The organism is Pseudomonas sp. GM50 (genome assembly GCF_000282375.1).
In the GTDB taxonomy this organism is placed as follows: Bacteria; Pseudomonadota; Gammaproteobacteria; order Pseudomonadales; family Pseudomonadaceae; genus Aquipseudomonas.
This window is the reverse complement of record NZ_AKJK01000004.1, coordinates 1-51,892: the sequence shown is the minus strand read 5'-3', so window position 1 is coordinate 51,892 and position 51,892 is coordinate 1. Positions and strand designations below refer to the sequence as shown.

General features: G+C 60.2%; 44 protein-coding genes and 2 pseudogenes. 31 read left to right on the top strand and 15 right to left on the bottom strand.

What is annotated here, in order from left to right; genetic code table 11:
• Nucleotides 1–174 precede the first annotated feature (174 nt).
• Complete coding sequence (locus tag PMI30_RS28560) at nucleotides 175–612, bottom strand: YkgJ family cysteine cluster protein (RefSeq protein WP_008005123.1); 438 nt, start codon at nucleotides 610–612, stop codon at nucleotides 175–177.
• 256 nt (nucleotides 613–868) lie between these two features.
• Here PMI30_RS28560 and PMI30_RS28565 point away from each other — a divergent pair, with 256 nt between their 5' ends.
• From PMI30_RS28565 to PMI30_RS28585, 5 genes are all read left to right on the top strand, one after another.
• The gene (locus PMI30_RS28565; RefSeq protein ID WP_008005120.1) at nucleotides 869–3,319 is read left to right on the top strand and encodes a glycogen/starch/alpha-glucan phosphorylase; all 2,451 of its coding nucleotides are present in this window, start codon (nucleotides 869–871) and stop codon (nucleotides 3,317–3,319) included.
• 273 nt (nucleotides 3,320–3,592) lie between these two features.
• Complete coding sequence (locus PMI30_RS28570; protein ID WP_008005119.1) at nucleotides 3,593–7,180, top strand: DUF2339 domain-containing protein; 3,588 nt, start codon at nucleotides 3,593–3,595, stop codon at nucleotides 7,178–7,180.
• A complete protein-coding gene (locus PMI30_RS28575; protein WP_008005117.1) occupies nucleotides 7,177–8,544 on the top strand; it encodes a DUF3999 domain-containing protein in 1,368 nt (455 codons plus the stop codon). Before PMI30_RS28570 ends, PMI30_RS28575 begins: the two co-directional genes overlap by 4 nt.
• A 237-nt stretch (nucleotides 8,545–8,781) precedes the next feature.
• Nucleotides 8,782–9,792 (top strand): class 1 fructose-bisphosphatase, encoded by a 1,011-nt coding sequence (locus PMI30_RS28580; RefSeq protein WP_008005114.1) that lies wholly within the window; start codon nucleotides 8,782–8,784, stop codon nucleotides 9,790–9,792.
• Between the two features lie 3 nt (nucleotides 9,793–9,795).
• On the top strand, nucleotides 9,796–10,398 hold the full coding sequence (locus tag PMI30_RS28585) for a DUF924 family protein (protein WP_008005111.1): 603 nt from the start codon (nucleotides 9,796–9,798) through the stop codon (nucleotides 10,396–10,398).
• A gap of 106 nt (nucleotides 10,399–10,504) precedes the next feature.
• Here the strand turns inward: PMI30_RS28585 and PMI30_RS32020 are convergent, their stop codons facing one another.
• Entirely contained in the window at nucleotides 10,505–11,269 is a 765-nt protein-coding gene (locus PMI30_RS32020) for a methyl-accepting chemotaxis protein (RefSeq protein ID WP_370694726.1), read from the bottom strand.
• Between the two features lie 93 nt (nucleotides 11,270–11,362).
• Nucleotides 11,363–12,385 (bottom strand): annotated as a pseudogene (locus PMI30_RS32015) (HAMP domain-containing protein); the annotation flags it as partial.
• Nucleotides 12,386–12,679: 294 nt separating this feature from the next.
• On the opposite strand from PMI30_RS32015, the gene PMI30_RS28595 reads away from it, so the two are divergent.
• Together PMI30_RS28595 and PMI30_RS28600 are read left to right on the top strand one after the other, a co-directional pair.
• The gene (locus tag PMI30_RS28595; protein ID WP_007907841.1) at nucleotides 12,680–12,934 is read left to right on the top strand and encodes a hypothetical protein; all 255 of its coding nucleotides are present in this window, start codon (nucleotides 12,680–12,682) and stop codon (nucleotides 12,932–12,934) included.
• A 33-nt stretch (nucleotides 12,935–12,967) separates the two neighbouring features.
• Nucleotides 12,968–13,537, top strand: coding sequence for a lipocalin family protein (locus PMI30_RS28600; protein ID WP_008005107.1), 570 nt, complete (start codon nucleotides 12,968–12,970; stop codon nucleotides 13,535–13,537).
• A 119-nt stretch (nucleotides 13,538–13,656) separates the two neighbouring features.
• Here PMI30_RS28600 and PMI30_RS28605 read toward each other — a convergent pair whose 3' ends face one another.
• A complete protein-coding gene (locus PMI30_RS28605) occupies nucleotides 13,657–15,021 on the bottom strand; it encodes a formimidoylglutamate deiminase (protein WP_008005104.1) in 1,365 nt (454 codons plus the stop codon).
• Between the two features lie 199 nt (nucleotides 15,022–15,220).
• On the opposite strand from PMI30_RS28605, the gene hutC reads away from it, so the two are divergent.
• The 21 genes from hutC to PMI30_RS28710 all read left to right on the top strand — a co-directional run bounded on the left by hutC (nucleotide 15,221) and on the right by PMI30_RS28710 (nucleotide 41,535).
• Nucleotides 15,221–15,889 carry a histidine utilization repressor gene (hutC, locus tag PMI30_RS28610; RefSeq protein WP_238541967.1) on the top strand — a complete coding sequence of 223 codons (669 nt, stop codon included), beginning with the start codon at nucleotides 15,221–15,223 and terminating at the stop codon, nucleotides 15,887–15,889.
• Between the two features lie 24 nt (nucleotides 15,890–15,913).
• Nucleotides 15,914–16,486, top strand: coding sequence for a HutD/Ves family protein (locus tag PMI30_RS28615; RefSeq protein ID WP_008005101.1), 573 nt, complete (start codon nucleotides 15,914–15,916; stop codon nucleotides 16,484–16,486).
• 497 nt (nucleotides 16,487–16,983) lie between these two features.
• Entirely contained in the window at nucleotides 16,984–18,666 is a 1,683-nt protein-coding gene (hutU, locus tag PMI30_RS28620; protein WP_008005100.1) for a urocanate hydratase, read from the top strand.
• A 134-nt stretch (nucleotides 18,667–18,800) separates the two neighbouring features.
• On the top strand, nucleotides 18,801–20,273 hold the full coding sequence (locus PMI30_RS28625; protein ID WP_008005098.1) for a purine-cytosine permease family protein: 1,473 nt from the start codon (nucleotides 18,801–18,803) through the stop codon (nucleotides 20,271–20,273).
• Nucleotides 20,274–20,341: 68 nt separating this feature from the next.
• Nucleotides 20,342–21,310, top strand: coding sequence for an ABC transporter substrate-binding protein (locus tag PMI30_RS28630; RefSeq protein ID WP_007907828.1), 969 nt, complete (start codon nucleotides 20,342–20,344; stop codon nucleotides 21,308–21,310).
• Between the two features lie 71 nt (nucleotides 21,311–21,381).
• Complete coding sequence (locus PMI30_RS28635; RefSeq protein ID WP_007907826.1) at nucleotides 21,382–22,233, top strand: ABC transporter permease; 852 nt, start codon at nucleotides 21,382–21,384, stop codon at nucleotides 22,231–22,233.
• Nucleotides 22,230–23,060 carry a quaternary amine ABC transporter ATP-binding protein gene (locus PMI30_RS28640; RefSeq protein ID WP_008005095.1) on the top strand — a complete coding sequence of 277 codons (831 nt, stop codon included), beginning with the start codon at nucleotides 22,230–22,232 and terminating at the stop codon, nucleotides 23,058–23,060. Before PMI30_RS28635 ends, PMI30_RS28640 begins: the two co-directional genes overlap by 4 nt.
• 140 nt (nucleotides 23,061–23,200) lie before the next feature.
• Entirely contained in the window at nucleotides 23,201–24,724 is a 1,524-nt protein-coding gene (gene hutH, locus PMI30_RS28645) for a histidine ammonia-lyase (RefSeq protein ID WP_008005093.1), read from the top strand.
• A 114-nt stretch (nucleotides 24,725–24,838) separates the two neighbouring features.
• Entirely contained in the window at nucleotides 24,839–26,377 is a 1,539-nt protein-coding gene (gene hutH / locus PMI30_RS28650) for a histidine ammonia-lyase (RefSeq protein WP_085985196.1), read from the top strand.
• A 151-nt stretch (nucleotides 26,378–26,528) separates the two neighbouring features.
• Nucleotides 26,529–27,938, top strand: a complete 1,410-nt coding sequence (locus PMI30_RS28655; protein WP_007907818.1) for an amino acid permease — start codon at nucleotides 26,529–26,531, stop codon at nucleotides 27,936–27,938.
• 16 nt (nucleotides 27,939–27,954) lie between these two features.
• Nucleotides 27,955–29,160, top strand: a complete 1,206-nt coding sequence (hutI, locus tag PMI30_RS28660) for an imidazolonepropionase (RefSeq protein WP_008005090.1) — start codon at nucleotides 27,955–27,957, stop codon at nucleotides 29,158–29,160.
• Nucleotides 29,161–29,170: 10 nt separating this feature from the next.
• A complete protein-coding gene (gene hutG / locus PMI30_RS28665) occupies nucleotides 29,171–29,974 on the top strand; it encodes an N-formylglutamate deformylase (RefSeq protein WP_008005088.1) in 804 nt (267 codons plus the stop codon).
• 321 nt (nucleotides 29,975–30,295) lie between these two features.
• Nucleotides 30,296–31,243 (top strand): choline ABC transporter substrate-binding protein, encoded by a 948-nt coding sequence (locus PMI30_RS28670; RefSeq protein WP_032834664.1) that lies wholly within the window; start codon nucleotides 30,296–30,298, stop codon nucleotides 31,241–31,243.
• 207 nt (nucleotides 31,244–31,450) lie between these two features.
• A complete protein-coding gene (locus PMI30_RS28675) occupies nucleotides 31,451–32,371 on the top strand; it encodes an alpha/beta hydrolase (RefSeq protein WP_008005084.1) in 921 nt (306 codons plus the stop codon).
• Between the two features lie 115 nt (nucleotides 32,372–32,486).
• Entirely contained in the window at nucleotides 32,487–33,458 is a 972-nt protein-coding gene (pip, locus tag PMI30_RS28680) for a prolyl aminopeptidase (RefSeq protein ID WP_008005083.1), read from the top strand.
• Nucleotides 33,455–33,892: a D-aminoacyl-tRNA deacylase gene (gene dtd / locus PMI30_RS28685; protein ID WP_008005080.1), complete on the top strand. Its 438-nt coding sequence runs from the start codon at nucleotides 33,455–33,457 to the stop codon at nucleotides 33,890–33,892. Before pip ends, dtd begins: the two co-directional genes overlap by 4 nt.
• A gap of 321 nt (nucleotides 33,893–34,213) precedes the next feature.
• Nucleotides 34,214–36,019 carry a glucan biosynthesis protein G gene (locus PMI30_RS28690; RefSeq protein ID WP_008005077.1) on the top strand — a complete coding sequence of 602 codons (1,806 nt, stop codon included), beginning with the start codon at nucleotides 34,214–34,216 and terminating at the stop codon, nucleotides 36,017–36,019.
• Nucleotides 36,012–38,582 (top strand): glucans biosynthesis glucosyltransferase MdoH, encoded by a 2,571-nt coding sequence (gene mdoH, locus PMI30_RS28695; RefSeq protein WP_008005075.1) that lies wholly within the window; start codon nucleotides 36,012–36,014, stop codon nucleotides 38,580–38,582. Before PMI30_RS28690 ends, mdoH begins: the two co-directional genes overlap by 8 nt.
• Before the next feature lie 321 nt (nucleotides 38,583–38,903).
• Nucleotides 38,904–39,701, top strand: coding sequence for a transporter substrate-binding domain-containing protein (locus PMI30_RS28700; protein WP_008005073.1), 798 nt, complete (start codon nucleotides 38,904–38,906; stop codon nucleotides 39,699–39,701).
• 147 nt (nucleotides 39,702–39,848) lie between these two features.
• Nucleotides 39,849–40,808 (top strand): amino acid ABC transporter permease, encoded by a 960-nt coding sequence (locus PMI30_RS28705; protein ID WP_008005070.1) that lies wholly within the window; start codon nucleotides 39,849–39,851, stop codon nucleotides 40,806–40,808.
• Nucleotides 40,801–41,535, top strand: a complete 735-nt coding sequence (locus tag PMI30_RS28710; RefSeq protein ID WP_007899285.1) for an amino acid ABC transporter ATP-binding protein — start codon at nucleotides 40,801–40,803, stop codon at nucleotides 41,533–41,535. Before PMI30_RS28705 ends, PMI30_RS28710 begins: the two co-directional genes overlap by 8 nt.
• Nucleotides 41,536–41,691: 156 nt before the next feature.
• On the opposite strand, the gene PMI30_RS32010 is transcribed toward PMI30_RS28710, so the two are convergent.
• The 11 genes and pseudogenes from PMI30_RS32010 to ubiE form a co-directional block, all read right to left on the bottom strand.
• Entirely contained in the window at nucleotides 41,692–42,405 is a 714-nt protein-coding gene (locus tag PMI30_RS32010; RefSeq protein WP_409999800.1) for a methyl-accepting chemotaxis protein, read from the bottom strand.
• 144 nt (nucleotides 42,406–42,549) lie between these two features.
• Nucleotides 42,550–43,608: pseudogene (locus tag PMI30_RS32005) on the bottom strand (methyl-accepting chemotaxis protein); the annotation flags it as partial.
• A 260-nt stretch (nucleotides 43,609–43,868) separates the two neighbouring features.
• Nucleotides 43,869–44,576 (bottom strand): 16S rRNA (uracil(1498)-N(3))-methyltransferase, encoded by a 708-nt coding sequence (locus PMI30_RS28720; RefSeq protein WP_008005066.1) that lies wholly within the window; start codon nucleotides 44,574–44,576, stop codon nucleotides 43,869–43,871.
• Nucleotides 44,573–45,367 carry a twin-arginine translocase subunit TatC gene (gene tatC / locus PMI30_RS28725; protein ID WP_007899282.1) on the bottom strand — a complete coding sequence of 265 codons (795 nt, stop codon included), beginning with the start codon at nucleotides 45,365–45,367 and terminating at the stop codon, nucleotides 44,573–44,575. The genes PMI30_RS28720 and tatC overlap by 4 nt, the downstream gene beginning before the upstream one ends.
• On the bottom strand, nucleotides 45,364–45,801 hold the full coding sequence (gene tatB / locus PMI30_RS28730) for a Sec-independent protein translocase protein TatB (RefSeq protein ID WP_008005063.1): 438 nt from the start codon (nucleotides 45,799–45,801) through the stop codon (nucleotides 45,364–45,366). Before tatB ends, tatC begins: the two co-directional genes overlap by 4 nt.
• Nucleotides 45,802–45,811: 10 nt before the next feature.
• The gene (locus PMI30_RS28735) at nucleotides 45,812–46,084 is read right to left on the bottom strand and encodes a twin-arginine translocase TatA/TatE family subunit (RefSeq protein WP_008005062.1); all 273 of its coding nucleotides are present in this window, start codon (nucleotides 46,082–46,084) and stop codon (nucleotides 45,812–45,814) included.
• A gap of 24 nt (nucleotides 46,085–46,108) precedes the next feature.
• Nucleotides 46,109–46,441, bottom strand: a complete 333-nt coding sequence (locus tag PMI30_RS28740; RefSeq protein WP_007899279.1) for a phosphoribosyl-ATP diphosphatase — start codon at nucleotides 46,439–46,441, stop codon at nucleotides 46,109–46,111.
• Entirely contained in the window at nucleotides 46,434–46,835 is a 402-nt protein-coding gene (gene hisI, locus PMI30_RS28745) for a phosphoribosyl-AMP cyclohydrolase (protein ID WP_007909357.1), read from the bottom strand. Before hisI ends, PMI30_RS28740 begins: the two co-directional genes overlap by 8 nt.
• 90 nt (nucleotides 46,836–46,925) lie before the next feature.
• Nucleotides 46,926–48,530 (bottom strand): ubiquinone biosynthesis regulatory protein kinase UbiB, encoded by a 1,605-nt coding sequence (gene ubiB / locus PMI30_RS28750; RefSeq protein ID WP_008005060.1) that lies wholly within the window; start codon nucleotides 48,528–48,530, stop codon nucleotides 46,926–46,928.
• Nucleotides 48,527–49,150, bottom strand: coding sequence for a ubiquinone biosynthesis accessory factor UbiJ (locus PMI30_RS28755; protein ID WP_008005059.1), 624 nt, complete (start codon nucleotides 49,148–49,150; stop codon nucleotides 48,527–48,529). Before PMI30_RS28755 ends, ubiB begins: the two co-directional genes overlap by 4 nt.
• The gene (gene ubiE, locus PMI30_RS28760; RefSeq protein WP_008005057.1) at nucleotides 49,150–49,920 is read right to left on the bottom strand and encodes a bifunctional demethylmenaquinone methyltransferase/2-methoxy-6-polyprenyl-1,4-benzoquinol methylase UbiE; all 771 of its coding nucleotides are present in this window, start codon (nucleotides 49,918–49,920) and stop codon (nucleotides 49,150–49,152) included. Before ubiE ends, PMI30_RS28755 begins: the two co-directional genes overlap by 1 nt.
• Before the next feature lie 155 nt (nucleotides 49,921–50,075).
• On the opposite strand from ubiE, the gene PMI30_RS28765 reads away from it, so the two are divergent.
• From PMI30_RS28765 to PMI30_RS28775, 3 genes are all read left to right on the top strand, one after another.
• The gene (locus tag PMI30_RS28765; protein ID WP_007899268.1) at nucleotides 50,076–50,351 is read left to right on the top strand and encodes a polyhydroxyalkanoic acid system family protein; all 276 of its coding nucleotides are present in this window, start codon (nucleotides 50,076–50,078) and stop codon (nucleotides 50,349–50,351) included.
• Nucleotides 50,352–50,596: 245 nt separating this feature from the next.
• Complete coding sequence (locus PMI30_RS28770; protein WP_007899266.1) at nucleotides 50,597–51,019, top strand: phasin family protein; 423 nt, start codon at nucleotides 50,597–50,599, stop codon at nucleotides 51,017–51,019.
• Nucleotides 51,020–51,029: 10 nt separating this feature from the next.
• Nucleotides 51,030–51,830 carry a phasin family protein gene (locus tag PMI30_RS28775; RefSeq protein WP_008005055.1) on the top strand — a complete coding sequence of 267 codons (801 nt, stop codon included), beginning with the start codon at nucleotides 51,030–51,032 and terminating at the stop codon, nucleotides 51,828–51,830.
• Nucleotides 51,831–51,892: the final 62 nt, after the last annotated feature.

Here is a 51,892-nt window from a genome sequence, read left to right as displayed (position 1 = left end):
GGCCGTCACCTATGCCGATTGTCTGGGGTTTGTGCGGTGTTTGTGAGGGCCCCATCGCGAGCAGGCTCGCTCCCACAGGGTTCGGTGTTGAACACGGATTATGTGTACGACAAAAATCAACTGTGGGAGCGAGCCTGCTCGCGATGAGGCCGGCTCAGGCAGCGGGATTCTGGATCAGAACTTGTCCAGCGTCCGCGGATTGTTCTCGCGCACCACTTCTTTTGGCTTGTACGCGCAATACCCCGGCCGCGGTCCGATCTTCGGGTGGTTGCGGCAGGTGTCCGGGCGCTTATCATAAATAGTGCACAAACGGCTCTTACGATCCAGGTACAGGCAATCGTTGTTGCTCATGCGCTGAAGGGTGAAGATCTCGGACTTCTGGTTGTAGCGCTCGACGATCCCTTCCTTTTGCAAACGCTTGGCGATGTTCTTCGGCGGATCGCCACGCTCGAACTCATCGACGATGCCGATACGGATCAGATCCTTGATCTTGACCTCGACCGGCAAGGTACAGCAGCTGGACACGCAGGAACCGCACATCGGGGCAGAGTATTTTGCCCAGGTATCGAGGCGATCGATCTCCGCGGCGGCGATCAGGTTGGGCTTCATCATCGGTTGTTACCAGCGTGTGCATCAGGGCGCGCGATCATACCGGGACTGGTGGATTTTTGAACAACCTTTCGCCAGATTTTTTCGCTTGGCGCAAAATAATCCCTGTGTCCGGCACGGCCCCTGCATTGTTTCTGGCACGCGACTACGTAATGTCGACCTATCTCGCACTAACAGGAAAAACTGCCGAACCAGAGTCTCAATGGTCTGTCAGACCGACTAGGCTCAGACAACTTCACGCTCGCTCGAGGTCCTATCGATGACTCAAGAACCACTTGTTCGCGAAGCAGAGGTGGCCGCATTCCGCGACGCCGTCTTGACCAAGCTTACCTACGCGGTGGGCAAAGACCCGGATCACGCCTTCGACCACGACTGGTTCGAAGCCATCGCCCTGGCGGCGCGCGATCACATGGTCGAGCACTGGATGGACCACACCCGGCAGATCTACCGCAAAGGCCAGAAACGGGTTTATTACCTCTCCCTTGAATTCCTGATCGGCCGCTTGCTCTACGACAGCCTGAGCAATCTCGGCCTGCTCGATGTGGCCCGCGAGGCCATGACCGAACTTGGCGTGGACATTGAACGGATCCGCTTGCTGGAGCCCGATGCGGCACTGGGCAATGGAGGCCTCGGGCGTCTGGCGGCGTGCTTCATGGAAAGCATGTCGACCCTCGGCATCGCCGGCCATGGTTACGGCATTCGTTACGAACACGGTTTGTTCCGCCAGGCCATCGTCGACGGTTGGCAGCAGGAGCAGACCGAACACTGGCTGGATTTCGGCAACCCGTGGGAGTTCGAGCGGCCGGAGGTCGCCTACCCGATCGGCTTCGGCGGCAGTGTCGAAACCGTGACCGATGAAAACGGCAAATCCAGGCAAGTCTGGTCCCCGGCGGAAACCGTGCGGGCCATTGCCTATGACACCCCGGTGGTCGGTTGGCGCGGCGCGAGTGTCAACACGCTACGACTGTGGCGTGCCCGTGCCATGGAAGAGTTGCACCTGGAACGCTTCAATGCGGGCGACCACCTGGGCGCGGTAGCCGAAGTGGCCCGGGCCGAAAGTATCTCTCGCGTGCTCTACCCGGCGGACAGCACCGAGGCCGGCCAGGAGCTGCGTCTGCGTCAGGAATACTTCTTCGTCGCCGCGTCCCTGCAGGATTTGCTGCGCCGCCATCGCAACATGCACACCTCGGTGCTGACCCTGGGTGATCACGCGGCCATTCAACTCAACGACACTCACCCCTCGATTGCCGTGGCCGAGCTGATGCGTCAGTTGGTCGACGTTTATGACGTGGCGTGGGATGCGGCGTGGCAGGTCACCGTCGACACGCTGTCGTACACCAACCACACGCTGTTGCCGGAAGCGCTGGAAACCTGGCCGGTCGGTTTGATGGAGCGGATGCTGCCTCGGCACATGCAGATCATTTACTTGATCAACGCCCAGCACATCGACTCATTGCGGGCCAAGGGCGTTCACGATTTCGACGTGTTGCGTGCGGTGTCGCTGATCGAGGAGGACAACGGTCGTCGCGTGCGCATGGGCAACCTGGCATTCCTTGGTTCTCACAGCGTCAACGGCGTGTCTGGCCTGCACACGCAGCTGATGCGCAGCACGGTGTTCTCCGAACTGCATAAACTTTATCCGGAGCGGATCAACAACAAGACCAACGGCATTACCTTCCGCCGTTGGCTCTACCAGGCCAACCCCGAGTTGACCTCGATGATGGTCGACGCCCTCGGCCCGGATCTGCTGGATAACCCCGAAGAGCGCCTGATAGGGCTGGAACCGTTTGCCGAGAAGACAGCATTCCGCAAACAGTTCGCCGAACAGCGGCTGCACAGTAAGAAAGCCCTGGCGTACCTGATTCATGAACGGCTGGGGGTTGCGATCAACCCGGCGGCGATGTTCGACGTGCAGGTCAAGCGGATCCACGAGTACAAACGTCAGTTGCTCAACCTGCTGCACACCGTTGCGCTGTATCAGGCGATTCGTGCCGAACCGGAAATAGACTGGGTGCCGCGGGTGAAAATCTTCGCCGGTAAGGCGGCAGCCAGTTATCACCAGGCCAAGCTGATCATCAAGCTGACCAACGACATCGCCCGGGTGGTCAACAACGACCCGACCGTGCGTGGTTTGCTCAAAGTGGTGTTCTTGCCCAACTACAACGTCAGCCTGGCGGAGAGCATCATTCCGGCGGCGGATTTGTCGGAACAGATATCCACCGCCGGCTTCGAAGCCTCAGGCACCAGCAACATGAAGTTCGGCCTCAACGGCGCGCTGACCATCGGCACTCTGGATGGGGCCAACGTGGAAATGTGCGAGCGTATCGGTGCCGAACACATGTTCATCTTCGGCCTCAGCGCTGAACAAGTGGAAGCGCGCAAGCGCAACCATGAGTTCAACGCGGCGCCGGACATTGCCGCCTCCCATCGACTCAACGATGTGCTGCAAGCGATTCGCGGCGGGGTGTTCTCGCCGGACGATCCGTCCCGTTACACCACGCTGATCGATTCGCTGGTGGACTATGACCGCTTCCTGGTCTGCGCCGATTTCGACGCCTACTGGAACGCTCAGATGCGCGTCGAGGCCCACTGGCACGACTCCAAAGAGTGGTGGCGCTCGGCGGTATTGAGCAGTGCACGGATGGGCTGGTTCTCGTCCGACCGGACCATTCGCGAGTACGCCACGGATATCTGGAAGGCACTGGAGTAACTTTTAGCAATAATTGCGAGTCAGGCCCGACGGTTGTTGGGCCGGACCGATATACTAAGCGCCGGTTACACCGGGCGGCAGGCATTGGCGTTCCATTGTGGGAGCGAGCCTGCTCGCGATAGCGCACTGACATTCAACATCAATGACTGAATGTCATGGCCCCATCGCGAGCAGGCTCGCTCCCACAGGTTTGTGTGGTTTTCACACTAGACTGAGCCTGACGCTGTATCGCCCGGATTTGCCCCACCGCGGGGCCGCTTAGGGATATCGACCATGCAATGGATGTTCATGCTGATTGGGCTGCTGCTGGGCTGGCTACTCGACGAGTCGTTCAGCGATGCGCTGTTGGGCGCTTTGCTCGGGCTGGGTATTGGCCAGGCCATTCGCATCGGCCGCTTGAGTACTCAAACCGCCGAGCAGCGACGCTTGCTCGATCAGGCGCAGGTTGCGCTGAATGCGGTCGAGCAGCGATTGGCATTGCTGGAAGTGTCGGGCGTCAAAACACCTGAAGCCAGTGAACCTTCGACAAGCGAATCGGTTCCATCCCTTGAAATCACTCTTGATCAAGCCCCTGTCGCAGCCCCGGAGTTGATCTGGGAGCTGCCGCCTGAACTCGAACCCGTCACGGCGGCCGCCACCGAAGCCAGCCGTCCGCTACCCGATGATCTCTGGAAACCCGAACCGGTTGCCCGGGAACCACAGCAACCGGCGGCGCCTCGGGGCCCGAACTTCATCGATCGCGCCATCAGCGGTGCGCGCAACTGGTTGTTCGGCGGTAATACCGTGTTGCGAGTCGGCGTGGTGCTGTTGTTCCTCGGCCTGGCCTTCCTGTTGCGCTATGCCACCGAAGGCATGGTGGTGCCGGTCGAGTTGCGTTACGCCGGTGTCGCGGCGGCGGCCTTGGGCCTGCTCGCGCTGGGCTGGTGGTTGCGTCTGCGCAACAGCAATTACGCGCTGATGCTGCAAGGCACCGGGATCGCGGTGTTGTACCTGACCGTATTTGCCGCGATGCGTTTGCATCCATTGCTCGACCCCACGGCTGCACTGGGGCTGCTGGTGGTGGTCACAGTGTTCTCGGCGATTCTCGCCATTACCCAGAACGCATTGGGCTTGGCCGCCGCTGCCGCACTGGGCGGTTTCGCCGCGCCGATCCTGACCTCCACCGGCGCGGGCAACCACGTCGCGTTGTTCAGCTACTTTGCCTTGCTCAACGCCGGCATCCTCGCCATCGCATGGTTCAAGGCCTGGCGGCTGCTCAACCTGATCGGTTTTGTCGGCACCTTCGGCATCGGGTTTGCCTGGGGCCTGCGTTCCTACAAGCCTGAACTGCTGTGGAGCACCGAGCCATTCCTGATCCTGTTTTTCCTGATGTACCTGGCCATCGGCCTGTTGTTCGCCCGGCGCAAACTGCTGGAAATGAGCGATGCGCCCGAGGACGACAGCCGCGATGCACTGTTGCACTGGTCGGCGCGCAAGGGTGATTACGTCGACGGCACCATGCTGTTCGCCCCTCCGCTGGTGGGCTTCGGTTTGCAGTTCGCGCTGGTGGAGCATCTGGAATTTGCCGCCGCCTTCAGCGCCTTGGCACTGGGCATGATTTACATGGGCCTGGCCCGGTTGCTGATGGGCGGTCGAGCACTGTTGTTGGCGGAAACCTGTCTGGCACTTGGCGTGATCTTCGCCAGCCTGGCCATTCCGCTGGGGCTCGATGCGCGTTGGACCGCAGCCGCCTGGGCGGTGGAAGGCGCGGGGATTTTCTGGCTCGGCCTGCGTCAACAACGACCGCTGGCGCGAGCCTTTGCCTTGCTGCTGCAGCTGGGCTCGGCACTGGCCTTTCTCAGTGAGCTGCGGACCGGTGAGAGCAGCCTGCTCGATGGCGCACCGCTGGGGGCGTTGATGCTCGGTGTGGCGCTGCTGTTCAGCTTCTACCAATTACGCAAAGCGTTGCCCGAGCAGGCGTCGCAGTGGGAGCGCCAAGCGCTACCGGTGCTGGCCTGCCTGGGGTTGACGTTCCTCTATCTGCTGGCGCCGCTGTTTTTCTTCACTCACGGCACGGCGATCAGTTGGGCGCTGGCCGGGTTGGCGACGCTGTTCATCGGCCTGCGCCTGCAATCGCGAACCTTCCTGTTCACCGCGTTCGCCGTGCAACTGCTCGGTGGTGCGTTGTTCCTGTTGCGGCTGCAAGGGGCGGGCGGTGAGTCGGCTGCGGTGTTCAGCGCCGGTTGGAGCGGTTTGCTCAGCGCGTCCCTGATCGGGTTGGCGTTGATCGCCGGGATGTTGCTGGCGGCCCGCGACGAAATGGTGCGCAGTGATGTGCGTTTGCTGCGCGGCTTGTCAGTGGTGTTGCTGGCCGGTCTGGTGCTGATCAACCTCGCGGTGCTGTTCGTGTTGCCGTGGCAAACCGCGAGCGCGGTGTGGGCCGCCAGTGGTTTGTTCATCATCTGGCTGAGCCTGTACCTGAAGCAGCGCGTGAGTTTTGTCTTTGGTCTGCTGTTGCAGGTGATCGGCGGCGCGGCGTTCCTGTTCGCCGGGCCAGACCTGCTCGGCCCGCTGCTCAGCGAAGGGTTGCGACCGCTGGCGCACAGCGGTTTCTGGACGCCGCTGGTGCTGGGGCTGGCCGCATTCGTCGGGGCCTGGCGTTTGCAGCTGGGCAATCATGCTTCGGCCTTTGATGGGCTGAGTCTGCAACGCTTGTCCGAAGTGTTGCTGGTGTGGGGTGCGGGTTGGTGGGCGCTGGCGTGGGTCAGCGAAGTGCTGCGCTTTGCGCCGTCGAATCTGCAAGCCACCTTGTTGCTGGTCGTCGCCGCCGTGAGTGTCGCGCTGTGGACGTTGTTGGCGCTGCGCCTGAAGTGGTCGTCGCTGGGTTTGCTCTGTACCTTGCTGATTCCGGCCGCCGGTCTGGTGCTGCTCGCGGCCTGGCATTCGCGTTATCACCCGGCCGCCAACTTCGGCTGGCTGGTTTGGGCTGCGGTGTTCGTCGTGCATTTCATCTCCCTGCGGCGTCTGGCGCCGACGCTGCCCGCAACAGCCCTGAGCACCGCCCATGTGCTCGGCTGCTGGTTGTTGATCGGCGTATTGGCCCTGGAGCTGCGTTACGGTCTGCTGCTGTTGTCAGAGCAGTACAACGCCTGGCGCTGGCTGGGCTGGGCGATTCTGCCGAGCCTGTATCTGGTGCTGATGGCTGCACCACGTGCATGGCCATGGCCGGTATCGGAGTATCCCCGCGAGTACCGGGTCTATGCCGCTGCGCCGTTGGCGTTGTTGATGCTCGGCTGGTTCTGGCTGGCGAACATCGCCAGTGACGGCACCGCCGAGCCACTGCCGTATGTGCCGCTGATTAACCCGCTGGAGCTGGGTCTGTTGTTTGCCCTGTTCGGCGTTTACGTCTGGTCTCGCAGCGCCGTGACGCAACTGGCGATTCGCAAGGAGTACGCCGATAACGCCACGCAAGTGATTGCCGGGGTTTCGCTGTTCGTCTTCTTCACCGCGTTGGTGATGCGCGCGGCTCACCATTGGGGTGGCGTGCCGTTCGCGCTGGATCTACTGCTTGAATCAATGCTGGTGCAGGCGGGTCTGTCTATTGTCTGGACCCTGATGGCCCTGAGTCTGATGATCGGTGGGCATCTACGTCATCGGCGCGAAGTCTGGCTGATCGGCGCGGCACTGATCGCGCTGGTGGTCGCCAAGTTGTTCTTCGTTGAATTGAGTAACCGTGGCGGGCTGGCGCGGATCGTGTCGTTTATCGGCGTAGGCGTGTTGCTGTTGGTGGTGGGCTATTTCGCTCCGTTGCCACCCAAGCGTGCCGAGGCTGTGCCGGATATTGAAAAACCGGCCCCTGAAACCGAAGGAGTGTCGTCTTGAGTCAGAAGCTGAAACTGGGCTGGTGGGGTGCTGTTGTACTGGGCGTGACACTGTCGGCCGGTGCGCAGGAAAAACCGGCGGACTTTGCCGCGCAGGTGCCGCTGTCGGTGAGTGGCGAAGGCCCGTGGTATCGCCTGGAATTACCCTTGGGCGTGCAATTGAAGGCGCGACAAACCGATCTCAGCGATCTACGCGTGTTCAACGCCGCCGGTGAGCCTCAGGCGTATGCGCTGGCCCGGGAACCTGCGCAGACCCGCGAAAACCGCACGCTGAACGATGTGAAGTGGTTCCCGTTGTACAACTCGGCGGATGCCACCGAACGTGCGCCGAGTGTGCGCGTGCAATCGAACACCAACGGCACGTTGATCGAAGTGCAGCCGTCCAGCCAGTTGGAGGCAGGCGAAGAAGAGCTGCGCGGCTGGTTACTCGATGCCAGCCGCATCAAGGCGCCGTTACAGCAATTGATCCTCGATTGGACCAGCGATCGCGATGGTTTTCAGCGTTTCAGCATTGAAGCCAGCGACGATTTGCAGCATTGGCAGTCGTGGGGCGAAGGGCAGGTGGCACGCCTGACGTTTGCCGACGAACGGGTCGAGCAGCATGAAGTCGGCCTGCCGGGGCAATCGGCGCGTTACCTGCGCTTGCTGTGGAGTTCACCGCAATTGGCGCCAGTGCTGACGTCGGCGCAACTGGAAAGCACCAACCCGCGCACCTTGCCGCTGCCGTTGGTCTGGTCGCAACCGTTGGCTGGCACCAGCGTGAAGGCCGGTGAGTACATCTGGCAATTGCCGATGGGATTGAACGTCCAGCGCTTGCAGATCGAGCTGAATCAACCCAACAGCCTGGCACCGGTGACGTTGTCGGGTCGTCGGGAAACCAGCCTGCCGTGGCAAACGCTGACCAGCGGTTTGCTCTACCGCTTGACCCAGAATGGCCAGGACGTGGTGCAGAACGAATTGCAGCTGCCGGGCCAGACCGTGCAGCAATTGAAGCTGACGGTGGATGAGCGCGGCGGTGGCCTGGGCGCCGAAGCACCGACCGTCCGATTTGCCGTGCGCTCCACGCAACTGGTGTTCCTGGCGCGCGGCGCCGGGCCTTATACGCTGGCGCTGGGGAGTGCGACGGTGAAGGCGGCGAGCTTGCCGTTGTCGACGCTTATTCCGGATTACAGCGCTGCGAAGCTGGCGGCGTTGGGCAAGGCGACGGTGGAGGGTGGGGTCGTGGTGACGTCGGCGGCGACCGTGCCAACGGTGGCGAACACGAACTGGAAGAAATTCGGGTTGTGGGCGGTACTGTTGCTCAGCGTGCTGGTTCTGGGGGCCATGGCGTTCAGCTTGCTGCGCAAGCCACCCGTCAAATCCTGAAGGTGGTGCTTTGCACCCTATCGCGAGCAGGCTCGCTCCCACAGGGGATTGCGATCCGTGTGGGAGCGAGCCTGCTCGCGATAGCGGTTTATCGGTCGGTAAACATGCCCATTTCGAACTACGCTCAACCCCGCACATGAACTCTATTGGGTGTATCACGTCTGATAGGAGGAAATGCGCCCCGACTCGCGTTAAACTGCGCGGGTTTTTAGCCCCCCCATTCCACCGGAGCCGTCCATGTCCCGCGTTACCTTGAGTCGCTATTTGATTGAGCAGACCCGCAGCAACAACACTCCTGCCGATCTGCGCTTCCTGATCGAAGTGGTGGCGCGTGCCTGCAAGGAAATCAGCCACGCCGTGTCCAAAGGCGCCCTGGGTGGCGTTCTGGGCAGCATGGGCACTGAAAACGTCCAGGGCGAAGTGCAGAAGAAGCTCGACGTGATCTCCAACGAAATCCTGCTCGAAGCCAACGAATGGGGCGGTCACCTGGCCGGCATGGCGTCCGAAGAAATGGACAATGCCTACCAGATCCCGGGCAAATACCCGAAAGGCGCCTACCTGTTGGTATTCGACCCGCTGGACGGTTCGTCGAACATCGACATCAACGCCCCGGTCGGCACCATCTTCTCGGTACTGCGTTGCCCGAACGAATACCTGAGCCAGAACGAGCCCTTGAATGAAAAGGCTTTCCTGCAGCCAGGTACCCAGCAAGTGGCCGCCGGTTATGCCATCTATGGTCCACAGACCATGCTGATCCTGACCCTGGGCGACGGCGTGAAAGGTTTCACCCTGGACCGTGAAATGGGCAGCTTCGTCCTGACCCATGAAGACATCACCATTCCTGAAACCACCCAGGAGTTCGCCATCAACGCGTCCAACCAGCGTCACTGGGAAGCTCCGGTACAGCGCTACGTGGGCGAATTACTGGCAGGCGAAGAAGGTCCGCTGAAAAAGAACTACAACATGCGTTGGGTCGCCGCGATGGTGGCCGACGTGCACCGCATCCTGACCCGCGGCGGTCTGTTCATGTACCCACGCGACAGCCGCGAGCCGTCCAAGCCGGGCAAACTGCGCCTGATGTACGAAGCCAACCCGATGTCGTTCCTGGTGGAACAAGCGGGTGGCGCATCCACTGACGGCCACCAGCGCATCCTCGACATCCAGCCGGAAGGCCTGCACCAGCGTGTTGCGGTGTTCCTCGGTTCGAAAGAAGAAGTTGCCCGCGTCACGGCTTACCACAAGGAATAAACCATGACCGAGCCCTGGCAGCCGTTACTCGAATGGTGGTTTGGATCTTTCGAATCACCCAACGAAATAGCGGCTGACAAGGGCAAGTTATGGTTCGGCAAGCGCGACAGCCAGGACCTCGAAGCGCGGATGCGTTTCGGGGACCAGGTCGAGCAGGCACTGGCCGGCGGATTGACCGAATGGGTGCAACGCCCCGAAGGTTGGCTGGCCCTGGTGTTGCTACTCGATCAACTCCCGCGAATGATCTTTCGCGACACTCCCAAATCCTTTTCAGGCGATCTCAGGGCTCAGGCACTGGTAGCGCAAGGCATTGCTGCGGATTTCGATCGGCAACTGCGGCCGATCCAGCGGGTGTTTATCTATCTGGTGTTCGAGCACTGCGAAAATCTGGTGGTGCAGAACGAAGCGGTTTCGCGGTTTCTTGATCTGGTTGAACAGCAACCGGAGACGGATCGGGCGGTGTTTGCCGATAACCTGGATTATGCCGAGCGGCATCAGAAGATCATTGCGCGGTTTGGACGGTTTCCCCATCGCAATGCGGTGTTGGGGCGTGAATCTACGGCTGAAGAGCTGGAGTTTCTTTCAGGGCCCGGGTCTCGCTTTTAAAGTTTCTTTGTGGCTAATGCCGTCTTCGCGGGCAAGCCTCGCTCCTACAGGTTGTGCGCAGTCCCTGTAGGAGCGAGGCTTGCCCGCGAAGGGGCCCTTGAAAACACTAGATCCTGAAACTACCCACCAACTGCTTCAACCGCGCCGCCTGCTGCTCAAGATCAGCGCACGCACGCAAGGTCGACTGCAAGTTCTCCACACCTTCCTGGTTCAGCGTGTTGATCTCGGTGATGTCGACGTTGATCGACTCGACCACAGCAGTTTGCTCCTCGGTCGCGGTGGCCACGGACTGGTTCATCCCGTCGATCTCACCGATGCGCTGCGTCACGCTGCCCAGGCGCTCGCCGGCCTGGTTGGCGATGCCGACGCTGCTTTCGCTCTGGCGCTGGCTGTCGGTCATGGTGCTGACCGCTTCCCGGGCGCCGACTTGCAGTTCTTCGATCATCTTCTGCACTTGCTGCGCCGAATCCTGAGTGCGGTGGGCGAGGTTGCGCACCTCATCGGCGACCACGGCAAAACCACGGCCGGCTTCACCGGCACGGGCTGCTTCGATGGCTGCGTTGAGCGCCAGCAGGTTGGTTTGCTGCGAGATGCTGGTGATTACTTCCAGAATCTGGCCGATGTTCACCGTGTTGCTGTTCAGGGTTTCGATGTTGCCGCAGGAATCGCTGATCTTCGCCGATAGCTGCTGCATGGCGGCGATGGTTTTATCCACCACTTGCTGACCGTCTTCGGCCAAGGCACGGGCGTCGCTCGAATGTTGCGAGGCGAGGGCGGCGTTCTGGGCGATTTCCTGGGCGGCGGCGCCCAGTTCGTTGATCGCTGCAGCCACGCTGCTGGTGCGTGAGGCTTGCTGATCGGAGTTGAACATCGACGAGTTGGAAGCCGCGACAACCCGTAAGGCGACTTCATTGACCTGGCCGGTGGCCGAGGACACTTCGCGGATCGAGGTATGAATACGTTCCACAAAACGGTTGAACGAGGTGCCCAGCGCGCCGAATTCATCCTGGCCGTGAATGGTCAGGCGTTTGGTCAGGTCGCCTTCGCCCTCGGCGATGTCATGCATGGCGCGGCCCATGGTCAGCAGCGGTTGCATCAGTACGCGGATCAACATGCTCAGCAGCGCGATGATGATCACCACGGCGATGATCATGGCGATGATCGCCGAGGTGCGGAATTCGCTGAGCATCGAGAACGCAGTGTCTTTGTCCAGTACCAGCGCCACGTACCAGTCTGCAGACGGCACACCGTTGACGTGAGTGAAGGAGATGAACTGGGTTTTGCCGTCCAGTTCGACTTCTTTCAGGCCCGGGCTGATTTTCGGCGCGCCGTTGGGATAGGCGTCGGCCAGGTTCTTGAGCACCAGTTTGCTGTCCGGGTGGATCAGGATCTTGCCGTCGGCGCTGACAATAAATGCATGCCCATGACCGCCGAAATTCAGCAAATTGATGATCGCGCTGACGCTGGACAGGTCAATGTCTGCGCCGGCGACGCCAATCATCTGGTTCTGATGTTTGACTGGCGTGGCAACGGTAATCACCAGTTTGCCGGACGAGGCCGCGATGTAGGGTTCGGTGACAATGGTCTGTTGCGCGTTGTTGGCCGCCTTGTACCAGCCACGAGCGCGCGGGTCGTAGTCCGCGGCGCGGTTGCCGGCCGGGACCGAGAACATCACGCCATCGGTGCCGCCGAAGTAGCTCAGCTGGAAGTTGCTGGTGTAGGCCGGCAGGTCGATGGCGCGCTTGAGGTTGGCCTGGGCGCTGCCGTCCACGGCGATCTGCTGGGACAGCGATTGCAGCAACTGGATGCGGCTTTCCAGCCAGGTCTGGATGTTGCTGGTGGTCAGGCTGCCGAGTTCCTGCATCGAGGACTCGGTACTGCTGCGCAAGGTCTGCCGCTGGCGGTAATCGTTGAACAGGATGAAGCAGGCGAATGCAACGGCCACCACGAGAGCGGCTGCCAACAGGATTTTGTGGCTGAACTTCATGTTTCTGGTCATTAAATGAGCTACCGCGAAGGGGCTGGTCAACAATGGGTGTCAATTTGCCACAGTGGAAGGCTTTGCGCTGCTTCTTATGTCGACTGGCCAGCGCCAAAGATTAGGCGGCTGCCGCGAAAACCGACGAAATACTCGGCGGCGCGAAAAAGTAGCTGATTTATCGGCAAAAGGCGGACGGGCGGCTGAACAAATAGCCGGATGCTCAGGGAACCAGAGAGGGGTTTTCTCTTCTAAGCTTCAGCTTGGCAGCCATGCCATTCCCTTCGTCCCAGGAGTTACACCATGTCGCTGCGTTCTATCGCCTTGCTCTCGTTCTGCGTGTTGTTGGCAGCGTGCGGCAAGATCAATCAGGAAAATTATTCAAAGCTGTCGACTGGCATGCCCAAGGCCGAGGTTGAAACCTTGCTGGGCAAACCGACCGATTGCTCGGGCGCGCTCGGCATGTCCAGTTGCACCTGGGGCGACAAAAACAGCTTTATCAGCGTGCAGTACGCCGGTGACAAAGTGCTGATGTTTTCTGGCCAAGGCCTGAAGTAAACCGGGGCTATTCGCCCACGGGAGAAAAAAATAATGAAGCGGTTACTGATCGTTCTTTTTGCCGGCCTGGTATTGGCCGGCTGCGCCACTTCTGGCGTAGATCCGTTGGCACCCAAGACCGTCAACTCGGTCAACCTCAAGCGCTACCAGGGAACCTGGTACGAACTGGCGCGTCTGCCGGTGTATTTTCAGCGCAATTGCGCGCAATCCGAAGCCCATTACAGCCTCAAGCCTGAAGGTGACATGGCGGTGCTGAACCGCTGTCTGACGTCGGACTGGCAATGGGAAGAGGCCAAAGGCACGGCTTATCCACAGGTGCCCGGCAAGGCCGACAAGCTGTGGGTCGAGTTCGATACCTGGTTCTCGCGACTGATACCCGGTGTGGCGAAGGGAGAGTACTGGGTGTTGTACGTCAGCGATGATTACAAGACCGCGATTGTCGGCGACCCGAGCCGCCGTCACCTCTGGCTGCTGTCACGCACCCCGACGGTCAATGGTGTAGTGCGCGAAGAACTGCTGAGCAGGGCGCGTCAGCAGGGTTATGACACGACGCGACTGATCTGGCGCACGTCGGATACCAAGATGGCCAAGACTTCGAACTAACTGCCCCCGGCGATCTAATGTGGGAGCGGGCTTGCTCGCGAAAGCGGTCTGTCAGTCAACAATTGAGTTGAAGGTGATGGCCCTTTCGCGAGCAAGCCCGCTCCCACATTTTTTTGGGGTCAGCCCAGAAGATCGCGCAGGACCTGGGTAAACGCCCGATTACTCTCTTCTTCCCCGGCATGGCGCCCGTCACGCACGACCCACTGGCCGTTGACCAGCACATCCCGCACCTGGCGATCACCACCGGCAAACAACCAACGATTGAGAATCCCGTCGCCGCTGGCCGTCGCCAGATACGGATCGTTGCCATCGAGCACCAACCAATCCGCACGCTTGCCGACTTCCAGGGCGCCAATCGGCTGCCCCAGCGCCTGGGCGCCGCCATCCAGGGCGGCGTCGTACAGTGTGCGGCCGACCATCGGCTGATCCGCGCCATACAAACGATTACGCCGCTGATCGCGCAGACGCTGGCCGTATTCCAGCCAGCGCAATTCTTCCACCACGCTTAACGAGACATGGCTATCGGAACCGATGCCCATGCGCCCACCCTGCGCGAGGAAGTCCACCGCCGGAAAAATTCCGTCGCCAAGGTTGGCTTCGGTGGTCAGGCACAAGCCGGCGATGGCGCGGCTCTTGGCCATGAGCGTGACTTCTTCCGGGTTGGCGTGGGTCGCGTGGACCAGGCACCAGCGCTGATCGACTTCGGTGTTTTCGTACAGCCATTGCAACGGACGGCGACCGCTCCAGCTCAGGCAGTCATCGACTTCCTTCTGCTGTTCGGCGATGTGGATGTGTACCGGGCACTGCTTGTCGCTGGCCGCCAGCACTTCGCTGATCTGCTGCGGGGTGACCGCGCGCAACGAGTGGAAACACAAACCCAGGGATTGGGCCGGTTGCTGTGCCAGGATCGGCTGCAAGCGCGACTGAAGTTTCAGGTAGTTTTCAGTGCTGTTGATAAAGCGGCGCTGACCTTCGTTCGGGACCTGGCCGCCGAAACCGGAGTGGCTGTAGAGCACTGGCAGCAGGGTCAAGCCGATACCGGCGGAGCTGGCGGCCTGGCTGATGCGCAGCGCCAGTTCTGCCGGGTCTGCGTACGGTTGGCCGCTGGTATCGTGGTGTACATAATGAAATTCCGCGACCGAGGTGTAACCGGCCTTGAGCATTTCGATGTACAGCTGACGGGCGATCACGCCGAGTTGGTCCGGACTGATTTTTCCGACGAGCCGGTACATCAGATCGCGCCAGGTCCAGAAACTGTCGTTCGGATTACCCGCGACTTCCGCCAACCCGGCCATGGCCCGCTGGAAGGCGTGGGAGTGCAAATTCGGCATTCCCGGCAGTAGCGGACCGCTCAGCCGTTCGGCGTCATTTGCGTGAGAATCGGCCTGGATATGGGTCAGCACGCCATCGGCGCTGACCTCAAGACGTACATTGTTGGCCCATCCACTAGGCAGCAGCGCGCGTTCGGCAAAGAAGGCGGACATGGTTCAGCACCCCATCGTGTGTTATTTGTATATACATATACAGACGTTTGCCTGCTCGGTAAACTCCGGCAAGCTAGCAACTCTCATAGATGAACAAGGATTAACCGTGCCGACTCCCTCTGCCACATTGCCGCCGAATGCCAATCTGAGCGCCAATCTGGGCGACAGTCCGGCGCCCTTGTACGCCCGCGTCAAACAGATGATCACCCAGCAAATCGACAGTGGAAACTGGCCGCCGCACTACCGCGTTCCGTCGGAAAGCGAGTTGGTCAATCAGCTGGGTTTCAGCCGCATGACCATCAACCGCGCCCTGCGCGAGATGACCGCCGACGGCCTGCTGGTGCGTATGCAGGGTGTCGGTACATTCGTTGCCGAGCCGAAAAGTCAGTCTGCTTTGTTTGAAGTGCACAACATCGCCGACGAGATCGCCTCCCGTGGCCATCGTCATACCTGCAAGGTGATCACCCTTGAAGAAGAGGCCGCCGGTTCTGAGCGGGCCGTGGCCCTGGACATGCGCGAGGGCCAGAAAGTTTTCCACTCGCTGATCGTGCATTTCGAAAACGATATTCCGGTGCAAATCGAAGACCGTTTCGTCAACGCGTTGGTGGCGCCGGAGTACCTCAAGCAAGACTTCACCCTGCAAACGCCTTACGCCTATCTGAACCAGGTCGCGCCTTTGACCGAAGGCGAGCACGTGGTCGAAGCGATTCTCGCCGAGCCGTCCGAATGCAAGTTGCTGCAGATTGAAAAGGGCGAGCCTTGCCTGCTGATTCGTCGCCGCACCTGGTCCGGCCGTCAGCCCGTGACCGCCGCCCGTTTGATCCACCCCGGTTCCCGTCATCGTCTGGAAGGACGGTTCCACAAATAAAGAGCCATAAATAAAGAGCCCGAAATGAGCCAGTTGAAAGTTTTACACGCGGCCGATTACCCGCGTATGCCGTGGAAAAACGGCGGCGGCAGCACTGAAGAAATCACCCGTGATGGAGGTGCTGGCCTTGAGGGTTTCGGCTGGCGCCTGTCGATTGCCGATATTGGCGAGTCGGGCGGGTTTTCAACCTTCGCCGGCTATGAGCGGGTGATCACCGTGCTGCAAGGCGAGGGCATGAGCTTGCGCGTCGACGGCCAGGACACGCGGCCGTTGTTACCGTTGGACCCGTTTGCTTTCAGTGGCGAGAGTCATGTGTCCTGCACATTGCTCGGCGGACCGATTCGCGACTTCAACCTGATTTATGCGCCGGACCGTTACAGCGCGCGGTTGCAGTGGCTGGAGGGCGAGCAGCGGTTTTTCAGCTCGGCCGGCACCGTGTTGGTGTTCAGCGTGTCTGAACAGCTTGAAGTGACGGTTGATAACCGCGCCTCTCAGCTAGGGCGCCATGATTGTCTGCAACTGGACGGTAACGTTGGCCTGCTGGATATCTCCATCAAGGGCCAGTGCTGTGTGATCGAGCTGATCGCGCACGGTTAACTGTGGCGAGGGAGCTTGCTCCCGCTCGGCTGCGCAGCAGTCGTCAATGCAGTATCCCGGTTCTTCTGACACACCACTTGCTCCGGTTTTTGGGTCTGCTTCGCAGCCCAGCGGGAGCAAGCTCCCTCGCCACAAAAGCAGTAGCCCACGCCGTTTCCCATCGCGCACCACTTTGTTACCGAACGCCCCAGCGTGGCGCAAAACCGCGCTCAAGTAACAGCTGTCCTTCCCCCGCGAAAACTCCCCAAAAAATTTCATCCTCCTCAAAACCCTTGATCTACAGCCTTTCCAGCCCTTTAAAAACTTTTCTTGAACACTCATCCAGCAAGTTGGCCGCTTGATTGCATATGCTTGTATGTACAAGTAAAGACGTATGCGTATGAGTCGATCAAGACTCCTCGCAACGTCCACTGATTCGCTTGTGGCGCTCTGACGCGCACAGGCTGGCTTGCCCACCGCCAGGGTTGGTTTGGATTGATTGATGAGGAGTCTTTTTCGTGACTGACAATAAGCCTACTAAGTTTCGTAACGTCGAAATCCGCGCTGCCCGCGGTAACAAGCTGACCGCCAAGAGCTGGCTGACTGAAGCGCCGCTGCGCATGCTGATGAACAACCTCGACCCGGAAGTCGCCGAGAATCCTAAAGAACTGGTGGTTTACGGCGGTATCGGTCGTGCGGCACGTAACTGGGAATGCTACGACAAGATCGTCGAAAGCCTGACCAACCTGAACGACGACGAGACCCTGCTGGTGCAATCCGGCAAGCCGGTCGGCGTGTTCAAGACCCACAGCAACGCCCCACGCGTGCTGATCGCCAACTCCAACCTGGTACCGCACTGGGCGAACTGGGAGCACTTCAACGAACTGGACGCCAAAGGCCTGGCCATGTACGGCCAGATGACCGCCGGTAGCTGGATCTACATCGGCAGCCAGGGCATCGTTCAAGGCACCTACGAAACCTTCGTCGAAGCCGGTCGCCAACACTACAACGATGACCTCAAAGGTCGTTGGGTCCTGACCGCAGGCCTCGGCGGCATGGGCGGCGCTCAGCCTCTGGCTGCAACCCTGGCCGGCGCTTGCTCGCTGAACATCGAATGCCAACAGGTCAGTATCGATTTCCGCTTGAACAGCCGTTACGTCGATGAGCAAGCCACCGATCTCGACGACGCGCTAGCCCGCATTGCCAAATACACCAAGGAAGGCAAGGCGATTTCCATCGCTCTGCTGGGCAACGCGGCTGAAATCCTGCCGGAACTGGTCAAGCGCGGCGTGCGCCCAGACATGGTCACCGACCAGACCAGCGCCCACGACCCGCTCAACGGCTACCTGCCAGCCGGCTGGACCTGGGAAGAGTACCGCGCTCGCGCCAAGACCGAGCCTGCTGCCGTGGTCAAAGCCGCCAAGCAGTCCATGGCCGTGCACGTTAAAGCGATGCTCGAATTCCAGAAGATGGGTATTCCGACCTTCGACTACGGCAACAACATCCGTCAGATGGCCCAGGAAGAAGGCGTGGAAAACGCGTTCGACTTCCCAGGTTTCGTACCGGCTTACATCCGTCCGCTGTTCTGCCGTGGCATCGGTCCATTCCGTTGGGCTGCGCTGTCGGGCGATCCGCAAGACATCTACAAGACCGACGCCAAAGTAAAAGAACTGATCCCGGACGACGCCCACCTGCACAACTGGCTGGACATGGCTCGTGAGCGCATCAGCTTCCAGGGTCTGCCGGCACGTATCTGCTGGGTTGGTCTGGGTCTGCGCGCCAAGCTCGGTCTGGCCTTCAACGAAATGGTTCGCAGCGGTGAATTGTCCGCGCCGATCGTGATCGGTCGCGACCACTTGGACTCCGGCTCGGTATCCAGCCCGAACCGCGAAACCGAATCGATGCAGGACGGTTCCGACGCCGTGTCCGACTGGCCACTGCTCAACGCTCTGCTCAACACTGCGAGCGGCGCGACCTGGGTTTCCCTGCACCACGGCGGCGGCGTCGGCATGGGCTTCTCCCAGCACTCGGGCATGGTGATTGTCTGCGACGGTACGGACGAAGCGGCCGAGCGTATTGCTCGCGTGCTGCACAACGACCCGGCCACCGGCGTCATGCGTCACGCCGATGCGGGTTACCAGATCGCAATCGACTGTGCCAAGGAGCAGGGTCTGAACCTGCCGATGATTACCGGTAAATAACGCAGAAATACCTGTAGGAGCGAGGCTTGCCCGCGAAGGCGTCTTAACTGACACACCGCGGTGCATTCTTCGCGGGCAAGCCTCGCTCCTACAGGGATCACCAACACCGACAAACAATCCATAGAGGTTGAACAATGGCTGTTAATGACGATCGTGCAGGCAGTAAACCGTTGATCGAGAAACGTTCGATCGACTACATTCCGGAAGCGGAGAGACACGGTCGTCTGTTGAGCCAGTTCACCCTGTGGATGGGGGCCAACCTGCAAATCACCGCAATTGTCACCGGGGCCCTGGCCGTGGTACTGGGCGGTGACGTGTTCTGGTCGTTGATCGGTCTGTTGATCGGTCAACTGCTCGGCGGTGGCGTAATGGCGCTGCATGCGGCGCAAGGGCCCAAGCTTGGCCTGCCGCAGATGATCTCCAGCCGGGTACAGTTCGGCGTGTATGGCGCGGCCATCCCGATCGTGCTGGTCTGCCTGATGTACCTCGGTTTCACCGCAACGGGCACCGTGCTTTCCGGCCAGGCGCTGGGCCAGTTGTTTGGCGTCAGCGACAGCGTCGGGATCCTCATCTTCGCCAGTGTCATCGTGCTGGTCACGGTGCTCGGTTACCGGGTGATTCATTTCATCGGCCGTGTCGCCAGCGTCATTGGCGTGATTGCCTTCGTTTACCTGTTCAGTCGCCTGATGAGCCAGACTGACGTTGGCGCACTCCTGCAAATCCGCCACTTCAGCTGGAGCAGCTTCCTGCTCGCGGTATCGCTCGCAGCGTCCTGGCAGATCGCCTTCGGCCCCTACGTGGCTGACTATTCACGCTACCTGCCGAGCAAGACTTCCTCGGTGAAGACCTTTTTCGCCGCCGGCGCCGGTTCGGTTATCGGTGCACAGGTGGCGATGATCCTCGGTGTGTTTGCCGCCGCCATGGCCAACGGGCAATTCGCCGGCCACGAAGTGGCCTACATCGTTGGTTTGAGCGGCAGCGGTGCCACCGCAGCGCTGCTGTATTTCAGCATCGCGTTCGGCAAGGTCACCATTTCAACGCTGAACTCCTACGGCAGCTTCATGTGCATTGCGACGGTCATCAGCGGTTTCCGTGGTGATCTGAAAGTAACGCGCTTGCAGCGTCTGGTCTTCGTGCTGGTCATCGTCGGCACGGCGACCCTGATCGCGTTGCTCGGTCAGCACTCGTTCCTCGGTGCGTTCAAGTCCTTCATCCTGTTCTTGCTGGCCTTTTTCACGCCATGGAGCGCGATCAACCTGGTGGACTACTACTGCATCACTCGCGAGCGGTATGACGTGCCGGCGCTGGGCGATCCGAACGGTCGCTACGGCCGTTGGAACCCCCTCGGTATCAGCGTCTATGTCTTCGGTGTGCTGGTGCAACTGCCGTTCATCTCTACCAAGTTCTATACCGGTCCGCTGGTGGACGTTCTGGGTGGTGTGGATATTTCCTGGATCATCGGTCTGGTGCTTCCCGCCGGCCTGTATTACGTCTGCGCGAAAAAATGGCACAGCGCGGTACCCGATCACCTGATCCTGCCGGTCGAGCAGGACAGCGTTGTACAACCTAAAACAAGCGGGGCCGGTCGCGCTGCGGCGCAGGCCTGATTGGACGTGGACAGGGCTGGATGCCTCTTGACTGCCGTAAGCCAACTCATGATTAGGAGCGTCAAACAATGAAATCGAACAAGACCCTGCTGACCACATTGCTTTCCATGGGCCTGCTGGCCAGTGCTGGCGCCACCCAGGCGGCTGGCTGGTGCGAATCGGGCAAACCGGTGAAATTCGCCGGCCTGAACTGGGAAAGCGGCATGCTGCTGACCGACGTGATGCAAATCGTGTTGGAGAAAGGCTACGACTGCAAGACCGACAGCCTGCCAGGCAACTCCATCACCATGGAAAACGCCCTGAGCAGCAACGACATTCAAGTGTTTGCCGAAGAGTGGGTCGGTCGTAGCGAAGTCTGGAACAAGGCCGAGAAGGCCGGCAAGGTTATCGGTGTCGGCGCTCCGGTCGTTGGCGCGATCGAAGGCTGGTACGTGCCGCGTTACGTGATCGAAGGCGATGCCAAGCGCAAGCTGGAGCCAAAAGCCCCGGACCTGAAAGCGATCGCCGATCTGGGCAAATACGCTGCCGTGTTCAAGGATCAGGAAGAGCCATCCAAGGGCCGTTTCTACAACTGCCCGGCCGGCTGGACCTGTGAGCTGGACAACAGCGAAATGCTCAAAAGCTATGGTCTGGAAAGCACCTACACCAACTTCCGCCCAGGCACTGGCCCGGCGCTGGATGCGGCGGTGCTGTCGAGCTACAAGCGTGGCGAACCGATCCTGTTCTACTACTGGTCGCCAACCCCGCTGATGGGCCAGGTCGACCTGGTCAAACTCGACGAGAAGCCAGGCGTGGACAAGAGCGTGACCATCAAGGTCGGCCTGTCCAAGACCTTCCACGAGCAAGCCCCGGAACTGGTGGCCGTGCTGGAAAAGGTCAACCTGCCGATCGACCTGCTGAATCAGAACCTCGGGCGCATGGCCAAAGAGCGGATCGAATCGCCAAAACTGGCCAAGATCTTCTTGAAGGAACATCCTGAAGTCTGGCACGCGTGGGTGAGCGAAGACGCAGCCAAAAAGATCGACGCGGCCTTGTAGGTCGAGTGTCTCCGACTGTCGGCAACGGCAGTCGGATGCTTGATCGCAACCCCTTGATTGAGAGTCTTTTTATGTTTCCCGAAAGCTTTACCTTTTCCATCGCCGACTGGGTCAACAGTTGGGTCGATACGCTGGTCACCAACTACGGCGATGTGTTCCGCAGCATCTCCGACACCCTGCTGTGGGCCATCGTCAATCTCGAAGGGCTGCTGCGTGCGGCGCCCTGGTGGCTGATGCTGGCGATCGTGGCGGGCGTTGCCTGGCACGCGACCCGCAAAGTCGTGACCACGTCGGTCATCGTCGGTCTGCTGTTCCTGGTGGGTGCGGTCGGCCTCTGGGACAAGCTGATGCAGACCCTGGCATTGATGATGGTGGCGACAGTCATCTCGGTGCTGATCGGCATTCCGCTGGGTATTCTCTCGGCGCGCAGCAATCGCCTGCGTTCGGTGCTGATGCCGCTGCTGGACATCATGCAGACCATGCCGAGTTTCGTGTACCTGATCCCGGTGCTGATGCTGTTCGGCCTGGGCAAGGTCCCGGCGATTTTCGCCACGGTTATCTACGCCGCGCCGCCGCTGATCCGCCTGACTGATCTGGGTATTCGCCAGGTCGACGGTGAAGTGATGGAAGCGATCAACGCCTTCGGCGCCAATCGCTGGCAGCAACTGTTTGGCGTGCAACTGCCGCTGGCCCTGCCGAGCATCATGGCCGGGATCAACCAGACCACCATGATGGCCCTGTCGATGGTGGTAATCGCCTCGATGATCGGTGCCCGTGGCTTGGGTGAAGATGTGTTGGTGGGGATTCAGACCCTCAACGTCGGACGTGGCCTTGAAGCCGGTCTGGCGATCGTGATTCTGGCAGTGGTCATCGACCGCATTACTCAGGCGTATGGTCGGCCACGGCATGAGGTGAGCAAATGAGCAACGAAGCCATCAGCAAGATCGAAGTCAAAAACGTCTTCAAGATTTTCGGCAACCGTTCCAAGGATGCGCTGGGCATGATTGGCCAGGGCAAGACCAAAGACCAGGTGTTGGCCGAAACCGGCTGCGTGGTCGGCGTGAACGACCTGTCGTTGAGCATCGGCACTGGCGAGATCTTCGTGATCATGGGCCTTTCCGGTTCCGGCAAGTCGACCCTGGTGCGCCACTTCAATCGCCTGATCGACCCCACCAGCGGCGCGATCCTGGTGGACGGCGTGGACATCCTGCAATACGACATGGAAGCCCTGCGCGAATTTCGCCGGCACAAGATCAGCATGGTGTTCCAGAGCTTCGGCCTGCTGCCGCACAAGACCGTGCTGGATAACGTTGCCTACGGCCTGAAAGTGCGTGGCGAGAGCAAGCAGATGTGTGCCGAGCGCGCGCTGCACTGGATCAACACCGTGGGCCTGAAGGGCTACGAAAACAAATACCCGCATCAGCTTTCCGGCGGTATGCGCCAGCGTGTGGGCCTGGCTCGCGCCTTGGCGGCGGACACCGACATCATCTTGATGGATGAAGCCTTCAGCGCCCTCGACCCGCTGATCCGCGCCGAAATGCAGGACCAGTTGCTGGAACTGCAAAAGACCCTGCACAAGACCATCGTCTTCATCACCCACGACCTCGACGAGGCCGTGCGCATCGGCAACCGCATCGCGATCCTCAAGGATGGCCGGCTGATTCAGGTGGGTACGCCAAGAGAGATCCTGCACTCGCCGGCGGATGAGTATGTGGACCGGTTCGTACAGCGGCGGGCGGCGGTGGTTTAAAGGTTTGCAGTGATTGGGCGGGCCTCATCGCGAGCAGGCTCGCTCCCACACTGGAATGCATACCCCTGTGGGAGCGAGCCTGCTCGCGATAGCGTCGGTAAAGCTGCATCAATATTCAGGTTGTACGCACGAGGTTGAAGATGTCCCAGGCTGAAAAAATCGTTATCGCCGACGCCCCGTTGCGCTGGCAGGATGTGGTCGCAGTCGCTCGTCACGGCGCGCAGCTCGAGCTGTCGCCCCAGATCTGGGCACGGATCGAGAACGCCCAGGCGATCGTCCAGCGCATCGTCGCCAGCGGCGAGCGTGCCTACGGCGTCAACACCGGCCTGGGCGCCTTGTGCAACGTCTCGCTCAAAGGCGAACAACTCAGCCAACTGTCGCGCAACACCTTGCTCAGTCACGCCTGTGGCGTCGGCGCGCCATTGGCCGACGAACAGACCCGCGCAATCATCTGCGCCGCTATTCGCAACTATAGCCATGGCAAATCCGGCATTCATCGCCGGGTGGTCGAAGCCCTGTTGGCACTGCTCAATCGCGGCATCACCCCGCAAGTGCCATCCCAGGGCTCGGTGGGCTACCTGACCCACATGGCCCACATTGGAATCACGCTGCTGGGTGTCGGCAATGTCAGCTATCGCGGGCAGATCGTTACCGCGCAACAGGCCTTGAGTGAGGAAGGTCTGCAACCGGTTCACCTCGGCGCCAAAGATGGCTTGTGCCTGGTCAACGGCACGCCGTGCATGACCGGTCTCAGCTGCCTGGCAATTGCCGACGCGACGCGTCTGGTGCAGTGGGCCGACGCGATCGGCGCCATGAGCTTCGAAGCCCAGCGTGGCCAGATTGCCGCGTTCGACGCCGAGATCATCGCGCTCAAGCCTCACCCGGGCATGCAGCAAGTCGGCATCAACCTGCGGGCGCTGCTCGATGGCAGTGAAGTGATTGCCAGCAGCAAGGGCATTCGCACTCAAGATGCGTTGAGCATCCGTTCGATCCCGCAAGTCCACGGCGCTGCTCGCGATCAACTTGAACACGCGAAAAAACAGATCGAAACCGAACTCAACTCTGTCACCGACAACCCGATGCTGCTGGGCACGCCGGACAACTTCCGGGTGATGTCCCAGGCCAACCCGCACGGTCAGTCAGTGGCATTGGCCGCAGATCTGCTGGCGATCGCCATGGCCGAAATCGGCTCCATCGCCGAGCGTCGGCTGGACCGCTTGATCAACCCCCACGTCAGCGGTTTGCCAGCGTTTCTGGTGGCCAATCCCGGGGTGAATTCCGGGATGATGATCGTCCAGTACGTTGCCGCGTCCCTGTGTGCGGAAAACCGTCAGTTGGCGCAACCGGCGGTGCTCGACAACTACGTTACCTCGGGCTTGCAGGAAGACCACTTGAGCATGGGCACCAACGCGGCGCTGAAGCTGCATCGCGCGTTGGAAAACTGCACGCAGATCCTCGCCATTGAATATCTGCTGGCATCCCAGGCTTTTGAATTCCTCAAAGAACAACGCTTTGGCGCTGGCACCGATACCGCGTGGCGTCTGCTGCGTGAACGAGTCCCGGCCTACGACCAGGACCGCTGGCTGGCACCGGACATTGCTGCCGCTGCCAGTGTTTTGAAAGACCCGATTTTGTTGCACAAGGCTTTACCGAACCTGAACTGAAATCCACAACACCAGCGTGCCAAGGCGCCAGCCCCTCTCAAAAAGTCGGGAAGCGACGGACAACGGAAATTTCCGGAGCGTCTGGTTAGTTAATAAAAAACTCTCAAAAGGAGAATGAATGTGACTGCGCTTAATTTGATTCCCGGCCAACTGAGCCTTGCCCAACTGCGTGATGTTTATCAGCAACCGGTCAAAATCACCCTCGACAACAGTGCCTCGGCCCAGATCGAAGCCAGCGTTGCCTGCGTGGAACAGATCCTCGCCGAGAACCGCACCGCTTATGGCATCAACACCGGTTTCGGCCTGCTGGCTTCGACCCGTATCGCCAGCGAAGACCTGGAAAACCTCCAGCGCTCGCTCGTTTTGTCCCACGCCGCCGGTGTCGGCGAGCCGATCAGCGACGCGCTGGTTCGACTGGTCATGGTGCTCAAGGTCAACAGCCTGAGCCGTGGCTTCTCCGGTATTCGCCGCGTGGTGATCGATGCACTGATCGCGCTGATCAATGCCGAGGTTTATCCGCACATTCCATTGAAGGGTTCGGTGGGTGCTTCCGGTGACTTGGCGCCGTTGGCCCACATGTCTCTGGTGCTGCTGGGCGAAGGTAAAGCTCGCTACAAAGGCGAGTGGATGGAAGCAACCGAAGCGCTGAAAGTCGCCGGTCTGACCCCGTTGACCCTGGCTGCCAAAGAAGGTCTGGCACTGCTCAACGGTACTCAGGTGTCCACCGCTTATGCATTGCGCGGTCTGTTCGAAGGCGAAGACCTGTTCGCTGGCGCCCTGGCCATTGGTGGTATGACGGTTGAAGCCGTGCTGGGCTCGCGCTCGCCGTTCGACGCACGCATCCACGCCGCTCGTGGCCAGAAAGGCCAGATCGACGCCGCTGCCGCTTACCGCGACCTGCTGGGCGAGCGCAGCGAAGTGTCTGACTCGCACCAGAACTGCGAAAAGGTCCAGGACCCGTACTCCCTGCGCTGCCAGCCGCAAGTCATGGGCGCCTGCCTGACCCAGTTCCGTCAGGCTGCCGAAGTGTTGGCCATCGAAGCCAACGCCGTTTCCGACAACCCGCTGGTGTTCGCCGCTGAAGGCGACGTGATCTCCGGCGGTAACTTCCACGCCGAACCGGTGGCCATGGCCGCCGACAACATGGCCCTGGCCATCGCCGAAATCGGTTCCCTGAGCGAACGCCGCATCTCGCTGATGATGGACAAGCACATGTCGCAACTGCCGCCGTTCCTGGTGGCCAATGGCGGCGTGAACTCCGGCTTCATGATCGCCCAGGTGACCGCGGCGGCATTGGCCAGCGAGAACAAGGCGCTGTCCCATCCGCACTCGGTGGACAGCCTGCCGACTTCCGCAAACCAGGAAGACCATGTGTCGATGGCTCCGGCGGCGGGCAAGCGTCTGTGGGAAATGGCGGAAAACACGCGTGGTGTTCTGGCAGTGGAGTGGCTGGCGGCGGCTCAGGGCCTCGACCTGCGTGAGGGGCTGAAGACCTCGACGAAACTGGAAAAGGCTCGTGCCATTCTGCGTGCCGAAGTGCCGTTCTATGAGAAGGATCGGTTCTTTGCGCCAGACATCAATGCTGCTAGCGAGCTTCTGGCGACTCGTTGCCTGAACGAGCTGGTTTCGGCGAAGTTGTTGCCTAGCCTGTAACGACTCCTTCTCTGATGATCGTTCCCACGCTCCGCGTGGGAATGCCTCTTGGGACGCTCCGCGTCCAGTGACGCAGAGCGTCACGGGGCTGCATTCCCACGCAGAGCGTGGGAACGATCATGTCGCCAATAAAAATAATTAAGGACGAGAAATGCAACAGCCAGCAAAGGGTTTGAAACGCGGGCTCTCTGCCCGACATATTCGCTTCATGGCGCTGGGGTCGGCGATCGGCACCGGGCTGTTCTACGGTTCTGCTTCGGCCATTCAAATGGCCGGGCCTGCGGTACTGCTCGCTTACCTGATCGGTGGCGCGGCGGTGTTCATGGTCATGCGCGCCCTCGGTGAGATGGCGGTGCACAACCCGGTGGCCGGCTCTTTCGGCCAGTACGCCAGCACCTATCTAGGGCCGATGGCGGGCTTCATCCTCGGTTGGACCTACGCATTTGAAATGGTCATCGTCGGTATGGCCGACGTCACCGCGTTCGGTATCTACATGGGCTTCTGGTTTCCGGAAGTCGATCGCTGGATCTGGGTCCTGGGCATCGTTTCGGTGGTCGGCGGCTTGAACCTGTGTAACGTCAAAGTCTTTGGCGAAATGGAGTTCTGGCTGTCGCTGCTCAAGGTCGCGGCCATCGTCGCGATGATCCTCGGTGGCTTCGGCATCATGCTGTTCGGCATCAGCACGGCCCCCGGTGCCCAGGCGACCGACATCAGCAATCTCTGGAGCCATGGCGGCTTCATGCCCAATGGCGTGGGTGGCCTGATCGCTTCGTTCGCCGTGGTGATGTTTGCGTTTGGCGGTATTGAAATCATCGGCGTAACGGCTGGTGAGGCCAAAGACCCACAGCGCGTGCTGCCCCGGGCGATCAATGCCGTACCGTTGCGTATTTTGTTGTTCTACGTGCTGACGATGCTGGTGCTGATGTCGATCTTTCCGTGGCAGCAGATCGGCAGCCAAGGCAGCCCGTTCGTGCAGATTTTCGACAACCTGGGTATCAGCTCGGCGGCGACCATCCTCAATATCGTGGTGATCTCGGCGGCGGTGTCGGCCATCAACAGTGACATATTCGGCGCGGGTCGCATGATGTATGGCCTGGCTCAGCAAGGGCACGCCCCCAAAGGCTTTGCCCGCTTGTCGCGCAATGGTGTGCCGTGGCTGACAGTGGTGGTGATGAGCAGCGCACTGCTGCTGGGCGTGTTGCTGAACTACCTGATTCCGGAAAACGTCTTTCTGTTAATCGCCTCCGTTGCGACCTTTGCCACGGTTTGGGTCTGGCTGATGATTCTGTTCACCCAGGTGGCGATGCGTCGTTCCATGAGCGCCGAACAGGTCGCACAACTGAAATTCCCGGTGCCGTTCTGGCCCTATGCGCCAATGGCGGCGATTGCCTTCATGCTGTTCATTTTCGGCGTGCTGGGCTATTTCCCGGACACCCAGGCAGCACTGATGGTCGGCGTGGTCTGGATCGTGTTGCTGGTGCTGGCCTACCTGACGTGGGTGAAACCGGCGGCAGGCCAGGCCGCATTGGTGGCACGGGACCCTGATTTTTCTCATCGATAACCTAACGGAGGCCAGGATGAAAACGCTCTGGCAACACTGCCACGTTGCAACCATGGCGCAAGGCGCCTACTCGATCATCGAGGATGCGGCCATCGTGACGTCCGGTGCGCACATTGAGTGGATTGGTCCGCGCGGCGAACTGCCGCCGGGCGAATACCCGGCGGTCAATGACCTGAACGGGGCTTGGGTGACACCGGGCCTGATCGACTGCCACACCCATACGGTGTTCGGCGGTAACCGCAGCGGCGAGTTCGAGCAGCGTCTGCAAGGCGTCAGCTACGCGGAAATTGCAGCGGCGGGCGGCGGTATCGCCAGCACCGTGCGCGCCACCCGAGCTGCCAGCGAAGACGAGTTGTTCGCCAGCGCCGCCAAGCGTCTGAAAAGCCTGATGCGCGATGGCGTCACCAGCATCGAAATCAAGTCCGGTTATGGCCTGGACCTGGCTAACGAACGCAAGATGCTTCGGGTCGTTCGTCGTCTCAGCGCCGAACTGCCGGTCAGCGTGCGCAGCACCTGCCTGGCGGCCCACGCCTTGCCGCCGGAATACACAGACCGCGCCGATGCCTACATCGATCACATCTGCACTGAAATGCTCCCGGCCCTGGCTGCCGAAGGGCTGGTGGATGCAGTGGACGCTTTCTGTGAATACCTGGGGTTTTCGCCGGAGCAGGTCGAACGGGTTTTCGTCGCCGCGCAGAACCTCGGTTTGCCGGTGAAGCTGCATGCCGAGCAATTGTCGTCGCTGCACGGTTCGAGCCTGGCGGCGCGTTATCACGCCCTGTCCGCCGATCATCTGGAGTTCATGACCGAAGATGACGCCATTGCCATGGCCAAATCGGGCACCGTCGCGGTATTGCTGCCCGGCGCGTTCTACTTCCTGCGGGAAACCCAATTGCCGCCGATGGAAGCCCTGCGCAAACACGGCGTAAAAATCGCCATCGCCAGCGACCTCAACCCAGGCACATCGCCGGCGCTGTCGTTGCGCTTGATGCTGAACATGGCCTGCACCTGTTTGCGCATGACCCCGGAAGAGGCCCTGGCTGGCGCAACGATTCATGCCGCCACCGCGCTGGGCATGGCCGAGACTCATGGTTCGCTGGAAGCCGGCAAAGTCGCAGACTTCGTCGCCTGGCAGATTGATCGACCAGCCGACCTGTCGTACTGGCTGGGCGGCGACCTGGAAAAACGCGTCGTGCGTCACGGCGTCGAAACAAGCGTTTAGGAGAGCAGTTGTGGATAAGGTTCTGAACTTCAAACAAGGCCGCGTGCCGCTGCTGATCAGCATGCCCCACGCCGGCCTGCGCCTGACCCCGGCGGTCGAAGCCGGGTTGATTCCCGACGCGAAAAGCCTGCCGGACACCGACTGGCACATCCCCAGGCTTTACGAATTCGCTGCCGAGCTGGGCGCCAGCACGCTGGCCGCCGAGTACTCGCGATTTGTCATCGACCTGAACCGACCGTCCGATGACAAGCCTTTATATGTCGGCGCCACCACTGGTTTGTACCCAGCGACATTGTTCGACGGTATTCCATTGTTCCGTGAGGGTATGGAGCCCTCGGCCACAGAACGCGCGACTTATCTGGAACAGATCTGGACACCGTACCATCGCACCTTGCAGGAAGAGCTGGCGCGACTGAAAGCCGAATTCGGCTACGCGCTGCTGTTCGATGCACACTCGATCCGCTCGATCATCCCGCACCTGTTCGACGGCAAGCTGCCGGACTTCAACCTCGGCACCTTCAACGGCGCCAGTTGCGATCCACAATTGGCCAGCCAACTGGAAGCCATCTGCGCACGGCACGGCGATTACAGCCATGTGCTGAACGGTCGTTTCAAGGGCGGGCACATCACTCGGCACTACGGCAACCCGGCCGAGAACATCCATGCTGTGCAACTGGAGTTGGGTCAGTGCACGTACATGGAAGAGTTCGAGCCGTTCCGGTATCGCCCGGATTTGGCGGCGCCGACGCAGGTGGTGCTCAGGGAATTGCTGCAAGGGTTATTGGCGTGGGGCGAAAAGCACTACAGCGCATAACCCTGTGGGAGCGAGATTTTGTGGCGAGGGAGCTTGCTCCCGCTCGGCGGCGAAGCCGTCGTAAACCCGGCTGGTCGGGCGTATCTGATAAAACTCGGTTGAATGGTTTGGGGGCTGCTTCGCAACCCAGCGGGAGCAAGCTCCCTCGCCACAGATTGGTGTTCGCCTTGATAACGCATCAGGACAGTCGCCACCGTGCAAATCTCGGTCGCTACAGTTCGCTTTCAGCCTCTCGACGCTGCGTAATGTTCTGGGCACGGTGCATGAAGACACCGACCCCTGACAATAATCTGCCGCGCGAGAAAGCTCCCTATGACAAGCATCAAAGGTTTGTTCACCCGCTGTCTCTCAATCCTCTGTGGCACTGCTCTTCTGAGCACCAGCGTTTTCGCCAACGACCCCGCTTCCTGCAAGACCGTACGCATGGGCGTGGTCAACTGGACCGACGTCATCGCCACCAGCGGCATGGCTGACGTATTGCTCAACGGCCTCGGCTACGAAAGCAAACAAACCAGTGCCGTGCAGCAAATCATCTTCGCCGGCATCCGCGACAAACGCCTCGATATCTTCCTCGGTTACTGGAAACCGGCGATGGATAAAAACATCGCGCCGTTCGTGGCCGCCAATCAAGTGAAGGTCATGGACAAACCGAGCCTCTCGGATGCCCAGGCGACCCTTGCCGTGCCTGACTATGTTGCGGCTGCCGGCCTGAAAACGTTCGCCGACATCGCCAGATTCAAGGATCAGCTCGGCGCCAAGATCTACGGCATCGAGCCGGGCAGCGGTGCCAACACCACGATAAAAACCATGATCGAGACCAATCAATTTGGCTTGAAGGACTTCAAACTGATCGAGTCCGGTGAGGCCGGCATGCTTGCCGCCGTTCAGCGGGCGGTCAATCGCAAGGAGTTTGTGGTGTTCGTCGGCTGGACCCCGCATCCGATGAACATCAACATGAACATCGCTTACCTGACCGGCAGCGAAGACGTCTACGGTCCGAACGAGGGAGCGGCGACTGTTTCCACCGTGACCGCGCCGGACTATGCCGAGCGTTGCCCGAACGTGAACCGCCTGCTGGAAAACCTGACCTTTACCGCGGCTCAGGAAAGTCAGTTGATGGTGCCGATCATGGAGCGCAAGACGCCGCAGGATGTCGCCAGGCAATGGCTGCGAGATCATCCTGAAGATCTTCAGCGCTGGCTGGCGGGTGTCAGCAGTGTTGATGGCAAGGATGGCGTGGCAACCGTTCGGGCCAGTTTGAAGAACTGATCACCATTTTTCGGAAAGTACGCTGTCTGTGGCGAGGGAGCTTGCTCCCGTTCGGCGGCACAGCCGTCGTAAACCCGGCTGGTCGGGCGTATCTAATAAAACTGGGTTGAGTGGTTTGGGGGCTGCTACGCAGCCCAGCGGGAGCAAGCTCCCTCGCCACAGAACTGAGTTCCAATCCCTAACCGTTGACTGACCGGCTGCAGGCTCATGGCTTTTTACCCTCTCTCTGAACACATGGCGGCTTTCGTCGAGAAAACCCTCAGCTTCAACAGCACCGACAGCAGTCTCACCGGTTTGCGTCAGGCCTACAGCGAGATGTGCCAGGCGTTTACCCCGCCCCGTCCCGCGGGGCTTGAGGTGATCGATTTCGAGTTGGCTGGAGTGGCGGTGCGCGCCTGGCAACCGCGGGTCAAACCAACGACCAGCGGTTGGCCGTGCATTGTGTACCTGCACGGCGGCGGTTGGGTGGTGGGGGATCTGGATTCTCACGCCTTCATCTGTGCCGAATTGGCATCAGCGCTCGGCGTGCTGGTGATCGCCGTCGATTATCGGTTGGCGCCGGAGCATCCGTTTCCGGCGGCGTTCGATGACTGCTTGAGTGTCTGGCGAGCGCTGCGCACAGGACCGATTCGGCTCGACCCTGCGCGGACCCTGGTGGCAGGCGACAGTGCTGGCGGCAATCTCGCTGCCGCGTTGTGTCTCGCCTTGCGCGATACTGGCGAGCCAGCGCCTTGCGCGCAGGTTCTGATCTATCCGGGCCTGGGCGGTGATCACCGATTGCCGTCGCGCAGCGAATGCGCCGATGCGCCATTGCTCAGCAGCAGCGATCTGGATTGTTATCACGCGTTGTATTTAGGCAGAGCCCGACAACCGGGTGCCTATGCGATGCCCTTGCTCGCCGACGATTTCAGCGGTCTGCCACCGGCGTTGATTGCCGCGGCGCAGTTCGACCCACTGCGCGATGACGGCGTGCTTTACGCCGAGCGACTCAACGCCGCCGGCGTGAGCGCAACGCTTTATTATGGGGAAGGACTGGTTCACGGCTGTTTGCGGGCGCGGGGGCAGGTCGCCGAAGTCGACCGACTCTATGAAACCCTGCTCGGCTATCTGGCTGAGACGACGGGCTGACAAACGCTGACGCTGCAAGGGGCATGCTCATTGAAGTAATTCGGGTTTATGATGCCGGACGGCAGAATAATAGAAGTCCCCCCAGGGATGACCTCGACCCCTTACGGAGCGCGCAATGCAGACTTTGTACCCGCAGATCAAACCCCACGCCCGGCACGATCTGGCCGTCGATAAAACCCACACGCTGTATGTCGACGAAAGCGGTTCGCCAGAAGGTTTGCCGGTGGTGTTCATCCACGGCGGCCCTGGCGCCGGGTGTGATGCCCAGAGCCGTCGGTATTTCGATCCGAACCTGTATCGCATTGTCACCTTCGACCAGCGTGGTTGCGGTCGCTCCACGCCCCACGCCAGCCTGGAAAACAACACCACCTGGGATCTGGTCGCCGACCTCGAGCGGATTCGCAAGCACCTGGGCATCGACAAATGGGTGCTGTTCGGCGGCTCCTGGGGTTCGACCCTGGCCCTGGCCTACGCGCAAACCCATCCGGAACGCGTGCTCGGTTTGATTCTGCGCGGGATTTTTCTCTGTCGTCCCCAGGAAATCGAGTGGTTCTACCAGTGTGGCGCCAGTCGCCTGTTTCCCGATTACTGGCAGGACTACATCGCGCCGATCCCGCAGGATGAACGCCACGACTTGCTCTCGGCGTTCCACAAACGCCTGGTCGGCAACGATCAGATCGCCCAGATGCACGCGGCCAAGGCCTGGTCCATGTGGGAAGGCCGCACCGCCACCTTGCGGCCGAATCCGCTGGTGGTCGACCGCTTCTCCGAGCCTCAGCGTGCGTTGTCCATCGCCCGTATCGAGTGCCACTACTTCACCAACAATGCTTTCCTCGAGCCGAACCAACTGATTCGAGACATGGACAAGATCGCCCACCTGCCCGGCGTCATCGTCCATGGTCGTTACGACGTGATCTGTCCGCTGGACAACGCCTGGGAACTGCATCAGGCCTGGCCGAACAGCGAATTGCAGGTGATTCGCGACGCCGGCCATGCGGCGTCCGAATCGGGTATCACCGATGCCTTGGTACGCGCCGCTGATCTGATGGCCCGCCGTATGCTCAACTTGTCGCCTGACGAAGCATGAAGGGCTTGCTGCAACGCGTGCGTGGCGCGCGAGTCGAAGTTGCGGGAGAGGTGGTTGGGGCGATAGATCAGGGCTTGCTGGTGCTGGTGGCGGTCGGGCCCGACGATACGCGGGCCAGCGCCGACAAACTTCTGCATAAACTGCTTAACTATCGAGTATTCAGCGACGCCGAGGGCAAGATGAATCTGTCCTTGGCGGACGTAGACGGTGGGTTGCTGTTGGTCTCACAGTTCACCCTGGCCGCCGACACCAAAAACGGGTTGCGCCCCAGTTTTTCGACTGCGGCTCCTCCGGCTTTGGGCGAAGAGTTGTTCGACTATCTATTGGGCAAAGCGAAACAGGTGCATGGCACTGTGGCATCAGGTAGATTCGGCGCGGATATGCAGGTGCACCTGGTCAATGATGGCCCGGTAACCTTCCTGTTACAGACGTGAAAGCGCTTGAAACATCTTTTTAAGTGCATTTCGACTGAAAACGGGAGCTTTTCCCGATAAATACTTGGTTCCCCCTGATGCGTTGTAACGCGGCCTACTAGATAATCGCGCGCTACGGGGATCGGCGTTCGTTGGTCCGTTTTGACTTAGGTAGAGACTTGTCCGGGACCTGTTGGGGAATCATTTTGCCCCATAGGAGTCGGAACAATGCTCGCCAACTTGGCAAGAGTCGTTCGCAGGGTCGGTTTTTTTCCACCGCACACCGTGCTGGCACTTTAACTGGCCGTTGGTTTTTTGATCTGTTTTCGGCGAGGGTTGCTCGTGATTGTTAGTCCCTGTAATGCACCAAAATTGTCTGCCAAACGGTTTCGAAGCGCTCTGGTAGCAGGCTCTGCACTGCTCTGCCTGTTCAGCGCCGGCCAACTTTGGGCATTCAATCTGGATGACGTATCGGTCAAGGCAAAAGAGCTGGCCGGGCAAAAATACGAAGCCCCGCGCAGTAACCTGCCGAATGAATTTCGCGAGATGAAATTCGCGGACTATCAAAAAATTCGGTTCCTCACTGAAAAGGCCGAATGGGCGAACCAGAAAACCCCATTCAAGCTGTCGTTCTATCACCAGGGTATGCACTTCGATACGCCGGTGAAAATCAACGAAATCACGGCCAACACCGTCGAAGAGATCAAATACGACCCAAGTCGTTTCGATTTCGGCGACGTGAAGTTCGATCCTAAAGCCACCGAACAGCTGGGTTATGCCGGTTTCCGTGTGCTGTACCCGATCAACAAGGCCGACAAGCAAGACGAAATCATGACCATGCTCGGCGCGAGTTATTTCCGCGTCATCGGCAAGGGGCAAACCTACGGGCTGTCCGCTCGCGGCATGGCCATTGATACCGCGTTGCCATCCGGCGAAGAGTTCCCGCGCTTCACCGAGTTCTGGATTCAACAGCCCAAACCGGGCGACAAGCACCTGGTGATCTTCGCCCTGCTGGATTCGCCGCGTGCCACCGGTGCCTATCGCCTGACCGTGCGTCCGGGCAGCGACACGGTCGTCGACGTCAAGGCCAAGATGTTCCTGCGTGACAAGGTCACCAAGCTCGGCGTTGCGCCGCTGACCAGCATGTTCCTGTTCGGCGCCAACCAGCCGTCGAAAGTGCTGAACTACCGTCGCGAGCTGCACGATTCCAGCGGCCTGTCGATCCATGCCGGCAACGGCGAATGGATCTGGCGCCCACTGAACAATCCGAAACACCTGGCGGTGAGCAACTTCTCGATCGAGAACCCGCGCGGTTTCGGCTTGCTGCAACGTGGCCGTGACTTCAGTCACTACGAAGACCTCGATGACCGCTACGACAAGCGCCCAAGTGCCTGGATCGAACCGAAAGGCGATTGGGGCAAAGGCTCCGTCGATCTGGTAGAGATTCCTACGGCCGACGAAACCAACGACAATATCGTCGCTTTCTGGAGTCCGGAAAAACTGCCTGAGCCTGGCCAGTCCCTGGACGTTGCCTACCGCATGCACTGGACTCTCGACGAAGCCTCCCTGCATTCGCCGGACAGCGCCTGGGTTCAACAGACCCTGCGTTCCACGGGTGACGTCAAGCAGTCGAACCTGATTCGTCAGCCGGATGGCAGCGTGGCCTATCTGGTGGATTTCCAGGGCCCGTCCCTGCAAGTGCTGCCGGAAGATGCTGAAGTGCGCAGCCAGGTGAGCGTTGGCGACAACGCAGAACTGGTCGAGAACAGCGTCCGCTACAACCCTGAAACCAAGGGCTGGCGCCTGACTTTGCGGATGAAGATCAAGGATCCGGGCAAGGCCACCGAAATGCGCGCTGCGCTGGTCAAGACCATCACGCCTGCCGAGGCACTCAAGACCGCGGCACCAGCGTCCAGTTCTTCCGTTGCCAAGGCCGACAAGATCGCCGCCCGACAGCAAGAGAAGAAGGACAAGGAAGCCAAGCAGGCTGAAGCACAAGCCCAGCAAGTCAAGGACACCAAGGACAAGGACAACAAAGACGCCAAGCAGCCTGTCGCTGCCGAAGCGGCCCCAGCCACAACGGAATCGGCACCGACTGAACAAGTCCTGACCGAGACCTGGAGCTATCAGTTGCCCGCCGATGAGTAATTCACACGTACAGCCACAAACGCTTGCCGAGTACCTGGCGCATTTGCCGATGAGCGACGAGCAGCGCGCGGAACTCGCGGGCTGCAAGTCTTTCAGTGAACTGCACGAACGTCTGTCGTCCTCGACGTTCGACGCGCCGACCGAGGCTGCTCAAGCCTCGGTCGGCCGGCGCCTGACCCTGAACTCCGCCGAAGAACTGGCGGACGCGGAAATGCTGGTGCTCGACGCCAGTGGCCGGGTTTGCCTGAAGGCAACCCCACCGATCCGTCGGACCAAAGTCGTGCCGGAGCCGTGGCGCACCAATATTCTGGTGCGTGGCTGGCGTCGGCTGACCGGTCGCACCAATCCGCCAGCACCGCCGAAAGATGAGAACGTGCTGCCGGCAGCTCGCTGGCGCACCGTCGGTTCGATCCGCCGCTACATCCTTCTGGTGCTGATGCTCGGTCAGACGATCGTCGCTGGCTGGTACATGAAAGGCATCATGCCGTACCAGGGTTGGTCGTTCGTCGATCTTGAAGAAGTCCTGCATCAACCTCTGAGCCAAACCGCCACGCAAGTGCTGCCATATGCCTTGCAAACCAGCATTCTGATTATGTTCGGGATTCTGTTCTGCTGGGTTTCGGCCGGTTTCTGGACTGCGCTGATGGGCTTCCTCGAGTTGATCACCGGCCGCGACAAGTACCGCATTTCCGGTGCCAGTGCCGGCGACGAGCCGATCGCCAAGGACGCACGCACCGCACTGGTGATGCCGATCTGCAACGAAGACGTGCCGCGGGTGTTCGCCGGTTTGCGGGCGACCTTCGAATCGGTGGCGGCCTCGGGTAACCTGGATCGCTTCGACTTTTTCGTACTCAGCGACAGTAACGACGCCGATATCTGCGTTGCCGAGCAACAGGCCTGGCTGGATGTCTGCCGTGAAGCCAAGGGCTTCGGCAAAATCTTCTATCGTCGCCGTCGCCGCCGCGTAAAACGTAAAAGCGGCAACCTCGACGATTTCTGCCGTCGTTGGGGCGGTGACTACAAGTACATGGTCGTGCTCGACGCCGACAGCGTGATGAGCGGCGAATGCCTGAGCAGTCTGGTGCGCCTGATGGAAGCCACGCCGGACGCCGGGATCATCCAGACCGCGCCGCGTGCGTCGGGCATGGACACCCTTTATGCGCGTATGCAGCAGTTCGCCACGCGTGTGTACGGTCCGCTGTTCACTGCCGGTCTGCACTTCTGGCAGTTGGGCGAATCCCACTACTGGGGTCACAACGCGATTATCCGCATGAAGCCGTTCATCGAGCACTGCGCCCTGGCGCCGTTGCCCGGTAAAGGCGCGTTTGCCGGTGCGATTCTGTCCCACGACTTCGTCGAAGCTGCGCTGATGCGCCGTGCCGGCTGGGGCGTGTGGATTGCCTACGACTTGCCGGGCAGCTACGAAGAACTACCGCCGAACCTGCTGGACGAACTCAAGCGTGACCGTCGCTGGTGCCACGGTAACCTGATGAACTTCCGGCTGTTCCTGGTAAAAGGCATGCACCCGGTGCACCGTGCGGTGTTCCTCACCGGCGTGATGTCGTACCTGTCTGCGCCGTTGTGGTTCTTGTTCCTGGTGTTGTCGACGGCCTTGCTGGCGGTCAACACGTTGATGGAGCCGCAATACTTCCTGGAACCGCGCCAGCTCTATCCACTGTGGCCACAATGGCAGCCGGACAAGGCAATTGCGTTGTTCTCGACGACCATCGTGCTGCTGTTCCTGCCGAAGTTGCTGAGCATCATCCTGATCTGGGCCAAGGGCGCGAAAGAGTTCGGTGGCAAGTTCAAGGTGACGCTGTCGATGCTGCTGGAGATGTTGTTCTCCATGCTGCTGGCGCCGGTACGGATGATCTTCCACACCCGTTTCGTACTCGCCGCGTTCCTCGGCTGGGCCGCGACCTGGAACTCGCCACAACGTGACGATGATTCGACGCCATGGAGCGAAGCGGTCAAACGCCACGGTCCGCAAACCTTGCTGGGCTTCTTCTGGGCACTGTTGGTGATCTGGCTGAACCCGAGCTTCCTCTGGTGGCTGGTGCCAATTGTCGGTTCGCTGATGCTGTCGATCCCGGTATCGGTGATCTCCAGCCGTGTCGGCCTGGGTCTCAAGTCTCGGGACGAAAGCCTGTTCCTGATCCCTGAGGAATACAATCCGCCACAGGCGTTGCTGGCAACCGACCAGTACACCCACGAAAACCGTTGGCATGCGCTGAACGACGGCTTCGTCCGGGCAGTGGTCGATCCACAGCAGAACGCCTTGGCGTGCGCGCTGGCGACATCCCGTCACCGTCAGGCCGAGCCAATCGAATGGCTGCGTATCGAGCGGGTTCGCCATGCGATGAAGGTCGGGCCTGCCGGGCTGACCAACGAGGAGCGCGTGGCCCTGCTGAGCGATCCGGTGGCGCTGGGTCGCCTGCATGAGCAGGTCTGGAGCGAAGGCCATGCCGAGTGGCTGCAAGCCTGGCGCACATCGGTGGATGCCGATCCCCATGCGCCGCTGTTGCCGCTCAAGCCTGTGAGCGTGCAGCCTCAGTTGGCATAACGAAAAACCCCGCGAAAGCGGGGTTTTTTTTGGTGCGCCCAGCATGATCGTTCCCACGCTCTGCGTGGGAATGCCTCAACGGACGCTCCGCGTTCGGCTTTAGATGGGACGCGGAGCGTCCCGGGCTGCATTCCCACGCAGAGCGTGGGAACGATCAACAAAACAACAAATCCCGCGTAACCCCTTGTGCAAACGAACGAGTGCGTTAGCATCCGTCCCCGAATTGGGCGCCCGGACAACTTTCTGTTCGTATCTGCCGGTTTTTTCAGGGAAACCGGTAGTTTGCGTGCCTCACAACGCGATGGTTTTGGGGACTTGATGATGAAGAAGTATCTCTCGATGCTGCTGGTCGGCGTCACGGCATTGGTTGCAGTCAACGCGGCGCAGGCCGGTGCCATCGATGACGCGGTCAAGCGCGGCACGCTGAAGGTCGGCATGGACCCGACCTACATGCCGTTCGAAATGACCAACAAGCGCGGCGAGATCATCGGCTTCGAAGTCGACATCCTCAAAGCCATGACCAAAGCCATGGGCGTCAAGCTGGAGCTGGTGTCCACCGGCTACGATGGCATCATCCCGGCCCTGCTGACCGACAAGTTCGACATGATCGGCAGCGGTATGACCCTGACCCAGGAGCGCAACCTGCGCCTGAACTTCAGCGAACCGTTCATCGTGGTCGGCCAGACGCTGCTGATCCGCAAAGAGCTGGAAGGCACCATCAAGTCCTATAAAGACTTGAATACCGCCGATTACCGCATCACCTCCAAGCTCGGCACCACCGGCGAGATGGTCGCCAAAAAACTCATTTCCAAAGCCAAGTACCACGGCTACGACAACGAGCAGGAAGCGGTGCTCGACGTGGTCAACGGCAAGGCCGACGCCTTCATCTACGACGCGCCTTACAACGTTGTGGCGGTGAACAAGGTCGGTAACGGCAAACTGGTGTTCCTCGACAAGCCGTTCACCTACGAGCCGCTGGCTTTCGGCCTGAAGAAGGGTGATTACGACAGCATCAACTTCATCAACAACTTCCTGCACCAGATCCACGAAGACGGCACCTACGATCGCATCCATGACAAGTGGTTCAAGGACACTGCCTGGATTAAGGACATGGAATAAGGCTCGGTCAGTTAGACCGCGCCGCTCCCATCGCCAGCAGGCTGGCTCCCACAGGGGATTTGTGTACGCCACAGATCCAGTGTGGGAGCCAGCCTGCTGGCGATGACGGCCTTCCTGGCGATACAACTTTCGGATTTTGCTAAACCCATGAAACATAAAAAAGCCCAATGGCCGTGGCACGTGTTGACCGTGCTGGTGCTGATCGGCCTGGCTGGCGCGTTGTATTACGCCACCTCGCTGATGTCCTACGAATGGCGCTGGAATCGCGTGCCGCAGTACTTCGCCTACCACGCCGAAGAATCCCAGCGTGCGGCAGACATATCCACTGTCAGCGAACTGGTGCGCAAGGGCGATAAAGCCGAAGTCACCCTGCGCAATGATGCCGGGGACGAGCAGCACCTGACGGTCGACGACAACAGCCTGCAAGTCGCTCAAGGCGATGATGTGGCCGAAGGCGACGTGATTGGTGTAACTCGCCATTGGGCCGCAGGACCACTGATGTGGGGGCTCTGGACCACCTTGTGGTTGTCCATGGTGTCTGGTGTGCTTGGCCTGCTGATCGGCCTTGTCACCGGCCTCTGCCGTCTGTCGAACAACCCGACCCTTCGTGACCTCTCGACGATCTACGTCGAACTGGTGCGCGGTACGCCGCTGCTGGTACAGATTTTCATTTTCTACTTCTTCATCGGCACCGTGATGAACCTCTCCCGGGAGTTCGCCGGGATCGCCGCGCTGTCGCTGTTCACCGGTGCCTATGTGGCGGAGATCATCCGTTCCGGCGTGCAATCGATTGCACGCGGCCAGAACGAAGCCGCACGTTCGCTGGGTCTGAGTGCCGGCCAGTCGATGCGCCACGTGGTGCTGCCGCAAGCGTTCAAACGCGTTCTGCCGCCGCTGGCCGGGCAATTCATCAGTCTGGTCAAGGACACCTCACTGGTGTCGGTGATTGCGATTACCGAGCTGCTGAAAAGCGGTCGTGAAGTTATCACCACCTCGTTCTCGCCGTTCGAAATCCTGTTCTGCGTGGCCGGGCTGTACCTGTTGATCAACCTGCCGCTGTCGAAAATCGCCAGCCGGCTTGAGCGGAGGCTCGCGCAAAGTGATTGAAGTCCGCGACCTGGTAAAAGTCTTCGACACCCGTGGCCAAGTGGTTCGCGCGGTGGATAACGTCACCACCCAGGTGGCCAAGGGCGAAGTGCTGGTGGTGATCGGCCCGTCCGGTTCCGGCAAGTCGACCTTCCTCCGTTGCCTGAATGGCCTGGAAGAGTTCGACTCGGGCTCGGTGAGCATTGACGGTTTGCAATTGGCCGACCCGAAAACCGACGTCAACGCCTATCGCCGCGAAGTCGGCATGGTGTTCCAGCATTTCAACCTGTTCCCGCACATGACCGTGCTGGAAAACCTCTGCCTGGCGCAGAAAGTCGTGCGCAAGCGTGGCAAGAAGGAGCGCGAGGCCAAGGCGCTGGCGTTGTTGGAAAAGGTCGGTATCGCGCAGAAGGCCAACGAATTTCCGTCACGCCTGTCCGGTGGTCAGCAACAGCGTGTGGCTATCGCCCGGGCATTGGCGATGGAGCCGAAGGTCATGCTGTTCGATGAGCCGACTTCGGCGCTCGACCCGGAAATGGTCGGTGAAGTGCTGGATGTGATGAAAACCCTGGCCGTGGAAGGCATGACCATGGTCTGCGTCACCCATGAAATGGGCTTCGCTCGGGAAGTGGCGGATCGGGTGCTGTTCTTCGATCACGGCAAACTGCTGGAAGACGCCTCACCGGCCGAATTCTTCGATGCGCCGAAGGATCCGCGGGCGCAGGCATTTTTGCGGCAGGTTCTCTGACGGCGGCGACCTTACTACCGCCATCGCGGGCAAGCCCGCTCCCACAGGAGTAGCGTGTTGAACACATTACCTGTGAACAACAGAGATCCTTGTGGGAGCGGGCTTGCCCGCGATGGCATCACCTCGGTCCCAAGCGACTGAGGTCATTGAATCGCCTTAAACCTTGAACCGCCCCACCAGCATCTGCAAATGCGTCCCCAACCGCGCCAGCTCGACGCTGGAGGCCGCGGTTTCTTCGCTGGCGGCCGAGGTCTGCTCGGACACATCACGCACGTTCAGTACGCTGCGGTTGATCTCTTCGGCCACCGCGCTCTGTTGCTCGGCAGCGGCGGCGATCTGCTGGTTCATCGACTGGATTGCCGACACGGTGCGGGTGATGCTTTCCAGCGAGCTGCCGGCGCGGCGGGTCAGTTCGACGCTGCTGTCGGTCAGGCTGCGGCTGTTGTCCATGATGGTCGCGACTTGCTGAGTGCCGGTTTGCAGGCCGACGATCAACTCTTCGATTTCTTCGGTGGACTTCTGGGTGCGCTGGGCCAGGCTGCGGACTTCGTCAGCGACCACCGCAAAACCGCGCCCGGCTTCACCGGCGCGGGCGGCTTCGATGGCGGCGTTGAGCGCCAGCAGGTTGGTTTGCTGGGCCACGGACTTGATCACGTCGAGCACGCTGCCGATCTTGTCGCTTTCGCGTTTCAGATGCCCCATGGCTTCGGTGGAGTTACCGACTTCGGTCGCCAGGCGTTCGATCTGGGCGATGGCTTCGCCAACCACCTTGTCACCCTCGCGGGCCTGCTGGTCGGCGGCAACGGCGGCTTCGGACGCTTCTTCGGCGTTGCGCGCGACTTCCTGCACGGTGGCAGTCATTTCGTGCATGGCGGTGGCCACCTGATCGGTCTCGACCTTCTGGCTGTTGACCCCGGCGCTGGTCTGCTCGGTGACGGCGGACAGCTCTTCAGCGGCGCTGGCGATTTGGGTCACGCCATCGCTGATGCCACCGATCAATTCTCGCAGGCCCAGGGTCATGCTCTGCATGGCGCGTTGTAGCTGACCCAGTTCGTCCTGACGTTCGGAGATGAGATTGTGAGTCAGGTCACCCGCGGCGACACGCTCGGCCACTTTGAGGGTCTGGCTCAGAGGAATGACGATCTGGCGAGTGATGGCCCAGGCCGCGAACAAACCAAAGGCCGACGCCAGGACCGTAGCCATCAGCAGCAAGTTCTTGGCATGCGCTGTGTCGGTGTCACGTACGACAGTTTGCGAGGCGGTGAGCTTTTTGCTGGTGTCGAACAGAATGTCGCCTTGCGCGCTCATACGCTTGAAGGCTGCGGCGCTGGCGACTTGGGAGTCGCGGAACTGGCTGACGGCCGCGCGATAGGCTTTGAGTGAGTCGGTCGCCTGTTGCAGGTTGGCGATGTGTTGTTCCGGCAGTTGAGACGGCAGGCTTTCGAGGTTTTTCAGGGCGTTGCCGATGGCGTCCAGCGCCGGCTGCTCAGCCTCGGGCTTGCCGCTGTAGGTGTAGCCGCGGACCTGGAAACGCGCTTGCTGGATCAGCTTGCTCAGGTCGACCACGCTGTTGAACTGAGCGACGCTGTCGCCTTGCAGCAGGGATTTTTCGACTTCAGCGACCCGGGCTACGGCGTTATCGGCGGTGGCGCCCAGTTTGCTGCGAGCATCTTCACGGGTGACGGTGGCCTGAGTCATATCAGCGAAGGCGCGTTTGTACTCGCTGACCGCAGCCAATTGCTGGTCGATCATGGCTACGTCGGCAGGCTGCTCTATCAGGGTGCGAGCGGTTTTCAGGCCGGTATCGAGTTGGCCGATCAGCTCGTTGACGGCGCCCGGGCCTTGTTCGCCACGGCGCATGTCGTAATCCAGGCGGGCGAGGCGCAGGTCTTTGGTCAGCTCATTGAGGCTGGAAATAAACCCAAGCGTATCGCCACGACTGATCACACCGCTCAGACCGGTCCAGCCGGTGAAGGTGATCAATAAGGTCAGAAGCAGCACCAGACCGAAGCCGACACCCAGTTTGCGATTGACGCTTACATTTCCCAGTTTCTCGGCCAGCCATCGGTACATGCTGCTACTCCCTCGGACCATTAATCGGTTTTATGGAGACTGTATCGGCAGGTAGACGAGATTCTGTAGGCGCGGCGCAATGCTCGGGCGGCGAGGGGGTTGCCCTAATGTTAAGAAATTTGAGCGACGAAGATCCTGTAGGAGCGAGGCTTGCCCGCGAAGAATGCACCGCGGTTTTTCAGGCATGACGCGTCATCGTTCTTCGCGGGCAAGCCTCGCTCCTACAGGTTGCCCCGTCGCCACAGGTGTGATGTTTGATTTTAAAACAGGCGTGAGAGTAGCGCGGTGACGGCGGTTTCAACCCGCAGGATGCGGTCGCCAAGTTGCACCGGTTGCAGGCCGGCCTTGCCCAGCAAGTCGATTTCGTAGGGAATCCAGCCGCCTTCGGGGCCGATGGCCAGGGTCACGGGTTCGTCCAGGCCACGAGGGCAGGGCGGGTAGTTGCCGGGATGGCCGACCAGGCCGAGGGTGCCTTCGGTAATGGCCGGCAGACGGTCTTCGACAAAAGGCTTGAAGCGCTTCTCGATGACCACCTCCGGCAACACGCTGTCCCGGGCCTGTTCAAGACCCAGGATCAACTGCTCGCGAATCGCCTCGGGTTCCAGGAACGGGGTTTGCCAGAAGCTCTTCTCGACGCGATAGCTGTTCACCAGCACGATGCGCGGCACACCCATGGCGGCCACGGTCTGAAACACTCGGCGGAGCATTTTCGGTCGCGGCAGCGCCAGCACCAAAGTCAGTGGCAGCTTGGCCGGTGGCGGCTGGTCGAGGGTGACGCGCAACTCGGCTTCATCGGCGTCCAGGCGCAGCAACTCGGCCGAGCCCATCAAGCCGCCGATACGCCCGACCCGCAGGCTGTCGCCAACCACCGAGCGATGGACTTCCTGCATGTGAGTCAACCGGCGATCGCGCAGGATCGCCCGGTCGGCCGCAATGAAGTCGGCCTCCTCCAGAAGCAGCAGGTTCACGCTTGGGTCGCTGGCGGCTGGTCGTTGTGATCGTCAGCCGGTTGGTCGTCCGGATGCTCGCCACGCTTGCTGATCAGGCTGCCGAACAGGATGCCGATTTCGAACAGCAACCACATCGGTACAGCCAACAGCGTCTGCGAGAAGATGTCCGGCGGCGTCAGAATCATGCCGACCACGAAGCAGCCGATGATCACGTACGGGCGGATTTTCTTCAGGTAGGCGACGTTGACCACGCCGATCCACACCAGCAGCACCACTGCTACCGGAATCTCGAACGCCACGCCGAAGGCGAAGAACAGCGTCATGACGAAATCGAGGTAGCTGGTAATGTCGGTCATCATTTCCACGCCGGCCGGGGTGGCGGCGGCGAAGAACTTGAAGATCAGCGGGAACACCAGGAAATAGGCGAAGGCCATGCCGGTGTAGAACAGCAGAATGCTGGACACCAGCAACGGCACCGCGATGCGCTTCTCATGCTTGTACAGGCCTGGCGCGATGAAGCCCCAGATCTGGTGCAGGATCACCGGGATCGCCAGGAACAGCGAGACCATCATCGTCAGCTTCAGCGGCGTCAGGAACGGCGACGACACGTCGGTGGCGATCATCGTCGCGCCGGCCGGCAGGTACTGGCGCAGCGGCGTGGAGACGAAGGTGTAGATCTGCTGGGTGAAGGCGAACAGCCCGGCAAAAATGATGAACACTGCCACGACACAACGTAGCAGGCGAGTGCGCAACTCGGTGAGGTGCGAAACCAGCGGCATGTGCTGGTCGTTTTCGGGGAGATCGCTCATGGGGCTCGCGGCGGCAAAGTGGTGTCGTGAGGCGCCGGTATTGTCGGCGCGGCGGCAGGAGCAACAGGTTCTACTGGAGTTGCAGGTGCAGGTGCAGGTTCAGCGGCTGCAACCGCCGGCATAACCTCAGCCGCCGGCGCATGAATCGTCTGCGTCGCTACAGGTTCTACCGGCGTCGGCTCCTGCTGAGTCGGCGTGAAGATCTTCCGCGCCTCCTGCTCCAGTGACAGAATGTGCTCGTTGTGCAATTGCCGGCGAATCTCGTCGGCACCGATTTCACGTTCAACTTCCTGTTTGATCGCGTTGAAGCTGCGCTTCAACCGCCCGACCCACAGGCCGGCGGTGCGCGCAGCACCCGGCAGACGCTCGGGACCCAGCACCAGCAGGGCCACGAGGCCGACGAGCAGCAGTTCAGAGAAGCTGATACCAAACATTAGTCAGTGCTCACACGTCTTTGCGGATCGGCTCTTCGACTTTTTGCGCCTGCACATCGATGGTGTGCGGCTGGTTCACCGAGGCCTGTGGCTGAACCGGCGGTACCGGTTGGGACGGCGTCGCGGTCGGATCGGCCGGTTTTTCGTCGTCGTTCATGGCTTTTTTGAAGCCCTTGATCGACTCGCCCACGTCAGTGCCGAGGTTTTTCAGTTTCTTGGTGCCGAACACCAGCACCACGACAACCAGGATGACGATCCAGTGTTTCCAGTCAAAAATGCCCATGTTGCGTTCCTCTCTAATAGTTGTTCAGGCGGACGGTCGAGAGGCTTTCTCGGCATGTCCGGACAGACCGAAGCGACGGTCCAGTTCATCGAGCACAGCCTGTGGATGCTGCCCCAGTTGGGCGAGCATGACCATGCTGTGGAACCACAAATCGGCGGTCTCGTAGATCACATCGCTGCAGTCACCGCTGATGGCGGCATCCTTGGCGGCAATAATGGTTTCGACCGACTCTTCGCCGACTTTTTCCAGAATCTTGTTCAAGCCCTTGTGGTACAGGCTGGCGACATACGAGCTGTCGGCGGCGGCGCCTTTGCGCTCTTCCAGCACCTGAGCCAGACGGGTCAAAGTGTCACTCATGTTTGTGTCCTGCGGAATAGATAGCGTGCGGATCTTTAAGCACCGGGTCGACGGTTTTCCAGTCGCCGTTCTCGAAGACGCGGTAGAAGCAGCTCTGACGGCCGGTATGGCAGGCGATGTCGCCGATCTGCTCAACCATCAGGATGATCACGTCAGCGTCACAGTCCAGGCGCATCTCATGCAGGGTTTGCACATGGCCGGACTCTTCGCCCTTGCGCCACAGCTTGCCACGGGAACGTGACCAGTAAATGGCACGGTTCTCGGCAGCGGTCAATTCCAGTGCTTCGCGGTTCATCCAGGCCATCATCAGGACGCGTCCGGTCTTGTGATCCTGGGCAATCGCCGGCACCAGGCCATCGGCGTCCCACTTGATCTCGTCCAGCCAGTTTTTCATCTTCGACTCCGACGCGGGCTCTACTTCAATAGTTGAGGCCAATGTTCAAATTCAGCGTTGAAACAGTGTGCCAGCGTGCGGCGCGACTGGCTATCGGCGAACGACCAGATACAAGCCGACCGCCACCATGATTCCGGCGGGCCAATGCCCCAATTCGTTCAGCGGGCCACCGGCGGCGAGTATCGTGCCACCCGCCAGGTGAGCGGTGCCGAGCAACCGCAGGAACCAGTCGTCCTTGCGCTTGTGCCAAGGGGGCGGCGGGTCGTTGGCGTGGGGCTGAGACATACGCTCGAGCAGGTCGCGGGCCATGTTGGCCAGGTGCGGGATCTGCTCGAACTGGCTCTGCACGTTGCCGATCAAGGCTTTGGGGCTGACGCGCTCGCGCATCCAGCGTTCGAGGAACGGCTGGGCGGTGTTCCACAGGTCGAGGTCCGGGTACAACTGACGGCCCAGGCCTTCGATGTTCAGCAGGGTTTTTTGCAGCAATACCAACTGCGGCTGCACTTCCATGTTGAAGCGTCGCGCGGTCTGGAACAGGCGCATCAGCACCTGACCGAAGGAAATATCTTTTAACGGTTTTTCGAAGATCGGCTCGCACACCGTGCGGATCGCCGCTTCGAATTCGTTGAGTTTGGTTTCCGCCGGCACCCAGCCCGAATCGATGTGCAACTGCGCGACACGCCGGTAATCACGCTTGAAGAACGCGAACAGGTTGCGCGCCAGATAGTCCTGGTCTTCCGGGGTCAGGCTGCCGACGATGCCGCAGTCGATCGCAATGTACTGCGGGCTCCACGGTTGCACGGTGCTGACGAAAATGTTGCCGGGGTGCATGTCGGCGTGGAAGAAGCTGTCGCGGAACACTTGGGTGAAGAAGATCTCCACGCCACGCTCGGCGAGCATTTTCATGTCGGTGCGCTGGTCGGCCAGGGTCGCGAGGTCGGTGACCTGAATCCCGTAGATGCGCTCCATCACCAGCACTTTCGGGCGGCACCAGTCCCAATAGACTTGCGGCACATACAGCAGCGGCGAACCTTCGAAATTGCGCTTCAGCTGGCTGGCGTTAGCCGCCTCGCGCAGCAGGTCGAGTTCGTCGTAGATGGTTTTTTCGTAGTCGCTGACCACGTCCACCGGGTGCAGCAAGCGGGCGTCGGCCGAGAGCTTTTCCGCGGCGCGGGCGAGGATGAACAGCCACGCCAGGTCCTGGGCAATGATCGGTTTCAGGCCCGGGCGGATCACTTTGACCACCACTTCTTCGCCGGTTTTCAGCTGCGCGGCATGCACCTGCGCCACCGAGGCCGAGGCCAGCGGTTCGACGTCGAAACGGCTGAAGACTTCACTGATTTTTTTGCCAAGCTGCTCTTCGATCAGCCGGATCGATACTTGCGAGTCGAACGGCGGTACGCGGTCCTGCAGCTTCATCAGTTCATCGGCGATGTCTTCGGGCAGCAGGTCGCGGCGCGTCGAAAGAATCTGGCCGAACTTGATGAAAATCGGCCCCAGGTCCTGCAATGCCAGGCGCAGTCGCGCGCCCCGGCTCAGGTCCAGCGTCTTGCGCGGAAACCAGCGCCACGGCAAGGCATAGCGCAGCGCCAGCAAAAACCAGGGCAGTGGCAGGGCGAACAGCAAGTCATCGAGGCGGTAGCGAATCACAACGCGCTGGATGCGCAACAAACGGCGGACGGCAAGCAGCTTCATGCGTTATCGCTTGGGTCGAGGGATCGGGAAAGGCGCTCGAAACGCGCCTCGAGACGTTCCAGATCGAGCTTGATCTGGTCCAGTTCATTAAAACGGGCGTCAGCTTCGCGCTGACCGACGAGGGCGCGCGATTCTTCGGCCAGGTATTCGCCCAGGTTCTGGTTCAGACTGGCGAACCCTTGCTGATACCAGCGTGCACGACTGCGCAGGTGACCGCCGACCAGTTGCGTGGCCACAGGTCCCAGCCAGCGCGAGAGTTCGTACTCCCAGTCCAGTTCGAGGTCCTGAAGGATCGCCGCCAGTTCCAGCAGCACGCCGCTGTCGCCATCGAGTTCGACTTCCGGGGCATGCAGAATCGAAGTCTTGTCCTTGCTCGTTGCCAGTTTCAGCAGGCTTGAGGCCGGTGCGCGCAAGGTGCAGTCGGCACCGCTTTCCCACTGGGAGGCGAGCATCAGGCCTTCATCGCTGGGCAGGATGAACACTTGCAGTGCCGGGCTGCGGCAGTCGACGGCAATCACCTTGCCACTCAAATGCGCCAGCCGTGGCAGGGCCGTGCTGTCGAGACGCAGCACCCGGTTCAGGCCGAGCTCAACGCTGGCGAGCAGGCCGGCCAGCAACATCAGGGTTTGATGCCACGGTGCAGGGCGACGATGCCTGCGGTCATGTTGTGATAGGTCACGCGGTCGAAACCGGCCTCGACCATCATCGACTTCAGGGTTTCCTGATTCGGGTGCATGCGGATCGATTCGGCCAGGTAGCGATAGCTTTCCGAATCATTGGTGATCAGCTTGCCCATCAATGGCATGAAGGCGAACGAGTAGGCGTCGTAGGCTTTGGACATCAGCGCGTTGGTCGGTTTGGAGAATTCCAGCACCAGCAAACGGCCGCCCGGTTTCAGCACGCGCAACATCGAGCGCAGGGCGTCTTCTTTGTGCGTCACGTTGCGCAGGCCGAACGCGATGGTCACGCAATCGAAATGGTTGTCCGGGAACGGCAGCTTTTCAGCATCGGCCTGGACGAATTCGACGTTGCCGGACACACCCAGATCCAGCAGGCGGTCACGACCGACCTTGAGCATGGATTCGTTGATGTCGGCCAACACTACCTGGCCCGTCGGTCCCACAAGATGCGAGAACTTGCGGGTCAGGTCGCCCGTGCCGCCGGCGATGTCCAGCACGCGGTTACCGGTGCGCACGCCCGACAGCTCAATCGCGAAACGCTTCCACAGACGGTGCATGCCGCCCGACAGGAGGTCGTTCATCAGGTCATACTTGGCGGCTACCGAGTGGAAAACCTCAGCGACTTTTTCCGCTTTCTGGCTTTCCGGAACGTTTTTGAAGCCGAAGTGAGTGGTGGGTTCGGCATCGCTGCCTTTGCGCTGATCAGTCATATCGCTGTCACCAAAAGAGAATGCGGGACATTCTAATCCCGGTGGCCTGCTTTGTCTTGGCAAGGCTGAAGGTAAGATAGGCAACTACCGGGACGTTTTGACGCATGCAGGGTCAAGATGTCTTGAGCAAGTCACGATAAAGCAGGAGTCATTCGATGGCCCGTATTAGTGTTGAGCGTGCCCACGGCCTGGGTAAGGAAGCGGCCCGCGAGAAGGCCGACAAGTTGGCGCAGAAACTGTCCGAACAATATGGCCTGGAGCCGCAGTGGTCCGGCGACACCCTGAACCTCAGACGCTCGGGTGTAAAAGGGGCGGTGTATGTGGGTGAGGACTCGATCAAGGTCGATGTCGAACTGGGCCTGTTGATGTCCGCCATGAGCGGCACCATCAAATCGGAAATCGAAAGAGCCCTGGATAAAGCCTTGGCGTAATCCGGTCGTTGTATGGAATACGATTAATGTGGGAGCGGGCTTGCTCGCGAATGCGGTGTGTCAGTCGACATCAATGCTGAATGACACACCGCATTCGCGAGCAAACCCGCTCCCACAGGTTCGGTGGCGTACCTGCTTTTTTATGTCACTTGTTAGGGTGCCGTTTCTAATTATTCTCACTACTTTGTGCCTGAGCCCGACTCTCTGCGGGCAGTTCCTCGACCCTTCTGCGCGTGAGGTGCACCATGGCCAAAGTTATTTTGAAGAAAAAAGTCGACGTTGAGACTAACGCCCTGGGCGACGTCAAATCGTATGCCCGCAAGATCTGGCTCGCTGGCCTGGGTGCTTACACCAAGGTCGGCCAAGAGGGTAGCGAGTACGTTCAAGAGCTGATCAAGGCTGGTCAAGCTGTTGAAAAGAAAGGCAAAAAAGTAGTCACTGAAAAACTTGAAGCGGCCAATGCCGAGATCGATGAAGCCAAGAGTGAAGTGAGCACTTTCAAAGGCAAAGTTGAACTTCAACTCGACAAAGTCGAAAGGGCTTTCGATACACGTATCGCAAGTGCCTTGAATCGTATCGGTATTCCGTCTAAACATGACGTTGAGACACTCTCTGCTAAGCTCGATGAGCTGACGGCATTGCTCGAACGTGTCGCGCGTAAATCTTAAGGAGAACGGGATGGCTGGTAAAAAGAATACTGAAAAAGAAGGCAGCTCGTGGATCGGGAAGGTCGAAGACTACTCTCGCAAGATCTGGCTGGCTGGTTTAGGCGTGTACTCGAAGATTGACACTGACGGCAGCAAGCTCTTCGATACATTGGTTAAGGACGGCGAGAAAGCCGAGAAGCTCACCAAGAGCGCTGTCGGCAAGAAAGTCGATGCCGCCAAGGACTCCGCTTCGTCGGCCAAGTCGCGCATCAGCGGCGTGAAAGATCGTGCACTGGGCAAATGGGATGAGCTGGAAGGGGCTTTCGACAAGCGTCTGAACAGCGCCATTTCGCGCCTGGGTGTACCGAGCCGCAATGAGGTCAAGGCACTGCACAGCAAGGTCGATACCCTGACCAAGCAAATCGAAAAACTCACCGGTGCCAAGGTTGCGCCTGTTGCGGCGAAAACCGCGGCGGCCAAACCAGCGGCCAAAAGCGTAGCCAAACCATTGGCCAAGGCTGCCGCTAAACCGGCAACCAAAACTGCCGCGGCGAAACCCGCAGCCAAAGCGGCCGCAAAACCAGCCGCAAAACCGGCGGCCAAACCTGCAGCTAAAACCGCAGCAGCCAAACCCGCCGTTGCGAAAAAGCCAGCAGCCAAGAAGCCTGTAGTGAAAAAAACGGCCGCCCCGAAAGCGGCTGCACCGAAACCAGTAGTGGCTGCTGCCAAGCCGGTAACCCCGGTAAGCACGGCGAACTCCGCGACTGCTCCGACACCTGCTGTAACCCCGACTGCTGCGCCGGCTCCATCGACGCCAACCAGTCAGTCCTGATTCCTGCGGGACACACAAAAACGCCCGGCCTGCGAAGGTCGGGCGTTTTTGTTGTGCGCCCA

Excerpts from the sequence above, each read along its gene's own strand:
- PMI30_RS28570 (WP_008005119.1), top strand. The coding sequence starts at position 3,593 with ATGCAATGGATGTTCATGCTGATTGGGCTGCTGCTGGGCTGGCTACTC.
- PMI30_RS28640 (WP_008005095.1), top strand. The coding sequence starts at position 22,230 with ATGAGCAACGAAGCCATCAGCAAGATCGAAGTCAAAAACGTCTTCAAG.
- PMI30_RS28740 (WP_007899279.1), bottom strand. The coding sequence starts at position 46,441 with ATGAGTGACACTTTGACCCGTCTGGCTCAGGTGCTGGAAGAGCGCAAA.
- PMI30_RS28700 (WP_008005073.1), top strand. The coding sequence starts at position 38,904 with ATGAAGAAGTATCTCTCGATGCTGCTGGTCGGCGTCACGGCATTGGTT.
- hutC (WP_238541967.1), top strand. The coding sequence starts at position 15,221 with ATGATCACCCAGCAAATCGACAGTGGAAACTGGCCGCCGCACTACCGC.
- PMI30_RS28635 (WP_007907826.1), top strand. The coding sequence starts at position 21,382 with ATGTTTCCCGAAAGCTTTACCTTTTCCATCGCCGACTGGGTCAACAGT.
- PMI30_RS28770 (WP_007899266.1), top strand. The coding sequence starts at position 50,597 with ATGGCCAAAGTTATTTTGAAGAAAAAAGTCGACGTTGAGACTAACGCC.
- hutH (WP_008005093.1), top strand. The coding sequence starts at position 23,201 with ATGTCCCAGGCTGAAAAAATCGTTATCGCCGACGCCCCGTTGCGCTGG.
- PMI30_RS28675 (WP_008005084.1), top strand. The coding sequence starts at position 31,451 with ATGGCTTTTTACCCTCTCTCTGAACACATGGCGGCTTTCGTCGAGAAA.
- PMI30_RS28625 (WP_008005098.1), top strand. The coding sequence starts at position 18,801 with ATGGCTGTTAATGACGATCGTGCAGGCAGTAAACCGTTGATCGAGAAA.
- PMI30_RS28755 (WP_008005059.1), bottom strand. The coding sequence starts at position 49,150 with ATGTTGCTGGCCGGCCTGCTCGCCAGCGTTGAGCTCGGCCTGAACCGG.
- PMI30_RS28655 (WP_007907818.1), top strand. The coding sequence starts at position 26,529 with ATGCAACAGCCAGCAAAGGGTTTGAAACGCGGGCTCTCTGCCCGACAT.
- PMI30_RS28630 (WP_007907828.1), top strand. The coding sequence starts at position 20,342 with ATGAAATCGAACAAGACCCTGCTGACCACATTGCTTTCCATGGGCCTG.
- ubiE (WP_008005057.1), bottom strand. The coding sequence starts at position 49,920 with ATGACTGATCAGCGCAAAGGCAGCGATGCCGAACCCACCACTCACTTC.
- PMI30_RS28600 (WP_008005107.1), top strand. The coding sequence starts at position 12,968 with ATGAAGCGGTTACTGATCGTTCTTTTTGCCGGCCTGGTATTGGCCGGC.
- PMI30_RS28565 (WP_008005120.1), top strand. The coding sequence starts at position 869 with ATGACTCAAGAACCACTTGTTCGCGAAGCAGAGGTGGCCGCATTCCGC.
- PMI30_RS28765 (WP_007899268.1), top strand. The coding sequence starts at position 50,076 with ATGGCCCGTATTAGTGTTGAGCGTGCCCACGGCCTGGGTAAGGAAGCG.
- PMI30_RS28775 (WP_008005055.1), top strand. The coding sequence starts at position 51,030 with ATGGCTGGTAAAAAGAATACTGAAAAAGAAGGCAGCTCGTGGATCGGG.
- PMI30_RS28735 (WP_008005062.1), bottom strand. The coding sequence starts at position 46,084 with ATGGGCATTTTTGACTGGAAACACTGGATCGTCATCCTGGTTGTCGTG.
- PMI30_RS32020 (WP_370694726.1), bottom strand. The coding sequence starts at position 11,269 with ATGTTCAACTCCGATCAGCAAGCCTCACGCACCAGCAGCGTGGCTGCA.
- PMI30_RS28605 (WP_008005104.1), bottom strand. The coding sequence starts at position 15,021 with ATGTCCGCCTTCTTTGCCGAACGCGCGCTGCTGCCTAGTGGATGGGCC.
- PMI30_RS28615 (WP_008005101.1), top strand. The coding sequence starts at position 15,914 with ATGAGCCAGTTGAAAGTTTTACACGCGGCCGATTACCCGCGTATGCCG.
- PMI30_RS28560 (WP_008005123.1), bottom strand. The coding sequence starts at position 612 with ATGATGAAGCCCAACCTGATCGCCGCCGCGGAGATCGATCGCCTCGAT.
- hutI (WP_008005090.1), top strand. The coding sequence starts at position 27,955 with ATGAAAACGCTCTGGCAACACTGCCACGTTGCAACCATGGCGCAAGGC.
- pip (WP_008005083.1), top strand. The coding sequence starts at position 32,487 with ATGCAGACTTTGTACCCGCAGATCAAACCCCACGCCCGGCACGATCTG.
- mdoH (WP_008005075.1), top strand. The coding sequence starts at position 36,012 with ATGAGTAATTCACACGTACAGCCACAAACGCTTGCCGAGTACCTGGCG.
- tatC (WP_007899282.1), bottom strand. The coding sequence starts at position 45,367 with ATGAGCGATCTCCCCGAAAACGACCAGCACATGCCGCTGGTTTCGCAC.
- PMI30_RS28585 (WP_008005111.1), top strand. The coding sequence starts at position 9,796 with ATGACCGAGCCCTGGCAGCCGTTACTCGAATGGTGGTTTGGATCTTTC.
- tatB (WP_008005063.1), bottom strand. The coding sequence starts at position 45,801 with ATGTTTGGTATCAGCTTCTCTGAACTGCTGCTCGTCGGCCTCGTGGCC.
- PMI30_RS28580 (WP_008005114.1), top strand. The coding sequence starts at position 8,782 with ATGTCCCGCGTTACCTTGAGTCGCTATTTGATTGAGCAGACCCGCAGC.
- PMI30_RS28595 (WP_007907841.1), top strand. The coding sequence starts at position 12,680 with ATGTCGCTGCGTTCTATCGCCTTGCTCTCGTTCTGCGTGTTGTTGGCA.
- dtd (WP_008005080.1), top strand. The coding sequence starts at position 33,455 with ATGAAGGGCTTGCTGCAACGCGTGCGTGGCGCGCGAGTCGAAGTTGCG.
- hisI (WP_007909357.1), bottom strand. The coding sequence starts at position 46,835 with ATGAAAAACTGGCTGGACGAGATCAAGTGGGACGCCGATGGCCTGGTG.
- ubiB (WP_008005060.1), bottom strand. The coding sequence starts at position 48,530 with ATGAAGCTGCTTGCCGTCCGCCGTTTGTTGCGCATCCAGCGCGTTGTG.
- hutH (WP_085985196.1), top strand. The coding sequence starts at position 24,839 with ATGAATGTGACTGCGCTTAATTTGATTCCCGGCCAACTGAGCCTTGCC.
- PMI30_RS32010 (WP_409999800.1), bottom strand. The coding sequence starts at position 42,405 with ATGCACGAAATGACTGCCACCGTGCAGGAAGTCGCGCGCAACGCCGAA.
- PMI30_RS28705 (WP_008005070.1), top strand. The coding sequence starts at position 39,849 with ATGAAACATAAAAAAGCCCAATGGCCGTGGCACGTGTTGACCGTGCTG.